This window comes from Paenibacillus chartarius (genome assembly GCF_042432825.1).
In the GTDB taxonomy this organism is placed as follows: domain Bacteria; phylum Bacillota; class Bacilli; order Paenibacillales; family NBRC-103111; genus Gordoniibacillus; species Gordoniibacillus chartarius.
The window spans coordinates 1-57,671 of record NZ_JBHLWN010000100.1 but is presented as its reverse complement, the minus strand read 5'-3'; the positions used below and the strand labels follow the sequence as shown (position 1 = coordinate 57,671).

Here is a 57,671-nt window from a genome sequence, read left to right as displayed (position 1 = left end):
ACACATCGATCATCAGAATCCAATGGCGCGGCTCCGGCTTCCCCGGCCATTCGGCCAGGTAAGCTTCCAGCCCCGGCACCAGCTCTTCCGGTGCGACGTCCCGTTTCACGCACTCGTAATACAGAAACAAATTGTCGTTCCAGGCAAACCCCGCTGCCGTCATCAGTACGCCCTCGCGCACAAGCCGCTCCGCTGCTGCGGACGCCTGCCGCACGGCGTCGATCGCCGCAGAGCCGGCGCCGGCGCGAAGCTGGGCCCGATACATTTTCCTGGCGATTGTCACGATTCGATCACCTCGATGGTTGGTAGTTGCACATTCCGGCAGTTGTCCGTGCGGAGCTCCGCCGGTTCCGTCAGACGAATGACCGCTTGCTCCATCGTCCAGTCCGCTGCATGAGCGATGAAGCCCGGCTCGTTCACGCTCAGCTCGATCCGTGCGAAGCGGATGTCCCGGATCGCTTTCTCCTCGTACGCTTCGACCTCGAACGCCTTGGACCTTCTTCCGTCCTCTGCGGCGAACCGGCTGTTCGCGGTTATGTCCGAAATGTCGATATCGCGAAACTCCGGAATCCCCCGCTCCGGAGGCAGGACCGGCTCCGCCATGACGCGCCAGTGCTCCGGCACCTCGCCTTCGAAATCGTCCGGTATCGACGCATAGCTGTAGCTGGGATGCCAATTGAGCAGGAAGCTGAACGGACGCAGCACATCGGTCATCGTAATATTCCGAACCGTGATGTGCTCAATGACTCCGCCCCGCGTACGCGCCGATTTCAGCCGGAAGCCGTTCTCCGTACCGGTCATCTCGATATCCGAAATATGCACGTACCGGATGCCGCCCGACGTTTCGCTGCCGAGCGTAACGCCGGCCCCGCGTCCGAGCTTGCAATGCTGAATCCGAATGTGCTCGGAGGGGCGGCCCACACGGAGACCGTCCGCGTCGCGGCCCGCCTTCACGCAAATATTGTCGTCGTTGCAGTCGATGTCGCAATGCTCAACAAGCACGTTCGACGACGAATCGATGTCGATGCCGTCGGTGCTCGGACCGCCGCTCCGAACGATCCGCAGCCCGCTAACGACGACTTGATCGGAATAGCAAATATGCACGTTCCAGAACGGCGAACGAACGAAGGTCAGGTCTGCGATGCGGACATCGGAACAGTTCGAGGCGAGCAGCAGCCGCGGCCGCCGGCAGTCGTAATCGACGGCCCAGCGGAGGCCGCGGGCGGTATAATCCTTGCGCATGCCGCCCAGCTTGTCTTGCCCCCAATACCGGTCCCACCAATATTCGCCCTGCCCGTCGACGATTCCTTTCCCGCTCACGGCAACGTTCTGTTGGTCGAGCACATTAATCAGCGCGCTGGGCCAATGCATTTCAATGCCAGCGACGCGCGTCCAAATGAGCGGATACGCATCGTCGTCCACAATCGCCTGCAGAACGGCCCCTTCGGCGATATGAAGCTCCACGTTCGACGGAATGTAGATCGCCCCCGACATGTACACGCCTTCCCAAAACACGACGCGGCCGCCTCCCGCTTCCGCTGCGGCATCGAGCGCAGCCTGAATGGCGGCCGTACAATTCGTCAAACCGTCGCCGATCGCTCCGAAGCGGTCTACCGGAAAATCCATTGTCTTTTTTCTAAACACAGTATCGTCCACTCCTCAATCCGGATATCCGTTACGATCGGTCTTTATAGATTATTGAGTCTCAAGAGCGCGCATCATTTCCCGCACCTCAACGCCGGCCAGCATGACGATGCCGATCCCGTGGGTGTCGTTGAGCAGCCAGGAGAGCTCATCTTTATAGTAGCGGGCGGCAAACGAATACCCCGAGCCCCGGCAAACGCCGTAAACGTTGCCGTGCTTGTCGATGCCGACGCGGGTCAGCCCTTCCCACCCTTTGAGAACGGCCGCCGCATACGGACGCGCATCCTCCAGCCAGCCGGAGCGTACACCGCGGGCGAACGCGTACAGGAACATCGACGTGCACGACGTCTCCTCGTAGGACTCCGGATCGGTGAGCACCTGGTGCCATAAGCCGCGTTCGCCCTGCAGACGCAAGTAGCCTTCGCACAGGTCGCGGAAAAACACCAGCAGCGCCGGGCGTTCCTCATGCTCCTCGGGCAAGGTCTGTAACAGCTCGGCGAGCGAAAACAGCACCCAGCCGTTGCCTCTTCCCCAGGCGACTTCCGTCTGCTTGCCGTTCTTCAAATCGTACACGTGCGACATAATCTGAAGCCCCGGCATGTAAAGATATTGCTTGTACAGCAAAATTTGCCGCACCGCATCATCCAGCGTGGCGGTGTCTCCCGTCAGCTCGTAATAGCGGCAAAGGAACGGAACGCTCATATACAAGTCGTCGCACCACATCGTATTGGCCATGAAATCGACGCTGCCGCGAACCCGGTACAGCGCCCCGTCCGGCAGACGGTCCTGGCGGTTGCCGATGTAGTCCGCAATTCGCTCCGCCGTTTGGCGTGCCCCTTCGAGCTCCCGGTGCTTCATTCCCGCCAGCATCGTGGCGCCGAACGAGCCGCAGTCGTCAAGACTGTCGATCATCGCGATTTGGTTGTTCACGCCGGGCGCGCCGTAACGCTCCGCATCCCATAGCGCGTACGCGTCGGCGGCGGTGCAGCTCTCGATATGCCGCAGCACGTAATCGACGTAATCGCCGCGTCCGAGCGCCGTCCCCGTCTGCATCAAACCGAACAAGGTAACGCCGAGCGGATAGTTCCACTTGCCGAACAGCGGGTTCTCCAAATAAGGACGTACGCGGCCAGCCGGCATATCGGCGCTCCAGAAGACGCCATCCCCGCCGTTCTCGAACACCTTGGTCGCAGAAGCACTCAGCTCAAGAACTCCAGGCTGCTTCCCCGCAGGGAATGGTCCCAGATAGAGCCAGTGGTCGGCGAGCCCTTCCACCGGGAACGGCTGCCGCCATTGCAGAGCGCCGTCCGTCTCCAGTGTGAAGCCCCAACGCGGACCGCCGAGGCACTCGGACAGAACGGCGATATCGTGTCTGCCGAAGCCAAGCTCCGTCTCCAGCGCGAACTCTCCGGCTTCCGCACTGCGATAGGCCTCCACACCGTCGACATACACGACGATCGTTCCGGTGTGGCTGCCCCGCAGCGCTGCCTTCCGCTTCCCGGGAGCCGTATTGTCCAGCGAAGTCCATGCATACGCCGTCCGGCCCGGCTCGGCGCCGAACTGCCGGGCGAACGCGCCGGCTTCCAGCTCGGCCTCGCTCCATCGCTGCTCGGGGTACCATTTCACACCGCCCTGGGCGAGTTCCTCAGCGCTCCCTCCGGCGAGCAGCGGAATCAAATCCTGCTCTGTAGGCTCGGAATACACCCAGCCTTCCTGTCCGTCCCGTTCTGCTAGCGGTGCAATGAAATGCAGCGGGAAATTTTTGAACGAAGCCGTCCCGAACACCCCGCCGCACCCGGCAGCCGTCTTCAGATACTTCAGGACGACCTGATTCCAGCCGCGCTCGACCGGGGCGCGGAACACATTTTTACGAGCCGGGGCCATTTCATCGGAAATATTCGACGCGAACGACTCCTGCCCATTGATGTAAATGTTCACCGGAGCATAACAGCTGATGCCGAAGTTCAGCTCCGTCGCCTGATCGCTCCACAGCTTCGCCCATACGTAAACAACCTGGCCATTCTTCATGTCCGCCCATTTGCTCGTCATATCCATCTCGTAGCGGAAGTCGTGAATCCGTTTGAAGCCGTCCTCGCTGAAGAGACGGTACACGAACGGATGCGGCGGATTGGCTCCGATGTACCGCTCGGCGATAACCGACAGTGTCTCCTCCACCTTCCCGCCGGTTCTGCTGTAAATCGATTCATTCGGGTCAAAATAATTCATATGGCTCTCTCCCTCTCTTTATAAGGTTCAATTTGGTGCGGTTACGCAAAGCGACCCCCGCACCACATGTACGGGAGTCGGCTATGACAAATTTACTTGGTGCCGGAACGTTTCTGATAAGCTTCTGTCAGCTCTTGGCCAATTTTCACGAAGTTCGGGTCTACTTTCATCTTGTTCACGAAATCGTCCCATGCTGCGAGCGATTCGCGGCCCATGATGACCTTCACTTTCATATCTTGCACTTTCTTCTGGAACTCAGGCAGCGACAGCTGCGCCGTCTGGGAGAACAGGCCGAAGGAGATATCCGCCGAGCTCGTCTTGGCGCGCTCGTCTTGGATCTTCTTATACGTTTCCTGTACGTCTTTCGGGAAGTAGTTCTTGATCGAGCTCGCATACGGATCCGCAACGTAAACGATCTGGTTGAAGTCCGGTCCGCCGTTCTCTTGCAGCTTCTTTGCGTCGACGACCTTCACGCCGTCCTTCACGGTATGGTCGATGCCTTCGATACCGTATTGCTGGATGTTGAAGACGTCGTCGTTCATCCACGTATCGATCATCTTCAAAATCCGCTTCATCTTAGCTTCGTCCACTTTCTTCGGAATCGCAAGCACGCCTGCGAAGCCAGGACCTTTCGGGTTGTAGCCGTTCAGATTCGTGAGCGGAACGAAGTCGGATTCCTTAAAGTTCGGGTTCGTCTTCTTAATTTCGTTCACATACTCAGTGACGGAGCCCGCCTTCTCCCACATGACTCCCGCTTTGCCGGCTTTCACCAAATCCTTCACCTGGCTTGCCTTCATAGAAGCGAAGTCTTCCGGAATAAGCTTCTCCGTGTACAGCTTGTTCATGAACTCGAGCGCCTTGCGCTCTTCCGGCTGGAACGCGGAGTATTGCATTTTGTTATCCGTGTATTTCCAGAACCCGTTCGCCCCTGCGAAGGAATACTCGAGCTGGCCGAGACCTTCCATCTTGTCCGGCGGCGTAACGTTGGCGGCGAGACCGATCGTGTCTTTCTTGCCGTTCTTGTCCGGATCGTTCTCGGTGAATTGTTTCAGCACATTGTAGAACTCGTCCGTCGTCGTCGGCACCTTCAGGCCAAGGTTGTCCAGCCAGTCTTTGCGGATGACGAAGAACGCGTCGGCTTCGGATGGGCGCGGACGAGGGATGCTGTAATTTTTGCCGTCGTCCATCTTGGAAAGATCCCATGCTGTCTTGGAAATTTTGTTCGTCAAGTTCGGATAATCTTTAATGTAGTTCGTTACGTCCCAGAACACGCCCTGCTGAACCGCCGTACGGAACGTCGTCTGCATGAGCTCCGGCGGAATATACACGAGGTCCGGAATATCGCCGGATGCGAGCGACACGTTCAATTTATCGTTGTAGCTATTCGCCGACACCCATTGAATCGTCATCTCGGTGTTGGTCGCCTTCTCGATCAGCTTCTTGATAGCGTTGTCATTTGCCGGCGGATTTGCACTGAGCAGAATCGACATGATGCTGAGCTTCAGAGGTCCTGTTTCTTGAGCGGTTTGTCCTTGCGACGTACCGGATGCATTCCCGGCATTGTTAGCGCCGCATGCAGCAAGCATGGAAGCGGCCAGCATGGCAGCGGATACGCTGACCAGCATTTTGCGGTTGATCTTCATTGACGTCATCCCCTTTGTGTATCGTTCGGTCTCGGTATTGATCCCGGTAGCTCCAAGTTACGGCAGCGGCGGTTTCCCGGCAACGCAACTTTTTTGCAGCGGCGATTTTGGCTCATTTTATCCTTTGTTGCACAATAATCTTTCCTTGCAATTGGAGCCCTGAAGCGCCCGGGAGGCGAGGCGCCGCCTATTTCTGACGGTCGCTCTGCACCATATCCCGGTATTGGCTCGGCGTCATGCCTTCGACTTTCTTGAAGATCCGGTTGAAATACGTATGCTGGTATCCGACCTTCTCGGCGATCTCGCTCATCTTCAGCTGAGTGCTCTGTAGCAGCTCTTTGGCCGTGCCGATCCGCATATTCGTTAAATAGTCGATAAAATTAATGCCCGTTGCCTGCTTGAAAGCACGGCTTAATGTATACGGACTCGTTCCGAACATATCGGCGCACGATTCAAGCGACAAGTCGGTCGCATAATGCTCCCGGATGTAAGCCATGACCTTCTCGACGACTTGCTTCAGTTGAAAATCTTGCTTGGAAATCAGCTCCTGAACGTAGGTGCCGACAATTCTCGATTGGAACCAGCTCAACATCTCGTCAGGCTCGTTCAGCTGCTGGAACTCTTCGTACACGCTGGCGCCTTCGAAGAGAACGATCGGATTCATGCCCGATTGCAGCATCGCATGCTGGATACTGCCCAGCAGCTGCAGCATGCCCTGCTGGATGATCAGCTTCTTGAAGCCGGCCTGCGACAAGTCCAGCATAAACTGGCGGATCAGCTTCACCGCTTCCTCCTCGGACCCGAGGCGAAGGGCGTGAATAATTTCTTTCTCCAGCGTGAAGTTGTAATGGAATTCGCGCTGCGCCAGCGATTTGTTCAGCTGCTCCACGTCGATCAGCTCGCTCTTGCCGCCTACGTCCCAGTAAGAGATCGATTGCCGGGCTTCCTCGAACACATAAGAGATATGGCCGAGCTGCGCCGTCATATGGCCCAGCACGACGACCGCCTGCAGCTTCAGCATGCCGCCGATCACCTGAATCAGCTCTTCGCCCAATTCCTTCATCCGCTCCCGGCACTGCTCTGCGCTGTAGTCGCCCGGGAACGTCAGGAACAGACTGAGCGACATATCGTGATAATTGAGCGTCTCGCACGGAATTCCTTTACTGTGGCCAAGCTCTTGAGCAATATTCCCGACGGCGAACGCGAGCAGCTCCGCATCGGATTGCGAGAAGCGCGCCTCGGGATCGGTCATGCCGCGCAGCTGCACGACCATTGCAGCGAACTGCTTGCCCTCGACATCGATGCCGAGCTGCTTCAGCCTGTCCTTGATTTCGGTCTCCGACAGCGCAAACAAGTAGCCTTGCACAAGCTGCATGAGGAAGCCTTCGCGCAGTGCGGGCGTATGGCGGTCCAGCTGCTCGCGAAGGGTCGTGCTTTCCCGGGTCATTGCCTGCCATTTGCTCTCGATCCACTCGAAGCCGCTGGCGTTAAGCTTCAGCTCCGGATTGCCGAACAGCCGCTGCAGCACCCGTTCGAACGGTGCGAACAAACGAGACGAAGCGAACCAGGTCAACGCCATCGCAATAAGAAGCCCGCCGATGGAAATCAGCAAAATAATTTTCGAGACCAGAAGCACCGGTGCGGTAATGTTGGATAGCGGTACTGCCGACATGAATACCCATTTGGCGCCTAAGCGGCTGAATTCGCTGGCCGAGACCGAATACGTCTTCCCCTCGACTTCGTACAGCATCGATTCGTCTCTGGTATCGCTTACGTCTGCGCTCCGCTTCGTGTACAACGCTTGAAGCGCCTGCTCCAATTGCGGCTGACGTTCTCCCGAAGAGAAGCGTCGCCCGCTGTCTCCGGCGATCATCAGCGCCGTACCTTCCTCGTATGGATTCAGTGATTTCAGCTGTTCCTTAAGCTTATTCCCATCCAATTGGGCAATCAGCAATCCGAATGGCTCCGCAGGCACCCCTGGCACCTTGCTGACGAGCGTCAGGACGCCCTCGTCCGCACCGGCGGCCTTACCTGCCTCAGCCGCGCTTTCATCCGTCCAGAACAGCGCTTTGCGCTGCTGAAGCATGCTTTCGTACTTTTGTACTTCGGCCGTATCGTTTACGAACGAGTACCCTTCCTTCGTCAAGACGACCGGCCGCGGCGTGCTCAAATACAGCTCCACTTTGCCGATCAGCGCATTGGAGCCTTCAATGATGAGCAGAGTACGGTACAGCTCCTGCACCTGATCGTAGTTGCGGACGAAGTCAAGCTCCTTCAGCTTGGCGCCGAGTCCGGGGTCGTACGTCCAGTGCGAGAACGTCATTTCCAGATTGGCGAATTGCGACTCGATATTATGCTCCTGCTCGATCAGCTTATTATGGTGAAGACGCTGAAGCTCGCTCTCGATTCGCCCAGTCACGATGCCGTAAATGGATAACCCCGTGACAAGTCCAGGCACGGAGGCGATTAGCAAAATAATAATAAGCGTATTGCGGTAAAAGCTTCCCTTCTTGCTTAGCACGGCTGCATCACCTTCCACAGATTCAGAAGCCGGCACAAGGAATCGAAGCCCGGCCAGCCCGAGATGACCTTCATTATAACCGATTCCCGCTGCAAGTTTCGACAAAAAGCGGGAGACTCTGGACTTCTTCATTTTTACAGCAAAGGCCGGTCCCCCGTCAACACGGGAAACCGGCTTGTTTGGAAAGCTAAGCTGCAGCGAAACGAATTACCCCTTGACCGAACCGACCATCGCGCCTTTGGCAAAATGCTTCTGAAGAAACGGGTAGACGAGCAGGATCGGCAGCGTAGCGACAACGACGGCAGCCATCTTCAGCGTCTCCGCCGGCGGCGCCTCAACGTAAGCGGCCATGCCGAGCTCGCTGCTTTGCGAATTCAGAAGAATGTTCTGCAGCAGCACTTGAATCGGCCATTTCGAAGCGTCCGTCAAGTAAATCAGCGCATTGAAGAAGGTGTTCCAGTAACCGACGGCGTAGAACAAACCGAATGCCGCAAGGGATGGCAGCGACAGCGGCAAAATGATGCGGATGAACGTCGTGATGTCGTTGCACCCGTCGATGGACGCCGACTCCTCAAGCTCCGCAGGGATGCCGTCGAAGAAGTTTTTCATCAGAATCACGTTCCAGCCGCTTGCCAGGGTCGGGAGAATAAGCGACCAGATGCTGTTGATCAGGTCCAGATTACGGACCAGCAAGTAGTTCGGAATAATGCCCGGCGAGAACAAAATCGTCAGCAGAATCAGCAGCATGAACGTGCTGCGTCCCGGCAGCCGCTTGCGGGATAACGCATAGGCGAGCGCCGCGGTGACGACGAGCGAGCAGGCCGTGCCGACTAGCGTAAGCACGACGCTGTTCCACAGGGAGCCGATGAACGCCTTTGTTCCGAGCAAATATTCATACGAAGCCAGCGACCATTTCTTCGGGAACAAGATGAGGTTGTTTTTCAAATATTCCGTCGGGTCCGTAAAGGATACAACGAATACGTAGTAGAGCGGGAAAATGGTGACGATAGCAACGAGGCCGAGCAGCGTCACGTTGAATGCGTCGAATATACGGTCGTTTAACGATCTTTTCATGTGAACCGCACCCCCTTTTAGTACACGCCTTCTTCGCCGAATTTTTTAGCGAGCTTGTTGGCAATAACGACCAGCGTAAGGCCGACAACGGATTTGAACAAACCAGCGGCCGTACTGTAGCTGAACTGCGCCTGCTGGACACCGACGCGGTATACGTACGTATCGAACACTTCCGCAACCTCGGATACGGCGCCGTTATACATGAGCAAGATTTGCTCGAAGCCGACGTCCATAATATGTCCGAGGCGGAGAATGAGCATGACGACGATGACGCTGCGGATGGCCGGCAGTGTCACGTGCCAGATTTGGCGCAGTCTGCCCGCTCCGTCCATGCGCGCCGCTTCGTACAGCTGCGGATCGACGCCGGCGATCGCGGCCAGGAAGATGATCGTGCCCCAGCCGGCTTCCTTCCAGATTGACTGGATCGTCAGCATAATCCAGAACATGTCCGGATTGGACAGCACGTCGACGCGCTCCGCGCCGATCGCGGTCAATACTTTGTTGAACAACCCCTCGCCGGTGGCGAACAGCAGGAAGGTCAAGCCGGAAATAATAACCCAGGACATAAAGTGCGGCATATAGACGATCGTCTGCAACGACTTCTTGTACATCTCGCTGCGCAGCTCGTTCAGGAAGAGCGAGACGATGATCGGCAGCGGGAAGAAGAAGATCAGGTTCATGAGCGAGATGCCCATCGTGTTGCGGAACAGCAGCAGAAAATCCGGGTTCGAGAAAAACCGCTCAAAGTGCTGGAAGCCGACCCACGGGCTGTTCATGATACCGCCGATCGGCGAATAGTTCTGGAACGCGATCACGATACCGAACATCGGGATGTACTTGAAAATAAGGAAGAAGACGATCCCCGGTAAAGCGAGCAGGTACAAATATTTGCTTTTGACGATTTCCCTCCACAGCAGGGCGAGCTTGCCGCGCTTGGCGGCGGAGCTGCGGCCTCCTCCGGAAGCCGGCACCGCGGAAGTCGATTGAATGTTAGCCATAGTGAGTGCTCCTTTCGTTTAGATATCGATGACCCGGTGCTCCCGGTAATCAAAATATTTTCCTTCGAGCAAACCGATCAGTGTGCCCGTTACGCGAACCTCCACCTCGTTGCCGCCTTCCTTCAGCAGGCTGACCGGCCCGGTCCAGACGTATGGGGACCAAGGACGGATGCCGAGCGGCTGACCGTTCACCAGCACTTCTACCAAGTCGTGAACGTCCCAGCCGTCGAAACCGAGCTCGAATGCGTCGTTGTTCGGGAGCCCTTCGAGTGCAAAGGATGACGTGAAGCTTAGCGTACCGGCGTAGTGCGGGTAGCCTTCGTAGTAGCGAGGCTCCGTCAGTGTTGCCGCTGACTGCGGCGGCGCCGTAACGACCGCACATCCTTGCTCGTCGAACGATGCGCCGAAGTCACCGTACAAGTAGATCGCGTCGACGATGCCGTCCCAGTCATGCTCTATATCAATGCGAACCGTCAGCTCATTCCAGCCTTGCACAAGTGCATGTTGGATGCCGCACATCGTATTGGCGTAATCGTAAACGAGCTGTTTGCGGAAGTCTCCGCGATGGAAATCCGTGCCATTGAGCGTCAGCGTAAATTCTCCGGATATCGCCGTTTCATCCATCAGCAGGCTGCAGCCGGCCGGTACGTGCTCCACGAAGAAGCGGACCGTATATTCGGCTTGCAGCGGATAAGCGAGCGCCGTCTTCTTCGGCACCCCGAACACTTGGCTGAAGGATACCGGCAGGGCGTGCTGCTCGCCGATATCGGCGCATTGGTCAATGAAGCTCTTCGCCTGCACCAATACCGCCGGAACATCCCCGACCTTAAGCTGGAACCGGTCGATACGCAGTGCGTTCGGCTGCAGCGCCTTCAGCTTCCAATCCGCCTCCGCGGGGAGACTCCATCTCCATAGAGCTTTCGGCTCCGCAGCTTTCCGGGCTTCGCCGCCGCGCGTCAACCGTACCGTATGCGACGCATACGGGGCGAACGTCAGCGGGACGATCAAGCTCCCGTCGTCGCTTTGCTCCGCATGAAGCGGCTGCTCGGCGCCCGTTTCGATATCCAGCCTGTCAACCGTGATAGCGGCGTCAGCCCATTCCGGTCCGATAAGACTCGGATCAATGCGAAGCTGCAGTTCATGGCTTGCGCCTTCTTGATTGGTGACAAATACGATATATTCGTACTCGGACATGCGCCGATCTTGCTTCAGGAACACCGGCTGCGCTTCCGCGCCGCTGCTGCTCTCCAGTTTCACCGTTCTTGGCAGGAGCCGGTTCAACAGCGCGCTCAGCTCGTTCAGAGCAGGCTCCACCGGCTGGCCGCCCAGCCGCGTAATGAAATGCGCTTCCTTGTCGCCTTTGGCTATAAGGGTCTCGCGCTCGCTTTGCGCCGTCTCCCCGTTCCAGTACGTCGACTGAGTGTCCTGCCCGAGTCCGAACGTCTCCAGTGCTTCCCGATGCGCCGCGCCTTCCGCGTCTATCGCTTGGTAAGGCAGCAAGCCGAAGCCGATGACCTTGCCTCCGCCGTTCAGGAATTCCTGAATTTTCATCCAGGCTTTCTGCTCCAGATTCGAGACCGGCGGCAGGATCAGTACAGAGTAAACGGCTTTCCCAATCCGGAGAGTACCGTCTAGGACGACAGCCTCCGCCAGCAGCTCCGGATCGAGATGGTCGAAGTCGCGCCGATCCTTCAGCAGGTGCACGTGCAGCGACTGCCAATCGGATTTCAGCTGCTGCAGCTTCTCCTTCTCCTGCGGGTCTCGGCCGCAGTAATCGAAGTGGTGCAGCGGATTCGCCATATGCGCCCACAGCGTTGTTGTCGGATCCAGCATGGCGATGCGGATGTCGGCAACGCCCTGGCTCATCATATAGCAGATGCGGCCTGTGTAGTCGCCGAGCTGCCGGAAGTGCGGCCAATACGGATTCTGATAAAATTGCGACGGCGGCGCGTCATGCTGCGTCATGCCGTCAATCGTATAGAAGAAGGCATGGAAATTTTGAAAGTTAATGCCCAGCGCCGCCATCCGGTCGATCATCCACTTGGCGTCCTGCAGGTTCATCGACCAGCCTACGCTGTGGAAGCTTTCGTTCAAGCACCGCTCCCGTCCGAGCTGGCGGGCGATCGAGCTCGTCATCTTCGGATTGTCGCGGAAGCTGAGCGCATAACGCCGCAAGATCCAATCAAGCGGTCGGCCAAGCTTCTCGTGCGCACTGTCGCCGCCCGGAATATGGCTGTAACGCTGCGTCGTCATCCGGATCGAAGGCACTTCGGCGACGTATTCCAAGCCGCGCTCGTCGCACCAGTCGTGCACAGGCTCGTGGTAAGATTCGCAGAGCATCTCGTGCAGCGTTTGATAATAGTCGTAGCGAATCTTGGCGGCGTCCGGGTAATCCGCATTGTGAAGCGCCGGCAGCCGGTCGATCAGCGAGTACCCGTTGCGCTCGAGGAAGCGCGCCGGCAGCTGCGGCGACCAAGGATTCGTTCCGAGCAGACCGATTTCGTCGGTGAACATCCCTTTCACGGTTGCGCCGAATTCGTCTCCGACAGCCTGCTCGTACCGCTCGTGCGTGAGCCGGATGAACGTCTGCATCGCTTCCCGGTGGCACGGATCGACGAACGTCCCGTAGTATTTGAAGTCTTCGATTTCCTTCTCCTGATAGACGGCTACTTCCCACTCGCTTCCCGTTTCAAGCTCCGGCGCCGTCCAGTCCAGCCGGAAGATGGTGCGGTACGTGAAGAACCGCTTCTGGTTATATGTCGTAAGTCCTGTCTTCTGGAACACGGGATCCGCTTGATAGTTACCGATCGAGGCCTGCAGGTCGACAGCGCGATCCCACAGCTTCTGCCCTGCCGCCGTAACCGGCACCGCCTTCGCATGGAGGACGCGGGCCCACGGCAGCTCCAGCGACACCTGCTCGCCGCCGCCCGCCTTCCGCTGCGTTACCTCGAGCGTCTGATGCTTCGCCTCGGGGTGCAGCAGCGTCACTTCGCCGCCGGCAATGCCGCTCGGGTACGGATACTCGTCGTACAGCCATACATGCATGCCGCGCTTCTTGGCCGCCTCGATGGCAAACTTCACTTTATCGAACCAGGATTGGGACAAATACGAAACCTTCATCCCCTGCCGTGCGCATAAGAAAAATCCGCCGACGCCCTGGGCAGCCATCTCCTCGATCTGGCGCTCCATCTCCCGCTCATCCATATCCCCGTTCCAGAACCAGAACGGATGAATGCGGTATTGAACCTCCGGATGTTGAAATGCCGTTATGTTCATAAGAGTCTCTCCTTCGCCGTGTACCTCGGGTATGACCTTACGATACTTTCGCTCCGCTTTGCGGGCAAGCACACATTCTTGCACCCGGACCCGGGGGCGGGTATCACTTTCTTGCGGCTTAACATTTCCTTGCAAGCCGCGGTATTAAAGGGTTTGTGCGTTCCGTGCAAAAAAAATCCCGACAACACTTCGCTTGGAAGTGTGTCGGGATTTTTCGACATTACCTGCTGATTTTCTCCATGGAATCGAGCACTCTGAGCAGCAGCGCCGCCGTCTGCGCTCTTGTCGCGCCCTCCTGCGGCTGAAGCTTGCCGCCGCCCGTTCCCTGCATCCATCCTTCCCGGACTGCGAAGGCAACGGCCGGCCTCGCCCATGCGGCTACGGTGTCCGCATCCGCAAAAGAGCCGAGGATGTCATCCGTTTGCGGCGGCTGCTTCGTACCGTGCGCCGCCCGGTACATGAGCACGGCCAGTTCCTCTCTGGTCACCCGGTCGTCCGGACGGAACAGACCGTCCGCGCCCTCGATCAAGCCGAGCTCCGCCGCCCTCCGCACATAAGGGGCGTACCAGGCTTCGGCGGGCACATCCCGGAACGGCAGCGGCAACGCTCCGCTGCCGCCGGAGCCTGCCGGCTCCAGCCGGCCAAGCAGCAGCTTGGCGGCTTCTGCCCTCGTAATCCCGCGATCCGGCTCGAACCGTTCGCCGGACGTACCGTCAATCATATGCCGGCTGGCGAGCAGCTCGACCTCCGCTTTGCTCCAATGCCCCTGCAGATCGGCAAAGCTGCGGTCATACAGCATGACGGCATACGTGCCGAAACCGGTAACGGCGCTTTCCACGAAGCCCTGCTCGAGCAGAACAACACCGCCGGCATACACCCAGCGTTTGCCGTTTCCGCTGCCCTCGAGGCGATAGAGCCCAAGCTTGCGGGCATCTTGGCCGCGGACCGCATCCGCATCGTAACGGATGCCGATCGTCAGCGGCTTCAGCAGCTCGGCTTGAGCTTCCGACCCGACGATGAAGCTTGCGCTGGCCTTCGTCATGCCGCTTCCGGACGGCACGGCCGCTTCCTTATCTTTGCGGACCTTCAGCTTGACGCCGCCTGCGAGCGCTCCTTGCGGTAAAGTCAACCGCAAGGAATCGTCGAACAGCTTCCACGTTCCGCCTCCTGCAGCCGCATCGATGAATTCTACGGTCGGATCATTCTGTGAATTTTCTTGAGGCACTCCACCGCCGCCACCGCCACCGCCGGAACCGGAATTTCCGTCTCCCGAATCGGTCCCGCCGGTGGAAACAACAGCGGATAGGCTGACTCCGGCGGACTCGTTCCCTCTGATGTCGGCGGCCGTCAGCTTCAGCTCATACCGTCCGTTCGCAAGCTCGGCCGTCGTGTAGCTTGACGTTCCCTTCGGCACCCGAACGGGCTCTTCGTAATCCGCAGCGCCCGGACGCTTCACATGTACCAGAACCTCCGCGAAATCGAGCTCGCTCGGGTCGGTCCAGCTCAGCTCCAGCTTGCGGTTCTTGACTGCAACAGATGCTGCCTGAACTTCACCGGGCGGTTCGCGGTCGGCTGCGAGCTGCAGTTCCTTCAGCGTCCGGCCTGTCGTCCTTACACCGGGCGATTCCGTTCCATGCTGATCGACGGTAACGATACGAAGCTCGTATTCCGTGTCCGGCTGCAAGCCTGTGATCGCATATGACCGCAAACCTTTCTCCAGATCCCCGGACATTTGCTCCGCGGCGCCGCCGTCTTTCATTTTCCAATATACCCGTACCTTCTCCAGCGGCGCCGCCTCATCGGACCACTGTACCATAAGCGCATCCGCGGCCGGAATCGCCTCCGCCTCACCGACCGCATCCGGCGGTACCGGCAAGTTAACGTTTATTTCCACCTCGGCATCGTAAGGACTTCCCAGCTGTACCTCGGCGTAGCTGGCCGGAGCCGTATCGATGCGCACCCGCACTTTCTCTCCCGGTGTGAACGGCGCAGCCGGCGTCAGCAGGACTGCACGCGCCCATTCGCGGTTTTGCGGATCCTTCTCGACTCGCCACGGCTCTACCTGAACAGCGATCGGCTGCTCGGCCCCGTTCACCGTACGGGTCAGCGCGAACGAATCGGCCTGCAGCGTCTCCGGCATCATATATTTGCTGAAATTCACCTGCAACTTACCGCCCTGCTCCACCGCATACACCGACTCGACCTCCGGCGCCGCCCGGGAAAGAAGCGGAACGTTCACGTCAAAATGCGGCGGCAGCACTTCCAGCTCCCGGCTCCAGGCCGTTTCATACCCTTCCTTCTCGTAGCGGACCTTCCACCAGCCCTCCGGAACGTCCCAGCCGTACTTGCCTTCGCCGTTCGTCGTCTGCGGGTTCACCTGGCCGAACCATTCGGCGTTCCACGGCATCCACTGGCCGTCTTCGGGATTTTGCTGAAACACGGTAGCCGTCGCACCGAAAATCCGGTTGCTCGGCACCGTTTCGTACACATACCCGCTCGGATCGTAGATGTAGATCGGATAACAGATCGGCAGTCCCGGCGGCAGACGGTCAGGCCGCTCCGGCTCTTCGCTCTTGTCCTTCGGTTCCTTCTTGCATTCGGGATCGGCGGCAGCGGCTTTCTTGTCAGCTTCGATGTCGGCCTTCAGCTTTTCATATTCCTTCTCGATTTGCTGTTTCTGCGCGTAGCTGACAGCGAAAGTGACCGCGGTAACGACAAGGCCGGCGACGATGCCGAAGCCCGACGCGGCAAACGCAATGCCGGTCAACGTTCCGGTGTAATTCCATACGAGATTGCCCAGGTAATGGTCCGCCAAGTTGACAAGCGCCTTGTCGTAATAGGGAATTCGGCTCTGCGGCAAGCAATCGATGCCCTCGATCTCATTCATAAGATCTTCCAAATCCTGCAACTGATCCTTATAATCGATTGCGGATGTGATCGTGTCGTACAGATCGTAATAATTGAAAATATTCTCCTGAATATGCAGCCGGACGCCCTTTAGACTCGCTTTCGCATTCATGGCGGTCTTCAGCTCGGGGCCGAGCTCTTCAACCGTCGTGTAGGCATCGATTTCGAGCTTCATGCTCGAGCCCTGAATGCTCCGGTTCACCTTCAAATTGTAGATCGGCGGAGCCCCGTCCGGCAGCGGCTCCGGCACAAAGTCAGGCGCCGGGGTTACGCTCAGCTCCGTCTCCATCCTCACCTGCGGCATGCTTGGCGACGTAATGACGGCTTTCGGGGAGTACACCGTTCCTGTCTTCGGATCGGCCGCCCTGGCCGGCTCCAGCTCTGTCTTCATCTCTTGAAACGCCTTCGGCAGCGATGCCCGCATTTCTTCGTAGGTAGCCTCCGGCGGAGCGAACGGCCTCGGGGCGACATCGTAGTCCAAGTATACGGATCCGAGTCCATTTGATGTGTTGAGCATGCCGATCAGTCCGCCTTCTTTCCTCGGACTTAATCCGACTTCATGCTGCCCTACATGCAGCCGGGCATCTTTCACCCGTTCGGGGTGCTCAAAGTCCAGTACAAAATACATCAGGCCTGGACGGACCACTACCCGCGGCGCACCTTGTTGCAAATCGGCGGCTCTTCCGTTGATTCGGAGCAGTGCGGGCTGCGGCGCGGTAGGATCGTATTCGACGATCCGTTCTTTGGAGATCAGCTCCGTGCCGTCAGCTTCGATTGATTTGGCTTCCAAGCCGTGGAGCGGCTGCAGCACTTTGTCCTTTAGCGTAATCTCCAGCTTCCAATAGCCGCCCGGCGAGCTTTGCGTCTCTCCGAGCAATTGCTCCTGGTCGTAGACCAGCACTCGGCTGTTAGCCGGAGCCCGGCCCGATACGACAAGCGATAAAGAATTGATCGATGCCGGGGCATCCAGCGTCGTTCCGATGATCGGAGCGGTAACGGTACCGATCGTCTCCGTAATGCGAGCCGCAGCAGGACCGTAGCGAATGTCCAAGCTTGCCTGGACCGCATCCGCCTCCATATTCTCATCCAGCTTCAGCCGGTACGTGACGACTCCGGAACGACCCGGCGCAATATCCCCCAGCGGGATGGTATAGAGCGAATCCGATTGCTTGATCGCCTGAGCCGGAACTCCGTCCAGGGTCACGCTTGCTTCCTGCAGGGTTGCGCCGCTTGGCACGGATAGCAGCAGCTCGGCATTTTCGACAGGAGGAGCGCCCTGTACGAGGAACGTTCCGCGCAGCGAGACGGTACCGCCCTTCGCCGCCTCGTTCGTCACCATGTGCAGAGCATTGCCCTCTACGCCCGCAAATCTTCCCGGCGGCTGGACGGTGAGCTGCCCGATATCGGTCGACTCCCCGGCTTCAACCTCAATTTCTCTATGAAGTACAGACCTCTTCCCGTTCAAATAAGTGGTATGAACCGTAATCAAGTAGCGGCCGGATTCCGGGAAATTCCAGCGGAACGGCGAGGCGCCGCTGAAGGACATCCCGCTCCCGACCGTCTTTCCGGCCGCATCCAGACGATAAGCGATAACCGTTTGGTACCAGGGCCGTTCGCCTTCCGTAACGATCGTCCCCCGAACTTCGCCGAATTCCGCCAAACGAAGCTCCGTCTCCGCCTTGCGCTCCTCGCTTAATGTAAGCTCCTGACAGGCGGTCGCGAATTGCTGATATACCCCGCTGGCGCATAAACGAATTTGCTCGCCGGATCTTGCTTCGAACAACAGCTTGTTGTCTCGTGTCTGAGACGCGACCGGCGACCAGCCAGATCCGTCGGTTTGTGCTCTCATCAGCGACAGACGGTAACTGTTCGAGCTGGCGAGCAAAGGGTTCATCTCAATCGACCGCCATTCGACGCCGACCTCCTTCACCCAGAGCTCGAAGGCGACCTCCGCCTGTCCTTTGGAGGATACCTGGAGATTCTTCACCACGCCTTCGCGGGGAATGGTCATTGGCTCCGCCTGAGCGGTTACCCAGAACGGCGACATCTCCTGCGCGGCTTCGATATGAACCGGACCGATCGCTGCCTGCATGGCGTACATGCCGTCTTCACCCGTTACGGCGGTATCGCGGAAGCCCGGCTGCGTAACGATCACCGTTACGTTCTTGGCCGGACGGCCCTGTTCATCGGTGACCAGACCGCTGACCGGAGCCTTTGCAATTCCCGCCTGCCAGGTCAGCGGATTCGTCTGCGCTAACGTGACGGACCTTGGCTCGGGGTGCTCATACAAGCCGGGATTGCGGACTTCGACCAGCACCTCTTGACCGATATACCCGACCGGAATCGAAGCATAGCCGTCTTCGTTCGTCATGATCGCCGCCAGCCGTTCGGAGCTGCCGCGATCCCGGATCGTAATGACCGCACCCGGAATCGGACGGTTCTGATCGTTCTTGACTGTCGCCTGCAGCAGCGCAGGAATCCGTACAGGCAAGCTTACCTCCGCCGTCAAGCCTTGCCGGACCTGCAGAGCATGGGAAGACGTATCCGCCCAACGCTGTCCGTCCGGTCCCTGCACCAGCACGTGATAATCGGAAGCGGCTGCGAGCGCCAGCGACGCTTGCCCTGCAGCGTCGAGCACAGCACTTCGTCCCGAATACCGAGCCGTACTCCAGGCGTGAACGTTGGCGCCTTCGAGCTTGGCCCCGGCCGGAGCCTCCAGCTTCACGTTCAGTTTGCCGGATACTTGCAGGGGAAGATGGCTTGCCGTCTGGTCCGCCGTCCGTCCGTCCTTCGTCGCGGTGACGCGAACGGAGGTGATCTCCGCCATTCCTTCCTCGAGAAGCAGCTCGGCCCTGTAAGTGCCCGGCGCGGATTCCGTCATGGCAACCCGCTTCGTCCGCTCGGTTCGCACCTCGGAATCCGGGGACACCTCTTGGTACACAACATCCATCGATACTTCGCTGCCCGATGCGCCTTCCATACGAACGGCAACATGTTCACCGAGCGATGCTTGGCGGGCGCTGTAAGAATCAGCCATCCAAAACACGTCGACGATCAGCTTATCTTCCGGAGGCGCCGACTGGCAATCGGTCAGGCAATACTTGTAGGCGGCAGTCGGGAAGCGGCCGCCGCTCCGCTTGGACGTATCCTGATCGACGTAAAGAATCGTTTCGCCATCCTTCGTCATGCTGGCCTTTCCTTTCAGCGTCGCCGGGTTGCCCAGCCCAAGCTTGCTGCCTTCCTCCACATTCATGAGGACGAGACGGTTTTTGCCGTCTTCATCAAACAGGTCGCGTATGGAAAATACAGCCTGTTTTCCGTCATCGCTCACCTGCATCGGGACATAGTCGTCCTCGCCGGAGCCTTCCTGCAGCTCAGCGTTGCTATGCGAAACGAGGTCGTAAAGCTCAACACCGTCGCCGACATACATCATGTATCGTCCATCGCTGCTTAGTACCGGCCGGAGGCTGTCGTCGCTGATTTTTTCCGTAGCCCCGTTGTCCAGATCGTAAGCGTAGAGGGCGTTCCGATACCCGTCATCGTACTCATGAGAGTAGGCGAACATACTGCCGTTTGCCGAGAAAGCGAATTCGTTCACCGTCTGATCCCAGGGCTCAGGCCTAGGCAGCTTGGTGACACGGTCTTGAGCCCGCTCGTACCGGTAGAGGTCCGGTGTGCCGCCGACTCCGGATTGCACGAACAGCACCGCCGAGCCGTCCAGAAGCGTCTGCGCTTTCATCACGCCGCTTTCCGCTCCCGGCACGGGCTTCAGAAGCTTGGCAGCGCGGTCATACACATAGAGCGCCCCGGTCTTCCCGTCCGTTCCGGCCGTGAAGGCGAGAACATCGCCATTTTCGCTTATGGTGATGTCCTTGATCGTCTCCGCCTCGGCGGACGCTTCGAAGACCGGTTCCTTCGCCGAAGTTTGCAGGTTAACGAGATGAAGCCATTGCTTTTGCTGCTCCTCTTCGACAGCCGCCGACTCTGCAATCGCCGTATAGACTCCATTGCCGCTAACGATCGCCTGCAGCACATCGGCTCCATGGGTTACAGGATTCAAACGATTCAGCTCGTGCTCGGGAATCCCGGCGGCGATCTGCAAGCTGTAATAATCCGTCCCGTTGCCTGCCGCGTCAACCCCATATATTTTGTAGCGATAGAAAGCTCCCGGCTCCTGGGTGTAGTCCTGGTAGAAGGTTTCTCCCGTCTCGGCCAGCTTGATACCGTTTCGCGATACGATATATTTGTCTACTGCTTCTCCGCTTGGAGGCGACCATTGCAAGGCGATGATCCCCGGCTCGGGCATGACCCAGGTCCCATTGGTGGGACGATCGGGCGGGATCGTATCGAGCTCGGTCTGAACCGTCTCGGACAGCGGGCTGAACGCGAGAAAGTCCAGCGTTGCCGCCGCGGCGAACCGGTACGCGCCCTCATCCGCCAAAGTAACGGTTGCGGTGAACCGCCCTTCTTCGTCTGTCACTGTGTTTGCGGCCACGATCCGCTGCTCGCCTTCGATTCGATATACTTGAATGCTTGCACCGACTGCAGCCGAGCCCTTGATCAGCAAGGACTTTTTATTCCCGACCGCAGGCAGCGGGTCCAATACAGGCGCTTCCAGTACCGCGGCTTGTTGGGCCTGACCGTAAACTGCAGAAGTCACGTTCAGGTTCTGCGCCACCATTTTCGAGAGAAGCGCTTGCTCCTCCTCACTCAAGGGAATCGTCGTATCGGCGGCAGCCTTCGGGATCAGCCCGCCGAGCAGCGCAGCAATAAGAACATGAGACAAGATTGCTTTGGCACGAAGCCTCACTTCGCTTCAACTCCTAGCCGTAATGGGTTTTGAGTGCGCGCACATAACTCATCGTCCATCATCCAATATTTGCCTGGCAGGAGCTAGAGACTATGATCATAATTTCCGCAGTGACGCGTCACGTTGTGTGCCCGTGACTGTCATTTGCGAGGTTTGTCGAAGTGAGGTGGATATTTGAACAAAAAAAGAGATCGTCGTTCCGTAGGCCTCTCGAAAGGGATTGTTTTCCGCCAAATAAAGCACCGACGTTCCGTTAGCTCAATTATCAATGAGTTCCGCCTGCCCGTTTCGCTCCGTTATCCGTTCCCGCTGTTCAATGAAAATAAAGTATAAGACTGAAAAATAAAGTGTAAGACTGTGAAAATATAGTTGTAGACTGAGGAAATAAAGTTTTAGACTACCGCCGCGCCATTAAGTTAAACGGGCAGGATAGTTCCAATATATGGTATAGTAATTAGGGTGTTAATAGTCCAAGAAAGATCCATGGAGGACGGAATGGTGAAGCAAGTAGTTCATTTCATCTGTCTGATACTCGGAATAGCTCTAATTGTTATTTCCTTTGCACCATCCATTTTTGCTTACCCCTACAACAACAATAGCCCTATGTCAGGACCAACGAATATGTGGGAGTTTTTTCCCGTGTTTACTTATGACTTCTGGGGAAAGACCTTGGCTGGAGGTATCTGTATTACCAGTTATTCATTCTTCCGATTAAGGGGAAAGTCATTGTACTAACTGGGAACGATAGTACGGCGGCAGTCGGCCAGTCAAAACAATAGGAGGTCTAGCGTTTGGACTTTTTTTCTACAGCAATTATAGTGTTGTTGGTTATTATGGTGCTTACATTGATCAGCATTAACTTACATATGTCACGTCAAGTAAGGCAAAGCAAGATACTTGAAGATGCTATATATCGATTAATTGAAATAATAAAAAAGCAAAACCGCAATTAAGCTAACGGGAAATGTTAGTTCAATAGAACAGCGGTAGTCTAGGGCTTTATTTTTCAGTCCTAAGCTACCTGCTGTTTTTAATCCAGTCTATTACTTATTTTTATGAAGCTGACCTTTCTAACTACGATAATCGGCGCCAAATCAAGGCATTCAGTCTAACACTTTATTTTCACTTAACACCCGCAAGCCGACATGCGGTAAGAAACACGCCTCCTAGTCGATATTTGCAGCATAAACGCGCGCAATCCTATACGTAACACAAACAAGAGCTTACTCCTCCTACGAAGAATAAGCTCCTGTCTATGCGCTACTTGTCTTCCTCGTCTGCAAGCTCCCTGATGTCTTTGCGCGACGGCAGATCGGTCTCGTCCCATTGCTTCGACCGCGCTGCCTCCTCCGCTTCGGCCTGCATTAGCCGCTCCAGCCGAGCTCGCTTCTCCTCCGCCTCCCGCCGATAGTCTCCGCTAGCGATGTCGCCGAGCCGCCGATAAATCGCAAACAGCAGCGTGAGGGCTAAAGCGACGTCTACAATGATCAGCACCGGAAGGCCAAGACCAGACAGCACCAGCTGCAGGACGACCATACCGACAAAAAACCAGAAGAGCACTTTAATCCCTCCGATCGCAGCAATGATCAACCGGCTGCTTTATCGCCTTCTAAGTACGATCAACGACAAGTCTGACGATTGCCAGTTATAAGGCCAGCCGGCAGATAACCTCCGAAGCTGGTAACGATCACCCTGCCGCTCACCGCCGTTTACGCCAGCCGCAGCTCCTCCGGCGTAGTCATTCCCTGCTCCAATGCATCCTGACGCAGCGTCAAATACAGCTCAGCCTTCGTCTGATTCACATACGGCTGTACAAACAGTACGCCGACGCCGCAGGCGAGCAGCCCCAGCAGGAACCAGCCGATAAACGACAGATCCAGCACGAACATACGCCACTTCTGGCCCTTGCACATCCTCTCGCTGAGCTCGATCGCACGGCTCGTGCCGATGTGCGGATTGTCTGCAAGCAGATAGGGGACCATACTGTAAGCGTACGATTTTACAATACCCGGAATAACGAGCAGAAGTGTCCACAAGAACGTATAAACACCGCGGAGCAGCATCGCCTTGATGATCGGCCAGTAAGCAATCCGGTTAAACACATGTCCCAAGTAATTCAAATTCACATCGCCCAGAGAGGCCTGCTTGTAATACTGCCGCGAGCTAACCTCGATGGGGAAGCCCAAAAAAATCCGATACGCCAGCACAAACGCCAGCACCACAAGAAAAATGACGGCGAAAATCGCAATAAACAGCGCTAAAAATTCAACCCCGCCTCCGAGCCCGCTCGTCCCTTCCGAGCTCCAGTCGAAGCCGCCGCGACCCTGATTATCCCCTCCGCCAAACGGCAATCCGCCGAAATTCAGCGAAATTCCTCCGCCCGACTGTCCGCCTGCAACGACCATGACCAAACCGACCAGAAACGCCTTCCAATACGAGCCTTTCAGCACGGCCTTGGCTCTTTCCTTCAGCATCGCGCGCGTCCACATCGTCGTTCAGGCCCCTTCCCTATTGAAAAATAAAATCCTTCATCTAAATATACTGCCGGTAGAACTCGCTCATGACGTCTATCCCTGCATTTCCGCCAGCGCCTTCAGCTCCCGGTTGCGGTCTTCCAGAAAGCGGCGCATATAGTCCTTCAGCACCCACCGTTCCGCCAGACGGCCCAGCCAGCCGAGCGGGGCTTCGAAACGCAGCACGTCCGTCATGACCGTACCGCCTTCGGACTCGGCAAATTCATGAATGTGCATCATGCTCTTGAAAGCTCCCCGCTGCATCTGATCGACGAACACATGCGGCCGCTCCATACGGATGATCCGAGAGGTAAGCCGCTGCCGGACGCCGAAATGCGTCGCCTCGAACGTCACGCTCTCCCCCAGCTCGATCAGACCGCTGGTTGTCCCCGCGACGGCCCGTTCCTTCGTATGCTTCCACACCGTTTGGCTGTGCACATCGATGTCCCTCGCCAAATCGAACACGACGTCAATCGGCGCCGAGATGTTCGTTACAACCTTGACTGTGATCAGCTTTGTTCCCCTCCAGCCGCTTTCGACACGTTTCTCTAAGTATTTCGACTTTTTTTTCCGTATCCCTGCCGTCCCCGCCCGGCTTCGACCAAAATACTCCGTTGAGTTTTGCACGCCGGACACCTTATAATGAAGCAGACTGAACAAGCTTATGGGGAGCTAGGTGCATATAGATGAGTATTTTAACGGTGAAAAATCTAACTCACGGCTTCGGCGACCGGGCGATCTTCAATGATGTGTCGTTCCGTTTGCTGAAGGGAGAGCATGTCGGGCTGATCGGCGCCAACGGCGAAGGCAAGTCTACGTTCATGAATATTATTACCGGCCAGCTGGAGCCGGATGCCGGCAAAGTCGAGTGGGCCAAGAAGGTGCGCGTCGGCTACCTCGACCAGCATTCCGTGCTGCAGCGGGGGATGACGATCCGCGATGCGCTGAAGACGGCGTTTAAATATTTGACCGACCTCGAAGCCGAGATGAACGGGATGTACGAACGGATGGGCGAAGTGTCGCCGGAGGAGCTCGAGCGACTGCTGGAGGAAGTCGGAACGATTCAGGATACGCTGACGAATAACGACTTCTATGTCATTGACGCCAAGGTGGAGGAAATCGCGCGCGGTCTCGGGCTGGACGACATCGGACTCGACCGGGACGTTAACGACCTAAGCGGCGGACAGCGGACGAAGGTGCTGCTGGCGAAGCTGCTGCTGGAGAAGCCGGACATCCTGCTGCTTGACGAGCCGACGAACTATTTGGACGAGCAGCATATCGAATGGCTGAAGCGCTATCTGCAGGACTACGAGAACGCGTTCATTCTAGTGTCGCACGACATTCCGTTCCTGAACAGCGTCATTAATTTGATTTATCATATGGAAAATCAAGAGCTGAACCGTTATGTCGGCGACTACGACAATTTCGTACAGCTGCATGAAGCGAAGAAGGCCCAGCTGGAGTCGGCCTATAAGCGTCAGCAGCAGGAAATCGCCGAGCTGAAAGATTTCGTGCAGCGCAACAAAGCGCGCGTGGCGACGCGCAACATGGCGATGTCGCGGCAGAAGAAGCTCGACAGTATGGAAGTCATCGAGCTCGCCAAGGAGAAGCCGAAGCCGCAATTCCGGTTCAAGGATGCGCGGACGTCGGGCAAGCTGATCTTTGAGACGCGGGATCTGGTCATCGGGTACAACGAGCCGCTGTCGCGGGCCGTCTCGCTGCGCATGGAGCGCGGACAGAAGATCGCGCTGGTCGGCGCCAACGGTATCGGCAAGACGACCCTGCTGCGCAGCATCCTCGGCGAAATTCCTGCTCTGGGCGGCTCCGTAGAGCGCGGCGACCATCTGTTCATCGGCTACTTTGAGCAGGAAGACAAGGGCAAAACCGACGAAACCTGCATCGATTCCGTATGGCGGGAGTTCCCGGGCATGTCGCAGTTCGAGGTGCGCGCCGCGCTGGCCAAGTGCGGTCTGACGACGAAGCACATCGAAAGCAAAATTACGGTGCTGAGCGGCGGCGAGAAGGCCAAGGTACGCCTGTGCAAGCTGATCAACCGCGAGACGAACGTGCTCGTGCTTGACGAGCCCACCAACCACCTGGACGTTGACGCGAAGGACGAGCTGAAGCGGGCGCTGCAGGAGTATAAGGGCAGCGTACTGCTGATCTCCCACGAACCGGAATTTTACCGCGATGTGGCGACGGAAGTATGGAATTGCGAGCAGTGGACGACGAAGGTGTTTTAAGGTGGCGGCGGTAGACGTCGATTCGGCAGCGTGAGTGTGCTCACGCTGCTTTTTTGATTTGGACACAGGGCATAAGCGATTGGGGGGCTGTTGTTTGCCGCATAGTCGCTTAGCGTACACACGACCGCCTATGTCGTAGGGGCGTTGATCGGCCAGTCCGGCGCTGTGCTTCTTCTATATTTCTTTGATCATATTGCTGAGCCAAAATGAGACATGGCGCAAGGTGCTCGCTCCGCTGCAAGCGGTCGGCCGGCTGTCGCTGTCAGCCGATGTCCGTCAAGGTCCGCGTCGAACGGTACGTTACGCTACGCCGCTAGAGGAACGTCGGTCTAAGCGCCAGCACAACCAGTGAGATAGGTCGGCGGCAGCTGCCACTAGTCCAGACAGTCTGGAAATCCCCCCTAGCTCATTGCTGAAGAGAAACGGAGTGCCAGTGCCAGCTGCTTGGGCTGCTGTGTTGAGGTGAGGGGGTGTTGCCACAAAATAGTAAAGGGAAACACTGGCCCTAATTTTCAGAGTAAAGCCGAAATTCGTAATTTAGGTGGAAAACCTCCGTATTTTACGCTTGGGAAAGCGTATACAATGGGTTTTACAACAATATTATAGGGAGGATTTCCGCCTAGATCAGTTTTTCAGAGCGATTTCAATAAATTAGGGGGAGGATTTCCTGCACGACTGTTCGACGCTCCTTCTAGCAAACCACCTTACCACCCAGCGCGTAATGAAACAAACTCCCTGCGGAATGTTTCTCTCACAAAAACAGTCCGCCCCTGAGCCAGGAACGGACCTCTCTACATGGCGGCAAGCGCGTTGCCCCGTGCATACACGCTGAACATCATCTTGCCCCTCAATTTGCCATCAAATAAGCTAACCCTCATCCTATGAAAATACCACCGGAACCTCCACCAAATCTTGAATGCTGCCGTCGTTGGCGCTTCGTGTGTACACAGTCAAACTGCCGGTTGGCGCAGAGGGCGCTTGGTCGAATTGGAGCTGTACGTCGAAATGACCGAATGCCGGTGCTCCTTGTGAAGCCGTGGCAGCCCGTTCCCGCGCAACGATCCGCCCCAACGCATCCCGAATTTGGTAATTTACCGTCGCTTCGAACACGCGAGCCCTGCCGGTCAGATGCGTGCCGGGGGCAAGCCTCGTGCCGGGCATCGGCTGAAATACGATGATATTCGTCGAGGACGGAAGCGGGACGACCAGACGGACCCCGGGATACACTACATCGGGCGATAAGCCTGGCCGGTTCAAGTTGGCGCGAATTAGTTCGCTCATCGTAACTCCGAAACGCCGGGAGATCTCATACAGGGAGTCTCCCTGCTGCACTTCATACGCGTAGGCGCCAATGTAGAGCAGTCTGGCGGCTTGGAGAAGGTCCGGCTGCTGGATCTGGTTCAATGCAGCCAGCATGTCGGCGCTTAGGGAAAACCGTTCGGCGATCCGATACAGCGTATCCCCGGGCTGAACTTGATACAGAACGGAGCTCTGCTCCGCCATACCCGGCAATCGGGCCAGCAGCACTTGGCCGGGAAGAAGCCGGTCCGGCTCGGTCACAGGTGGATACAAGGAGTTGATCTGCACCAGCGACTGTACGTTTGTGCCTAATTGCCCCGCAATCGTGAACAAGCTGTCCCCCGGCCGAACGGTATACAGCAGATGGGTACCGGATGAAATAGGCATTGTCATGCAGCTCCTCTTCAAGTAGGTTATTACCCATCATATGCCTTGTTCGAACGCAGCGATGACAACCGGGACTCCGGGATGAAGGCTGCATAACAAGCGGCGTCACTTTGCCGGCTGCGTAGCGCTTAACGGAGGCGGAGTTCTCCGCCCTGCCCCCGCTCGCAGACCGCTACTCGATCCGAATCCGAAACGGCACCTCCAAATAACTTGGATAGTTATATACCGGGAAGGTAAGCGGCTGTGGATACGTTTCATTGTTCAGGTATACAAAGTGGGTTTGCTCATCCTGATTGCCAGCTGTCCACGAAGAGACAACACCGCCGAAATTACCGGTCTGATGCAAGTTTCCGCTCGCATCCTTGAACTGGCCTTCCAGCACGGTATAGCCCATGTTATCGCCTTCCTCGATCCCCTTCAGCTTGAAGCTGATTCTCGTGTAGCGGTCCGTTTGCGACACCTCCTCCAGAGACAGCTTCTCATCCGGAGCCCGCAGCAGCTCGGCGGTATCGGTGTTGACGACAACCTCGGCCCGTTCTTTATCGAGCGCCCGGAACCGCTTGCCCTCCAGGTATAGCTCCTTCCCCGTATGAAAATACGTGCTCTCAAAATACACGATATCCCGGTTCGCACCGCTGGAGCTTCCCCCTATCGATCTCCATACGGTGCCGCGCTCATCGGTAAGCCGCATATCGACGGAATCGAAAATTTGCATCGTATTCGCGGAATCGTACTCCATCTCTACTGCAATACGAAGCGGATTGACCGTTGCTTTGGTGAAATGGATACGCTGCCCGTCAGCTTCGACCCAGTGGTCCAAATCATACGTTCGCTTCATACTGGCAAACCTTGCTTTATCAATCGGGATCGTCACTTCAAACGAAGCCGTACCTGCAGCTTCCGTCCGTCCTGGAGGCGCACTCAGAAATGGATCCGTGTCTCCTGCTCGAACCATTTTCGGCTCTGCAGCGACATTTTCCAGTCTGTAGTCCGCATGATAGACGATCTGATCCGGCAAGCTGCCTCCGCTCGCGACTTGGATATCGATCAGCCCCCGCTGCAAGCCGTCGGACTTCTTGGTCCCGTTCAGTTCCAGCTCCCGGGGATCTCCCCAGCTGATGGAGGTTGGCAGACGGTTACCCGACGCATCTCTCACCTCCGGCCTATCCAGCCTGACCCGCTTGCCGGAATCCTTAGCCCGCATCGCATAGAAAACTACGACTCTGGACTCATCCGCGACAATCCCCTCCACCGTGAAGGACGCGTCCGCTTTCTCGTCGGTAACCCCAACGCTCTGCACAAAGTCGTTACCGACCGCCAGTTTAATGCCCTGATCGGACGTGCCTTGCACCAGCTTGACGAACAGCTGCAGGCCCGGTACTTCCCCTAGCGCCGAGGCGAATGCCGGAGATACGCGAACCGTGATCGCAAGCAGCAGGACCAGGCATACCGCCGCCGCTCCCGATAGCCAGGTCAGCTTGCGGCGCCGGCGCCGCTGTTCGGTCATTTGCTTCGCTTGCGCGATACCGTGTCGAATATGCAGCTCCAGCTGCTCCGGCGGCGGCAGAGTTACATTTTCCTGGAACGGTGTAAGTTCCTGCTGATCAAACATATTCGTACTCCTCCTTTCCGAAATCCCCTTTAAGCTGCTTCAGCGCTTTGTGCAACCACGTCTTGACCGTTCCCTCCGGCTTCTCCAGCAGCTCCGCAATATCCGTGAGCGTCATGTCCTGATAATATTTCAAAATAATGACATGCCGGTACTTGGGAGGCAGCCGCTCAATAGCCAGCTCCATATCCAGCTTGGCATCCAGCGCCGGGGTCTCGTGGACGGGCTGCTCGGCGGGATGGGTAAGCGGCATCGTTTTGCGGCAGCGCTTTTGTTCGTCTATACAATAGTTGATCAGGATGCGAATCAGCCATGTGTGAAAATACCGCGGCTCCTTCAGCTTCCGAAGCTTCATGTAAGCCCGGCAAGTCGTCTCCTGCAGCGCCTCCAGCGCTTCGATTTCATTGCGGAGATAGGCATAAGCGATCCGATACAGCCTCTCCCGGTCCATGCTGATCAGTGCGTGGAACGCTTCATCGTCGCCGAGCTGAGCCGCCCGGACTTGCTCTTCGATGGTCATATGCGGGGCGTTCCCTCCTTTACATGGATTAGACGGAAGGAGACGGCATTTGGTTTTCGCAATGGGGTGAAAAAATGCGGCGACTCGAAATGGCGGCAATCCGAGGCTTACGAATAAAAGTTAACATCGAATACTTTCAGACGAAAAGTCACACAAATCACTCCCATTTCAGGCTGATCGATACGGTTTTGACATTGGACAAAAGCCCTAACCCTTACGTTCATCTTCAAGAAGAATGGTCCACATCTAAAAAATGAAATGAAAAACAAGCCGGCTCCCCAAAGGGACCGGCTTCTCTATATTCCGCTCACGCGAATCCAGCTTCAACTGCCCGTAACTCCTACACCGAAATAATGCCGACGGAATACAAGAAGATCAGCAAAATCAAAACAGGCGACACGAACCTCAGCAGGACCATCCACAGCTTATAGCCGAAGCCCTTCAGCCCGGCCTCTTCCCCGGCCCGCTTCCACGCGTATCCTGTAAACAGTGTGACGACCATACCGCAAATCGGCATGAGCACATAAGAAGTCGAGAAATCAAACCAGTCGAAGATCGTCTTGCCGCCCGGCTGGAACGAGTTCAGAACACCCGTGACCGACAGCGCTGCAGGGACGCCGAGCACAAAGCATACCGTAGAAATGATAACAGCCGCTTTCTTACGGCTCCACTGCCACTTCTGCATCGCATAAGCGACCGGCACTTCCAGGATGGAAACAGCCGATGTCAACGCGGCAATCGCCAGAAGGAGGAAGAACATGCCCCCGAACAGCCATCCGAAAGGCATCTGCGCGAATGCGGCAGGCAGGGCCATGAAGGCAAGCCCAACCCCTTCGCCGGGCTCCAGCCCATACGAGAATACGGTCGGGAAGATGATCAAGCCTGCGATAAAGGCGTAAATCAAGTCTCCGAGGCCGATGGCGAAGGTCGCCTTCCCGAGCGACTGCTGTTTCTCGACATAGGAGCCATACGTAATCATGATCCCCATGCCTAACGAAAGCGAGAAGAACGCGTGCCCCAGTGCCACGAGCGCGGATTCCGCATCCAGCTTGGCGAAGTCCGGCTTCAGAAAAAATTCGATCCCGGCAGCCGCACCAGGCAGCGAAACGGATCGCACCATAAGGACGATCAGGATGATCAGAAAGCCGGGAATCAAAATTTTGTTAAATTTCTCAATCCCGCCGGATACCCCTTTAGCAATGACCCCTCCGCAGATGACCATAACGACAGCCTGCCATACGACCGGCATACCGCTCGCAGCGAAGTCGACAAATTGCTGTTTGAAATCGATGCCTTGCCCGTTTAGGGCGCCGCCGAACGATTGGACCGCATAGTGCAGCGTCCACCCCGCTACGACCGCATAATAGGACATGATCAGGAAAGGGGTTAATACGGACAAGAAGCCGAGAAATCCCCAAAATTTGTTGCCGGACAAGTTGTAGAACGAGCTGGAAGCGCTCCCTCTGCCGCCGCGTCCGATTGTCATCTCCGCCAGCAATATCGGCAATCCTACCAGCAGCAAACAGACAATGAACAACAGGAAAAATGCAGCCCCGCCGTGCTTGCCCGTAATATAAGGAAACTTCCACATATTGCCGAGCCCGACCGCGCTGCCGATAGCTGCCAAAATAAAGCCTGATGACGTAAATCGTTCCTTCTTCTTCGATGTAGAGTTGCTCATGATGCGCCTCCAATATTCCAATTAATCAGAACTATCTTACCGGGAGGCGGCGTTTTTGTCCATACCAATGGTTAATTTTCGAATTGTTGACTGGGAAATCCGCCACTATTTTCCTGCCACCGACAGCTTTCCTTCATCCGCCCGCAGCTCCAGGAAAATCGGACGCTCCAGCGGCGTCTTGTTCGGCGTATGAATCGTCAGCATCAGCTTCCCCTCGAACGTCCGGAAAATCATGCCATGCCCGCCGTCGCTGCGGAACAGCGCCTCCGGCTCTTGCACCCACGGTCCGGTGACGAGCCCGGTGGCCGACCGCGCCACGCCCTGCGCATACGCACCGTCAATGAAACTGGCCCACAGCATGATGAGTTCTCCGTTCGGCATTCGATGCAGGAACGGGCCGTCGGTGACATAATTGTCCGGCCTCGGAAACTTCGGCGATTGAATCGGCGTCGTCCACGGAGCCTGCGAAGCGCTGAAGAGCGTTACCGGCTCCCCGGCCGGTTCCTTCAGATCATCCGAGAGCCGCATCGCGCACACCTCGCCGTCGCCGATCTGCTGCCATTCATGGCAGAACACCATCCACGGCCGATTCTCATCGTCGATGAAGAGCGTCCCGTCGAGCGAGCTCCAATCGCGCGGCGTTACCGGTCCTTCGCTGACGAGACAGAACGGGCCGGTCAAGGCGTCCGCCGCCAGCACCGCCGTACCGAGCAGATGGTTGTCCCTCCGCCGGAACGTAGCGAACATGTACCAGCGCCCGCCGTAGGCGTACACCTCCGGCGCCCAAAAATTGTTGTCGGCGAAGAACGACTCGTCCGGGCGGAAAGCCGGGAACGGGCCGTCCCACAGCTGCAGATCGGAGCTGACATAGTAGTCGAAGCCTGACCCTTTCCCCCAAATGTTCTTGTCCGTGCTGCCGAACATGTAATAACGGCCTTCGCTCTCCACAGGAACGATGAACGGATCGCGGATTTGCACCTCGTCGTTTTTCAGCGCCATAACCTCTCCTGCCTCCTATCGATAAGTCGGATACACAATGCCGATATCGTGCACGCTGGCGAACTCCCCGCCGCCGGCGAGCTCGACGCGCTCGTTGCCCTTTACCGAAGCCGCGTAGCTGCGGCCTTCCCAGACAATCTTGCCCTCGACCGGGCTCACCGTCATCCCGATCAAGCCGGTCAGCCGCCCGCTTCGATCCGTGACCGCTCTTAGCCCGCGCGGGAACCGCAGATGCTCCTCCCCGTCCCGGTATACCACGGACTGCTCCGACGTATTCACGAGCTCGAAAACGACGCCGTCCACCGTACGCGCATAAGCCGTCTCGTCCGCGACCTCTTCCCCGTGATCCATCGGATACGGCGTCATGCCCGTGAACCACAGCTCGCCCTCCGGCGTCGGCATAATCCCGCTCATCCGCTCGACGAAATCGAGGACGCACAGGATCGCCGGCGAGTACGTTTCCGTAAAGCCTTCCGCACCGGTCCACGGGCTGAGCGTTTGCCCGAAGCGGGTCATCCGGTTCATCGCCGACAGGATCGGCTGCAGAACCCAGCTCAGCTCCACATAGCGCCCGTGATGCTCGAAGGCGTGCGGCGTGCGGATCAGGCTCAGGAAGTTGGACGGTCCGGCCCAGCTGTTGTAGCTCGTGAACGGATCGAACCGCGGATCGTCCATCGCAATCGACGGGAACGGATACTTGGCGAAAAATTTCCTCGTGTTCAGCAAATACCGCCGCAGCGCCGTATCGAAGAAGCGCCTGTCGCCGACCTCGCAGCCGAGCACGCGCAGCAGCACGTCGGATTGCACCCGCACATGCTCGCCGTTACGGTCCAGGTCGTAGAAGAACCCGTCGTCCGCATCGTAGCAGTACTCGAACAGGCTGCGCTCGCTCTGCCGCGCCTTCTCCCGCCAGCTTGCAGCGATATTCTCGCCCAGCCCGAGCTCTTCCGCCATACGGGCCAAGTACAAGCGCTGGCAGTAGACGTTCGCCGTCAAGTCCGGCGCAATGAACGGCAGGATCGGCGAATTCGGGTCGCAGCGGCCCGCATCGCCGCGGTGCGGCGTGTCCGGCACGTGCCAGAAGCGCGGCGACAAATCATGGCCGGTATCGAACGTGCCGAACGCCTCGACACCGCCGGAGCCCCGGGTATTCCGGTGCGCCGCCAGCCATGCGTCCTGCCGCTCCATCGCCTTGTACATCGCCGCCAGGAAATTCCGGTCCCTCCCGTTCAGCGCGTAATGGTTCCAGACGCTGCGGGCGAGCGGTGTCACCATCTGAATTTGCCGGTAGGCCGGTCCATGCTCCGTCACCTTGTACGGCATCAGCCCGTCGTCGCGCTGGAAATCGCTGAACAGCCGGAACGACCGCTGCGACACTGACGGCACAAACCGCGCAAGACGCTCCGCGTTAATCGTCCCCGTACTTTCCAGCCAGCAGCCCAAATAGATGCCGCCCTCGTGCAGCACCGGCTCCAGACCGAGCATCGGCACGATGCAGTCCAGCAGCTTGCGCACCGCCCTATCGTACATCTGCTCGAACTTCGCCGAAGACGCGGCGAACTTCACGCCCGACCGCATCCATTCCTCCAGCGCCTGCTCATCCTCCGGCTTGCCCAGCTCCCCGACAGCCGATCGCACATCCTTCCTCCGCAGCTTCTCCAGCAGCACACGTTCCGTCATCGCCATCCGCCTCCTAGAATGCGAACGGGCTGCCCAGGCAGCCCATCCTCGCAATTATTTATTGTTGTTAAAGATTTTCACGACGCCGGCGTAGAAATCCGCCACACCCTTCTGCACATCCTTCTTGCCGAATGCAATTTCCTGCACCGTCGTATCGGCCAGCTTGGAATACTCGGTGAAGCCCGGAGGGTTGTAGCTCACCTTCACCGGCTCCTTAAGCGTGGCTTCGGAGACGCGGCTCGTGTAGTCGTACACGATTTGATCCAGCGGCGACGCTTCCTTCTTCAGCAGCTCGCGCATCTTCGACGTCACCGGCACGCCGCGGTCGTTGCCGAGAATCTTGGCAACCTCCGGATCGTTGATCCAGAAATTCATCAGCTGCGCGACTTCCTTCGGATGCTTCGTCTTGTTATAGCCGGACATGCCCTGCGACGACTCGAATACGACACCGGTCCCCTTCGGCCCGCGCGGCACCTGCACCATCGTCAGCTGGTCCTTGATCAAGTTCTGATGAGCCGCGAACTGGTTGGAAGGAATCAAGCTCATCGCCACCTTGCCGGTCACGATCAGCGATTTGCTCGTATCCCCCGGAGGGTTGGATACTTGCTGGTCCATCGGCACGACCCCGCCCGCCTTGCGAAGTTCGTTCCAGTACATGAACCACGGCTCGGCGTCAGCCTGCTCGAAGCCCAGCTTGCCGCCGGCCATATCGTACAGCTGCTTGCCGCGCTGCTTGAGCGAAATGTCCATCCCGTCTACAGTCATATCGTAGCTGCCATAGAAGCCCTTGCCCAGCTTCGTCGCAAGCTCCTTGCTGATTCGTGCGTAATCGTCCCAAGTCCAGCCGTCCTGAGGCACCGGCATGCCGGCCTTCTTGAACATTTCCGTATTGACGACAATCCCGCGTGCGTTTGCACCGGCCGATATATGCTGCAGCTTGCCGCCGAACGTGCCGTATTCGACCATCCCTTTGTCCATGTCCGTCAGGTCAAGTTCTTTACCTACGTACGGACCTAGGTCGAGAAGAACGCCTTTGTTCGCATAATCGACTACGTTACCGCCGAGGAAAAATAGATCCGGTGCCGTGCCGGAAGCGAGCTGCGTGTTCAGCTTATCGAAGTAGCCCGATTGCGGGGAGAATTCGCCCGTCACTTTAATGTTCGGATACTTCTCTTCAAATTTGCGAAGCACTTGATTCGTCTTGTCCGCCCGCTTCTGGTCGCCCCACCACATGACGCGGAGCTCCACCTGCTCCGCCTTCGCCTGAGCGCCGCCCGCCGCCGCGTTAGGAGCCGCACTATCGCTGCTTCCCCCGCCATTACCGGCACTGCCGCCTCCGCCGCAAGCCGTTGCCGCCGTTACCATAACCGCCATCGCTGCGCCTAACCATGTTTTCCGCATTCGTCTTCCCCCTAGGTATGATTGAATGAGTGCTGGTTGGTTCGTTTGCTTGCTTTCATCGTAATCGAAACCGCTTACAGCTTGAATGTGAATCTTTTGGCAGGTGCCTGATAATTTTTTCGGGTTCCGGTTCTTCGGTATCACCTAAACCGCCCCTGCTCACTTCAGCCCCGTCGTCGCAATGCCGTTCAGGAAGTAGCGCTGGAACGCCAGGAACACGGCCATGATCGGCACGAGCGAGAGCACGGACATCGCCAGCAGCGCGCCCCAATCCGATTCGCCGGACGGATCGAACAGCGAGCGGATGCCCAGCTGCACGGTGAACAGCTTCACATGGTTCAAATAAATCATTTGCGAGAAGAAATCGTCCCACGTCCAAATGAACGTGAAGATCGCCGTCGTAATCAGAGCCGGCACCAGCAGCGGTACGATGATGCGCATATAAATCTGGGCTTGGCCGCAGCCGTCGATCGTAGCGCTTTCATCCAATTCCTTCGGAATGCCCCGGATGAACTGCACCATCAGCAGGATGAAGAACGAATCGTGAGCGAGCCATTTGGGCACGACAAGCGGCAAAATCGAATTGATCCAGCCGAAGTTGTTGTACAAAATGTACTGCGGCACAAGCGTGACATGATACGGCAGCATAATCGTCACCAGCATGAGGCTGAACCACAGCTTCTTGAACTTGAATTCCAGCCGGGCGAAGGCGAACGCCGCCAGCGAGCACGTCACGATATTGCCGAGCACGGACAGGACGGAAATGTTCAGCGAGTTGGCGAAGAACGTGGCGAACGAAATATTTTGCAGACCCTTCCAGCCTTGAATGTAGTTGTCGAGCGTAAACGTCTGCGGCCACAGCCCGGGCTGAGCGAAAATTTCATCGTTCGGCTTGAACGACGAGGCGAGCAGCCATACGACGGGATACATCATGAGCAGGCCGAGCGCGATAATGAGTGTATGCCTTACTACAGCCGCACCGAGTTTGTTGTTCATCTGCATGCCGCGTGTCATCCCCTTTCATCCTTGCCGTCGCCGTAAAATACCCAATACTTCGAAGTGAGGAAGACGATCCCGGTAAACGCCGCGATAATGACCAGCATGATCCAGGCCAGCGCCGAAGCGTACCCCATATCGAAGAACGCGAATCCCTTCAGATACAAGTACAGCGTGTAAAACAGCGTGGAGTCGATCGGACCGCCGCGCCCGTCCCCGATCACATAGCCCGGCGTGAACACCTGGAACGAATTGATGATGCTCATGATCAGGTTGAAGAAAATGACCGGCGACAGCATCGGCAGCGTGATGCGCAGAAACTGGCGCAGCTTGCTCGCCCCGTCCACCTCCGAAGCCTCGTACAGATCGGCGGGAATTTGCTTGAGCCCGGCCAGGAAAATGATCATCGCCGAGCCGAACTGCCACACCGCAAGCGTTACGATCGTCGACATCACGGTATCCGGATTGGATATCCACGCCGGCCCTTCCACGCCGAACCACGACAGAAACTTGTTGAGCAGCCCGCCCCCATCGAAAATGTTCCGCCACACGATCGCAATCGCGACGCTTCCGCCGAGCAGGGAGGGAATGTAATACACCGTCCGGTACAGCCCGAGCGCCCGTATCCCCTGATTGAGCGCCATCGCTACGAGCAAAGCGAAGAACAGCCGCAGCGGTACGGAGAACAGCACATATTGGAAGGTGACCTTCAGCGAATTCGTAAACGACGGATCATCGGTAAAAATCTGCACATAATTGTCCAGTCCGAGCCATGTGGGTGAATTGAGGAGATTGAATTTGGTGAGCGATAAATACAGTGAGCCAAGCATCGGCCCGAGCGTCAGGCAAAAAAATCCGACCAGCCAGGGCAGCAGGAACAAGTATGCAGTGCCGTTCTGCCGCCATAGGCCCGATGTCTTCGCTGCTTTCATGCCGGTCCTCTCCTTTCCGGAAGTACAAGGGTGAATTCCTGCTTCTAGCATAAGGAATCGGACCGCTGCGATGAATGCTATTTTTTCGGCTGTTCGGTATCATTTTTTTTAGATGCCCGCTGCCGGAATTCGGAGGGGGAGGTGCCGTACATTTTCTTAAACTTGGAGCTGAAGTAGCTCGGATTGGAGAAGCCGGTCAGCTCGGCGATATCCCAGAGGCCCAGCTCCGTCTCCTCTAACAGGCGTACCGCCTGGGCCATCCGTACTTCCGTCAGGAACTGGATGAACGTCACGCCCACCTTCGATTTGAACAGCTCGGAGAAATACGAGGCGTTGTACTTGAACTTGTCCGCCAGCATGCCCAGATGAATATCCATCATATAGTGATCTTGAATATATTGCTTGGCCGCCTCGATCGCGGAGCGTTCGGGATCGGCCGGATCGGCATCACCGGCGCCGCGGCCCATTCGGCGGGCCAGGCTGACGAGGAAGCCGGCGGCTTGGTCGGCGGAGTCCAGCTCCAGCACGAGATCCGGCCGCAGCCACAGCTCCTCTCCGGTCTGCAGCGTCGAACCGGATTCCCTCGCCGCCGCATCAAGCTGCATGTACAGCTGAAATATCAGCTTCACGAAGCGGCTCTTCGTTTCCTTATGGGCGCGAGCCAGCTCATGGCGGGCCGTCTGCTCGTAGGCTTCCAGCTCGCCGCGCTGCAGCAGGCGCTGGAGCAGCAGCGCCGTCTCTTCGGCGAGCACCGGCCTGCCGTCATCCCGCACCGCCATGCCTCCGGCTGCTCCGGCGGCGCTTCCGGTCCCCGCGCCCCGCTCGCTGCCGCGCGCCCCCGTCTCCGCCATGCTCCATGCTGCCAGCGAAGACAGCGCCCCTGCCTTCCACGCGGTGAAGCCGCGCACCGGCTCGCCGATCCCGATGACCGGCTCCAGACGGACGCGTTCCTTAATCGTCAGGGACAGCTCGCTTTGGAAGCTGTGAAGGGCGGACGTATCATTTTCGATAATAAAGTGCATTAAGCCCGGATAATACGGATCCCGATACGTCTGGACCGCAGCGGCGAATTCCGCCGCGAATTCCCTGCTGATCAGCTCGAACGGCAGCCGCATCGCCCGCACCAGGCCTTCTTCGCCTTGCCGGGCGCCTGCCGCAGGCTGTTCCCGCAATCCGACGGTGACGAACCGGACGGTCCGATCGTCCCAATCCTCCAGCTCGAACATCCGGGCGCGCTCGCGAATGATCCGCTCCTGCTCCAGCGGCTCCTTCACCACGTGCAGAAGGAAGTGCTCCTTCATCTCCTTGTAATATTGCGACAGCCTCCACTGCGCCGTACGGCTCTCCTCTCTGGCTTTGCGCTCCGCATCGAGACGCTCCTTCAGCTGGCCGAGGGCTTCGCTCAACTCGTCGCGGGAGACCGGCTTCAGCAAATAGCTGACCGCCTTGCTGTGCAGCGCCGCTTTCGCATAGTGGAAGTCCTCGTAGCCGGTAATGACGATCAGCTTCAGATGCGGATACCGCTCGCGGCATGCTTCCATCAACGAGACGCCGCCCATCACCGGCATGTTCATATCGACCAGGGCAATATCGAACGGCTCGCTCTCCAGCAGCTCCAGCGCCTCCATCCCGTTCGACGCTTCGCCCGCTACGGTCATGCCCAGCTCCTCCCAATCGACCTTCAAGCGGTGTCCCATCCGGATTTCCGGCTCGTCGTCAACGATCAATACCCGATAGCGGTACATCCTGCGATCCCTCCTGTATAGGCAGTCTCAGCTCGATGCGCGTTCCTTGGCCCGGGGCCGTATCGATCGAGAAGCTGAAGCGTGCGCCGTAATAAATTTTGCCGCGTGCCAGTACGTTGCGAAGGCCGATTTGCCTGTTCGCACTGATGAGAATGGATTCCATGCCGTTGCCGCCGCCGGCTTCGGCCGCCAGCTTATTCACCGCTGTTTCGTCCATACCCGGTCCATTGTCGGCCACCGTAAACACGAGCTGCTCCGCTTCGCGCCGAACGCCGATTCGAATGACCGCGATGCTCCGGGCTTGAAAGCTGTACTTCACCGCATTCTCGACGAGCGGCTGCAGCAGGAATTTGACGACACGCAGCCGCTGCAGGTCCCCATCGCGTTCGATATCGATATCCAGCTTGTCCCCGAAACGCGTCTGCAGAATCGTAACGTAATACCGCAAATATTTGATCTCTTCCTCCACGGCTACGATGTCGTCGCTGATCTTGAGCGAGAAGCGGAGCATTTTGCCCAGCGATTCAATCACCCTTACGGCATCGTCCGTCCGCTTCTGCAGGGTTAGGCTGCTGAGCAGCTCCAGCGTGTTGAACAGGAAGTGCGGGTTGATCTGCATGAGCAGCGCTTTGTATTCCGCTTGCTGCCGCAGCAGCTTCAGCTCGAATTCGGTCTTGATATGCTGGCGCAGCTGAACGACCATGTTGCGGAACGTTGACGTGACGAAGCCGATTTCATTGCGCACGATCGTCCTGGGCGGAATGCGCGCTTCCGCTGCGGCAAAATCGCCGCGCTGCACGAAGCGCATCGCCGACGCCAGCATCGAGAGCGGTTTCGTAATGCCGTAGGACAGCCACGATGCGGTGACGATCGCCCCGATGAGCAGCAGCGATGCGAACAGGAGGATGCTCGTCCGCAGCTTATGCAGCTTGGCGAACAAATCGCCTTCCGGTACGAACCCGACGAGCAGCCAATTGTTTTTCTTCAGCTTCTTATACACGATAATATCCGAACTGCCGTCGGCGTTATCCAAATACTCGACGCCTTGAGGGCTGCGGGACGAACGGATGCGCTCCATTATCGCGATTCCCTCTTCGGTTACCCCGTACGCTTGCCCCAGCATCGGCTTCCCTTCGTTATCGAGCAAGTAAATCGTCCCTTTATCCCCAAGATGAATGCGGTTCAGAGGCTCCAGCAAAAATTCCGCGCTGACATTGACCTTCATGACCGCCTTGGACGTCACCGGGTCGAACGTACCGATCGGCATCGCCAGGCTGACGACCTGATATGGTTTGGAGCGGCTGGCCTCCACCCTGTCCCGATGGGCCGAAGTCCAATGCTCGCCCTTCCCGACCAAATCCGTAAACCACCTGTCCTGCCGGAACGTCCCGTCGGCAACGACTTGATTGTCGGAGGACACCCATACGCCTTCTTTGCGGTACAGCGAAACCGAGGACAGGCTCGAATAGCTGTTCGTCGCTCTCGTCAAGAACTGGCTGACCGCCAGGTTGGCCAGCACCTTGTCCGTTTCGCCCGCAGCCGGATCGGACATGATATGATCCCAAGTCTGCACGGCGTCGCTGTTGAACACAAGCGATGACAAGTCGTAAATTTGCGTCGTCGCCATGTCGATGAAGGAAGCGTATTCATCCATCTTCTCCAAAGCGGACGATTCGATATACGATCGAATAATGGCGCGCGACTGGTCGAAGAGCATGTAAGCCATGGCGCCGAAGGCGACGACCAGCAGCAGCACGAATAACGCGATCAAACGGTTTCTGAACGAATAGAAAAACATGGCCCGGCCTCCCCGCTGTCGGTCTAGCTTGCCGATTGGCATAGTGATCTTATTATACGCTATCCTATAGCTTTGGGGAGATGCAGCAAAAATTAACGATATGAACGAATCGCGCACGTTCGGCGTATTAACAACACAGATCATAAGCGAAAGGCGGAAAGGCGGGTACGATGAACACAGCTTACATTAAGATGAACGATATATCGAAAAGCTTTGACGGTAAAACGATCGTGGAGGGGCTCAGCTTCGACATCGCCCAGGGCGACATCGTCGGGCTGCTCGGCCCCAACGGCTCGGGCAAGACGACGACGGTGCGGCTGTTGAACGGCGTAATCCGACCGGACAAAGGCTCGCTCCGCGTTGCGGGGCTCGACCCGCAAACGGAAGGTGACGGGGTAAGGCGGATCAGCGGCATCGTGACGGAAGGCGCCGGATTGTATCACGACATGGACGCCGTGCAAAATTTGGCGTTCTTCGGGCGGCTGTACGGCGTAAAGAACCGGCAGCGTATCGCCGAGCTGCTCGACCTGTTCGAGCTGTCGGAGCACGCAGACAAGCCGGTCGGCACGTTCAGCACCGGCATGAAGAAACGGCTCGCCCTGGCCAAGGCGATGCTGCACGAGCCGGAGCTGCTGTTTCTGGACGAGCCGACGAACGGTCTCGATCCCGAAGGGATCCGGCAAGTGATCGGCGTACTGCGCAAAATCAATGCCGAGCGGGGGACGACGATTCTGCTCTGCTCGCACGTGCTGCATCAGCTGGAGGGGCTGTGCCGCAGCTATTTGTTTATGGAGCAGGGCCGCATTATCGAGCGGGGCACGCAAACGGAGCTGGAGCGCAAATATTTGAAGCAGCTGAAGCTGCGGGTGACGACCGGCCTGGCCGTGTCGGCGGATACAGCCGGAGACATGACGGAGACTTCCGTGATGGGCGCGCTGCAGGGCACCTTTGCGGGGATGCCTTGGGTCCGCACCGGTCCCGAGCAGCTCGAATTCACACTGCCGGACCGGGGCGCCGTGTCGGAGCTGCTCCGGGAGCTGCTGGCCGTCACCTGGGTCGCCGCTGCGGAACCGGCCGGGCGGGATTTGGAGACGCTTTATTTTGCCGTGAGAGGGGGACGTCTGAAATGAATCGAAGCATCGTGTGGACCATCGCCATGAAGGATATTCGGGCTATCCTCAGCTCGAGCAAAATCTGGATCGGCTATATCGTGCTGCCTCTGCTGTGCGGCGTCGTGCTGCCCGGCATCATGATCCTGCTGATTCTGAATATGGATTTGAGCTCGCCGAAGCTGGCGGAGCTGGAGACCATGCTGAAGCATATGCCGATCGGGGACATCGGCGGCGCGGACGATCTGCGCAGCCGGGCGCTGTACATGATCGCCAATTACATGCTGGGGCCGCTGTTTCTGCTCATTCCGGTCATCAATTCGATGATGACGGCGGTCCATTCCTTTGTCGGGGAGAAGGAGCGCCGCACGCTGGAGAGCTTGCTGTTCGCGCCGATTCAGGTGAAGGATTTGTTCCTCGGCAAAGTGCTCGCCTCCTTCGTTCCGGCCTACTCCGTAACGCTCGTTTCCTTCGTGCTGTGCGGCCTGGTCGTGGATGGCCTGACGTTCGGCACCTTCGGGCGATTGATATTCCCAAGCTGGAATTGGCTGGTCCTGCTGCTGTGGCTGACGCCGGCGTTCACGATGGCGACGATTTTGTTCTCGGTGCTCGTATCCGCGCGGACGAAGGGGTTTCAGGAGGCGCAGCAGCTGGCCGGTGTCGTCGTGCTGCCGGTCGTCATGCTGCTGGTCGGCCAAGCGACAGGACTCTTGTTTTTAAGCGGCTGGGTGCTGTGGGCGGCGGGCGCTGTTCTGTACGCGGTCGATGTCGTCCTTCTGCTGAGCATTGCTCGATTGAACCAGCGGGATGTTTTGTTCGAGAGGCAGGTTCACTAGGTCCTCTGCATAAGCGTCGGGTTCAGCTTAACCTGCTGGACGACCCGCGGAAGCTGTGCCGCAATATACGCCGGCTTCCACGGGTCGGTTCCGATCCGCAAGCAGCAGTAACAGATACAGCTTAACGACTTTCCGTTTCCCTGCCTTTGAGGTTGATCAGCACATAGAATGTCAAGTACACGGCGGCGATCAAGCCCCCGAATATCAAGCTGAACCAGGCAGCCTTCACGTTCATCGTATCCTCAATCGTCTTGAGCAGCAGCCCGCTGTCCGACAACACGTCCCAGCTGTTCAGGCGGTACACTCTCCCCAGCAAAATGCCATAGCCGCTCAGGACCGAAGTGACGGCGATGAAAGCCCACCCGGTTAACGCGCTTGCCCAGCGACGAATCATCGTGTGCATCAAATACGTTGAAACGGCCCCCACCAACAGGGCGATCCACGCATACATCGTAATCAACACAAGGTCGTTCCAATACGAAAGCGACACTTGATTGCCTTGGACATAGCTGGTCTTCCGTATGGTCAAATGCAGCATATCCGTTACGATATAAGGCGCGTTCGGGAAAAACAGCAGCCAGGCGATGCCCAGCAAGGTCAGGATCACCGGATGGGGCTTTGCCGCCCTGCGGTTCAGCTGGTCGGCGGCAATGGCGAATACGAACGGCAGCCAAGCCAGGAACAAATTCCATATCAAAAAATTGTAGTACGTCTTATGAAGCAGCTCCGACACGCCCAATTGTGCGACAACAACGATGGCGGTCAATGCTGCGGCGAGCAGGAAGGGAATACGGTAGCTAATTTCTCTCACGGTGATTATGTTCTCTCCGATCTACGGCGTCTTAGCGCCCAATAGGTTATATAGTAAACAGGCAAAGCAAGCAGCATCGGGAGGACGGAACCCGTCTCGACATGCAGTCTGTCACGCTCCAGCTCGAACTCAGTATGAAACTGGAAGTAGGTCATATGAAACATATCACCTATTCCGTACACAATGGCTGCCGTGGCTGCATAGACGAGCAATGCTATCAACGCTTTGTTCATGCCGCACATCCCTTCTAACGTTTTTACAATTTGACGCGGGCAGGGCTTGTTTGGTTGCGGCTCGTTTACGCCTCGTTTGCGCCTCATGCGCGTTTCGGCTTTCCCAGCTTTTCCCGAACGACATCCAGCAGTCTCAGCTTCTCTCCCTGCGGGATCCATTCGTTCAATCGCGCCGCTGCAACCGGCAGCACCCATGCTTCGATCTGATTTGACGATAGTCCGGACAGCTGGGAGTATCGTGTAAAGTACACCTTAGCAATCAAATGGCGCATCGCTTGGACTATACATTTTTTGACTATAGGCATCTCTTCAGGCAAAACGGCGCAGCGGAGCAGGACGAGCGTTCTGGCAGCGTCTCCGGCGGGATTGCCCCTCGTCCCCGTCATCCAATCGATCACCCAGTTCTTCTTCCCCAGCACAACATTATCGGGGTGAAAATCTCCATGGCACAGCCTATGACCGTCGGGAAGCCGCTTCAAAGCCTCGATCACGGCCGATTTCTCATCCTCGCCCAAAAGGGGCGCCGCCGCAATTTGATGCTCCAGCTCCTGCGCGAGACGTCTCCAGGCGTAGCCCTTCGCGTCGGACAGCTCGATCCGGTGCAGCCGTGCATGCAGCTCTGCCATAGTGCGGGACAGCTTCCAAACGAGCCAAGGCTTCCCCGTAAGGTGACGGAGCATGGTGCTTCCTTCGATTCGTTCATAGACGATACCGTGTCTTTGGTCGGTTAGTACCCGGTGAAACAGCCGCGGCGCATCTACGCCTAACCCGCATACTTGCTGACTGACCGCAAACTCCTGCCGAATGGCCTCCTCGGGGAAGCCGCTCCGAAACAGCTTGATGATTTTGTCCGTTTCCTCGTGCGCGTAGATTTCCGCAGTCCGCCCCTGAGCAAGCAAGCTCATCGGCCTTCCTCCTCAGTAAACAGCATGCAGTAATACCGCTCCCGGTTGTTCAGATAATCCCGCGTCAGCTCGTAATGCTCCGTTTCCTCATATGCAATCGGATGTACACTCGTATCGGTAAAATGCCATATCGCCGCACCCGGGTAAGTATGTCGAAAGGATACCTCTGCCGCATCCAACCGCGGCCGGTCAAGCGATACGCGTTTCAGGAATGGCATCGGTGTTCGCCTCCTCTCAAACAAAGATCACACGTTCAACATGGCTTGAACCTCGTTGGTCATCCCTAGCCGGGAAAGCTCATCGTAGATCATTCTCCATACTTGATCGTCGTCCTTCAAAATGCAGCAATACTGCAAATCCCTAATAAGCGCAAGCTTGGAAGTTAGGTTGGCATTCGCCATAAACTCCTGAATTTCAGCCGGATTCAGCTTCATGTGCTTCGCCACCGGCAGCTTCATGCGCTCTCCGCCGAATTCCGTCTCGCCCCCGCTGCGCAGAACGCCCAGCCCGTCCATCGTCTCCAGCACAATTCCCTCGTGTCGCTCTCGCTTCACTTCCTGAAGGTAATCGTACTCATCCGAAATAACGGTGAGCTCTATATGCGCAGCCAATCTGCTTATGTACGGCTCCAGCTTCATTTTTCTTGCCACGATCGATTCGGCTCTTTCGCGCTTATAACCTTCATAGCTTGATTTGCTGCCCGTATATCGTATCGCTTCGATAAAGAATGGATCGACACCCTGACTGCATATGCTGATAAAATCCGCGAGATTCCGCGCCGCAATATCGACAGGAGCGTCAAAATCCATCGGATTTACATAGACGATGTAAGCCTCGTCCAATGACGGTGCCAGGCCGAAGTCCGTCAAGAAGCCGAAATGTATGCCGTCTACTCCGGTCCATCCAAACGGGATCACGTCCAGCGGGGTATTAAAATAGTGGCCGCGGATTTGGGCAATGGACATGCCCAGCAGGTTCTCGTACCGATACCTCTCGTCAAACTCTTTATCGAACTCCGCGATGATAGACAATATTTTCGGCCACTTATAGGAAATGTCCATATCAATTTCGAGCTCCTCTGCGCGTCCGTGCTCCCGTTTCGGTGCGTCCGCATGTTCTCACACAACAAATTCATGCACGCTGCAAAGCGGAACTTGCCCGGGCCCGTACTCCTGCAGAGGCGCAATGATCATCCCGTGGCAGACGACCAGCACGTGGGAGCGGTCCGAATAACGGCGCAGCACGTTCATCACCCGCCCCAGCACGCTCGCCTTCGTCTCCCACAATCGGCTCTCGCCGGGAGGATGCACGCCGCCATGCTTGTGATAATCGTCGTTTAGCCGCTTGATCTCCTCGTAGGACTCGGCCTTATAGCTGTCAGGCGTCCATTCGTGCAGATCAAACTCCACGATTAAAGGCAGCCCCAGCGTCCGATTGACGACGGCGGCCGTCTGCAGGGCGCGCGTATACGGGGAAGACAAAATCAGCTCGCAGCGCTTCAGCCGGGGGTCCTCCGCCGCCCGCTCGGCCTGCGCAATTCCGTCCGCCGTCAGCGGAACGTAGTCGCGGATAGGTCCCGTCAGCCCTCTTGCATCCTTCAGCGCCCAATCCGGCTCCCCATGCCTCATCAAATAAAATGTCGTCATTTGCGCCCCCACAAGCTGGACCATAAGAACGGCTTGCCGAACAGCTCCCGGCTGTCCGTACAGTCGCGCATGTGCCGGATGTCGATCAGCTCGAAGTGCCGCGACAAGATCAGCTCCAGCCTTTCGCGGCTGTACGCCATCCCGCCCTGCATGCTTAATGCGCGGTACACCTGCGCATCCGGCCGTTCCCCCGGGCAGCCGGCATCTTCGAAGCCCGGAGCGAAGCAAACTAAGCCGAGGCGTCCTCCGCTCTTCAGCTTGCGGGCCAGCAGCTCTACGTACTGCATCCGGCGATGCGGCAGCAGATGATGCAGCAGCCCCGAATCGTACGCAAGGTCATACGCACCGTCCTCCAGCTCCACCTCGAACACGTCGCCGCATCGAAACGATACCGGCAGCCCGCTGTCCGCCGCTCTCTCCTCGGCCCAGCGGATCGCTTCCGCGGAGAGGTCGATCGCGTCAACGCTGCAGCCCTGCCCGGCCATATAGATCGCATTCCGCCCCGGACCGCAGCCCAGTTCCAGCGCTTTCCCCGGTGCGAGCCAGCCTTCTTCAAAATAGGCGACGAGATTTTCATCCGGCGCATCGATGAAGAAGGGAATGTCCTTCGTCCGATCCTGGTAAAACTTGTCCCACCAAGGAGCCGGCTTGCGAAACAACGCATCCAGCAAATCCAGCAGCTCCTCTTGGGTGGTTACTGTATCCGACATGAACTTCCTCTCCTTCTACGGAAAAATAAGCCCGTTCAGCACGAAAGCGATATTCATGACGACATGCAGCACGATCGCCGGAGCCAGTCCCTTGGAGCGGATCGTTACGCCGCCCATGAAGATGCCGCCTAGCCCGAAACAGAAGCAAACGATCCACGGAAAACCAAGCGAGTAATGGTACAGCCCGAACGCTGCGCTCGTCGCGAGCAGTCCGGCAGCCTCTCCGGCATAATCCACCATGCGCGGCAAAATCAGCCCCCGCCACAGCACCTCTTCCAGCACACTGTTGATTACGGCGAACAGAAGCCCGTACTGCACTAGCTGGAGCACCTGCGGCCCGCCGAAATCGGCCAAAAATAGGCAGCAAGCACCGATCACCATCGTCCCGATCAGCAGAAATCTCCAGATGGGATCGCGGATCCCCCGCCAGATGAACGGGGTGCAGATATCATTGCGGAAGCTGCCGATTCGAAAATAATGAGTTCGGGCCGGGAGCCATAGGGCGATCGCCAGAAGCGGAATCAAATATCCGGCCAAGCTCAATCTGGACAACACGATCATCATCTCTTCCGCTGCAGGAGCGAACGAACGCAGCCCGCCTTGGAGAAAGCCGGTCATCCCATATCCTATCGCATAAGCTTCAGCGGCCGCGCCAAGCGCAGCTCCGCTACGGCCTTGCACAGCACCGTATACGATCAACACCGCACCGAGCACCAATCCGATGTATAGAGGAGCCGTTTGAAGCACAACAACCAGCCCGATAAATCCGGCAAGCAGCGGGACCCGCACCATTACAGCCATCTATCTCCTTCGCAGTCCGACGAGCCAGCGCAGACCTAGCGTAATCGCCAAACTGACCGCAATATGCAAGGGCTGCATCCACCATGCTTCAGATACACCCACTTTATGCTCCAGCACATGTACCGACGAATACTCGTTTACGATGTCGGGCACGTAGTACCAGGTTAACAGCATCCCGCCGCCAACCTGCAAAGCCGTGAATACTGCGATTGCTACGGCAAGCCAACCCGCAAGTTTAACTACGTTACGCAAGACATTCATCGCCCTTTATTCTCCTTCCCTGCCTCAAGCGGCAAATAGATGCTAACCGTCGTCCCTTTGCCGATCTCGCTCGACACTTCCAGCCGGCCGCGGTGCGATTCGATGATTTTTTTGGACACCATCAACCCGAGTCCCGTCCCTTTCTCCTTCGTGGAGTAAAACGGCTCTCCCAGCCTTGCGATCTGCTCCTCCGTAATCCCGCTCCCCTGGTCGATGAATTGAATGCGCACTTCCTCGCCGAACGTCCCTACGCTGATCGTAACCTCCCCGCTTTCCGGCATGACTTCAACGGCATTTTTCAAGATATTCACGAACACTTGCTTTAACTGGTTGCCTTCTCCGAGCACATGCGGCGCATCCGCATAACGGGTTACGATCTGCACGTTCTGCATATTGGCTTGGGTGCCGATCAGCGTAACGACCGACTCCAAAATGGTAATCAAATCGAGCTTGACGTAAGAGGCGGATTGCGGCTTGGCGAGCACGAGCAGCTCGTTGGTGATGGACTCGATGCGCTCCATCTCTTCCCTCAGCACCGAGAAAATGTACCCCCGCGAGGAATTCTCGTTCCATGCCTCGAGCAGCTTGATGAATCCCTTCAGCGCGGTGAGCGGATTGCGGATTTCATGCGCCACCGCTGCGGCCATCTGGCCGGCGATATTCAGCTTCTCCGCCCTCCGGAGAAGCAGCTCCGTCTCCCGTTGCTCCGTGACATCCCTGAGTATGAAATACGTACCGGCTACTTCCTGATGAATGACAATCGGAACAACCGAGCATTGCGCGAGGAGCATATGGCCGTCTTTCCTGACAAAATGGAGCTCCCTGGAGTCAGCGACCAGTCCTCCGAGCGCGATTTCCATCAGCTCCGCCAGCTTATCGCAGTCTCCGGGCTCCACCAAATCGGTAAAGGCGATGCCCAGCAGCTCCTCCTTCGCAAACCCGAGCAGCCGCTCGCCGGACAAGTTGCACTCGAAGATTTGCTTGCCGACATCCACGGAGTATATGGCATCCGGGTTATTCCGGATAATCGACTCCAGTCTGAGCCGGCTCTCGAGCGCTTGGTCCTCCGCCCGCTTCCGCTCGCTAATATCTTTCGCGATCCCGTAAACGCCGACAATCATGCCGTCTACGACGATCGGGATGTTCGTGACGCGGCAAGGAATAATCGTGCCGTTCTTAGGGACGATCCGATTCTCGTAAATTTGCGGGCTGCCCCCGGCCGCTTGAAGGAAATGCGAAAAGGTAAATTCCCGGCTGCTCTCATGCATAATCGGAAGAAAAGACATGCTGAGCAGCTCCTCTTCGCTGTAACCCGTCAGCTGCTCGGTTGCCGGATTCAAGCTGAGAAAGTTGCCTTTCAGGTCCAGAGAGAACACCGCGTCGGGATTTTGCCGAAACAACGATTCGTAATGCTGCTCCTGCCGCCGGGCCGACTTCTTCTGCTGCGTAATATTGCGAAAATAAACCGCAAGCCCCGTCCCTGCAGGAATCGCGCGGAACGAATACCAGCTGTCTAGCGGAGCAGCATAATAGTCCTCGAATTCGATGACCTCCTGCTCACGAACCGCTCTGTGGAAATGGCTGTACATCGCGCGGCTCACAGCGTCAGGGAACTCCGTCCAAATCCGCTTTCCGAGCAGATCGTCCTCGCCGCAGCAAATCAGCTTCGCCGCATGTTGGTTTAAATAGACAAAATTCCAGTCTTGATCCAGCAAGTAGTAAGCGTCGCTGATTTGCTCCAGAATCTCTCGGGCATCCAAGTAATTGAAGTTAGCTTTCATTCGCCACCGTCCAAGCAAACTCTTTATAGTCAAATTCTACATAAGTGAGGTTAATCCCTTCCGGCCGGCGGGCGGAATGAGCCGCGAATAAGCCGGTGACGATGATTTAGAGCAGCAGCCATCCTCTGGTGGATGGGGGCCGGGCCGCTTCGTCTGCAGGTCGGCCTCCTCCATCATTCTTGTTCCTCCGTATCCCTGAGCGTTATCCAATATTGACAAACGCCTTCATGCAAGCCGGTCAAGCGTCCAAGGTGGCCCTCGATGATCCGGCGCGATGCCGTATTGCTTTCATCGCATGTGAGCAGCACCTCGGGAATGTTCTTTGCGGCAGCCTGCCGCAGCAGCTCGCGCAGAATGATGGCGCCGTAGCCTTGGCCTCTCGCGGTCGGCCGAATGACATAGCCGATATGGCCGCCATGCTGTCTCAGCTTTTCGTTCAAGCAGTGGCGCAGCTTACCGTAGCCGACAGGCTTTCCGTCCGTATAGAGAACGTACACCGTCTGCGGCACACGCCCTTCTGCCAGCCCTATGCCTTGTGCGGCCTGAACATTATGCTTGATTAGCGCGTGAAACCCGTCCATTGTATCCGACAGGAGGCTGTTCACGAACCCGTTCTGGCCCGCGCCCATCTCCACGATCATCTCGTATACGTCCTCGCCTTCGCTGCCTTGCAGTTCAATCAGTTCGATATTCATGGGATCCTCCCTTTACGCCTTACCATCTCTAAAGTATGGATATCGATGACCTAGCTCGTATAGGCGGGGAGGACACCGATAGCAGAAATTACATAATTTTTGGATATTGGGTAAACTATGCTTCAATGTTGTTAATCGATGGCTGCCGGGGGGCTAGGCGACTTATCGATGTTTTACATCGTTAAAACTTCGGAAGCTGCTACAGCTATGCGACTTAACGATGTTTTACATCGTTACTGTGTCCACGGCCCATCCGGCTACCGTGCGAATTCAAACCGGTGAATCCCAAAACGACGGTACGACGACCGCAGCAGCGCGTCCCGCAGCGGCTGAAGGCTCGGCGCCAAACGCAGCTCGGCCCCCTTCGCCGCAATCCGTCCCGGCAGGTTGTCCATTGCCGCAACTTCAATCGGCACAACCGGTTGGGCTGCAACATAATAACCTGCTGCCGCGTCGAATAATTCGAACCCTTCATATGGTAAACTATACCGGAAGAGCTTCACGGACAGCAGCCGTGGAAGCCAGCGGCTTTCCAATGTCATGACCACGTCGGCTTCCGTCGCGCCGAAGAACAGCGCCTTGTCGGCTGCGGCCATATCCGGCTCGCGATAACAGACGATACGGGGACAGTCGCGCGGACAGAGATAGCTGACTTCATGCTCCGCGTCGATCGCCCAAACGACGGTCGGCATATCGGTCCGGTTGCTCTTCTGCCTGGGGTGGAACACTTCGATGCCGGGGTTTTCGCTAAAATGATACAGCACCCGCACAAGCCCGAATCCCTCCTAAAATTAGTAGGTATAATAGCCGCTCCGGGCCATAATCATAGATTCGAGGGGCAACCATGTTTTCCCTGCGATTTCGCCTAATTCTTAACTTTTCCTGCATATGATTCACAAAAGTTTAAGTTACGGCAGCTGACGAATCATGCTATATTTACTATGGTTCCTCATGAACGTACACATCTTTGATCGCAGGAAGGGACGGACACGTTGGCTAAGTTATATTTTCGCTACGGGACGATGAACAGCGGCAAATCGATCGAAGTGCTGCGCGTCGCACACAATTATGAAGAACAAGGCAAGAAGGTGCTCCTGTTCACCTCCGTGGTGGACGACAGGTACGGCATCGGCAAAGTGGCTTCACGAATCGGCATGCAGAAGGAAGCGGCTGTTGTCGACGATGATATGGATATGTTCGCTATCGCGCAGAGCGAGCGCCCGAATGCCATCCTCGTGGATGAGGCGCAGTTCCTCGGCGAGAAGCAAATCAAGCAGCTGGTCGATATTGTCGACTCGCTGAACATTCCGGTCATGGCCTACGGGCTGCGGGCGGATTTCCTCGGACAGCTGTTCGAGGGGAGCTACCACTTATTGGCACTAGCTGATACAATAGAAGAAATCAAGACGGTTTGCTGGTACTGCGACAAGAAGGCGATCATGAATATGCGCTGCAAGGACGGCATTCCCGTATTCGAAGGCGAGCAGATCATGGTCGGAGGCAACGACAGTTACGTGCCGGTGTGCCGCAAATGTTATGCTGCGGAGAGAAAGAAACTTCAAGCCTCGCAGCCTCGTATACATCCGTAACGAGAGGGAATATGGTTCCCCGTGGAAGAAAGGTGAGGGTCATGCGCAAAAAAAGGATTTTGCTCTTGTCCGAAGGCTTCGGAGCCGGTCACACCCGCGCGGCACATGCGCTCGCGATGCTCCTGAAGCAGAACTCATCAGAAATTCAAACTCGCGTTATGGAACTCGGTGCCTTTCAGCATCCGATGGTTTCTTCCTGGATTTTCACGGCGTATAAGAAGACGGTTACTTCTCAGCCGAAGCTGTGGGGCATGCTGTATCGTTCGCAGCGGCAGAAGTCGCTCAATCGATTCGCCAAGCTGGCGCTGCACCGGTTGTTCTACTCGCAAACGCAGGAAATTATCGAGCGGTTTCGTCCCGATTTGATCGTATGCACGCACCCGTTTCCGGCCGTTATCGTTTCCCGCTTGAAGCGCGCCGGCCTGGAGATGCCGTTATTCACCGTGATCACCGATTACGACGGACACGGCGCTTGGATTGACGGACAGGTCGATAAATATTTCGTCTCAACGAATGAAGTGAAAGAGCAGCTGATCCAGAAGGGCGTGCCTTTGCAGCGCATCGAGGTTACGGGCATCCCGGTTCACCCCGGCTTCCTGCGCCAATACAGCAAGGATGAGATTCGCGAGCAGTATGGCCTCCGGGCGATGCCGACCGTGCTGATGATGGGCGGCGGCTGGGGCATGCTCAAGAACGACGATCTGCTCGGCAGGCTGGCCGAGTGGCGGGAGCACGTGCAGCTGATCATCGTCTGCGGCAGCAACGAGAAGGCCCGCCAGCGGCTGCTTGAAGGACCGGCGTTCCGTCATCCGAACGTGCATGTGCTCGGATTCACGCAGGAGATCGACAAGCTGATGGATGTGTCCGATCTGTTGATCACGAAGCCGGGCGGCATTACGTGTACGGAGGGCATGGCAAAGGGGCTCCCGATGCTGTTCTACAACCCGATTCCGGGGCAAGAGGAAGAAAATTGCCAGTATTTCACCGAGCAGGGAATCGGCCAGGAAATTACGTCGCTCGATACGATCGATCAGTGGATGGAAGTACTGCTCACGAACTATCCGGAGCTGGCCCGCCGCCGCCGTTCGATTCAGCACCGCTTCATGAGCAATCCGGTTGATTGCTCGCAAGCGATTATGCAGTACTTGCAATAGGACATAGCCGGAGACATCGCCTCATAGGATGATAGCATCCTGATGAAGGCGGTGTTTTTTGTTATGGAGAAGCGCATTCAGGGGTTGTGGCGCGGAGCGATTTTCGGCTATCTGCTTCTCTGGTTCCTCGGCAGCTTCTGGGCGATCGCGGCGCTGCGCAGCGGCAGTCTGAGCGGTGTCGTGCTGGGCATCCATACGGATCTGCTGCGCGACTATTTGTACTACGGGCTGGCCGGCGCAATCGGCGGCAGCTTGTACGGACTTCGTACGTTTCATCAATTTTACTATGACCTGACGATGCGTTTCGTGTATTGGTATACGATGCGTCCCCTGCTCTGCTTCGGCTGTGCGATCATGACGGTGCTGCTGTTCCAAAGCGGCATTCTGCTGCTGCAGCTCGGCGATTCGCCGCTGGCTCGCATCAGCGTGGCGTTCTTGAGCGGGTTCGGCTACGGCAAATTTATCGAGAAAATCAAGGCGCTCACCGAGACGCTGTTCAGCGGCGAGCAGACCGGCAGCGGTTCGGACGGGAGCCGGAATGGCGGCGGACCGCCGGGCGGCGGGACAGGAGGCGGTGCGGACGGCGCTGGCGGCGCTGGTGGCGGTGGTGCTGGGGGTGCCGGCGCGGGGGGCGGCGGCGGTTGAGGTACTGGCAGTCCTGGCGGAAAGGCGATGCGGCGGAGGAACCAATACCAGGCGGCGGGGTATGAGGCACGTCAACAAAATAGGCATGTTCACGCTGCTGCTCGAATACAATCGAACACTAGGAGGGACCTATCGAATCGCAGAAGGGAGCTCTTATGAAGCAACGTTGGTGGAGGAAGAAGCTGACCTTGATGCTCATCGCCGGCGCCAATCGAAGAATCGTAAGACTCAAGCTGCCGGAGATCAGTCTCTTTGCAGTGCCGACGGTGCTCGTGACGATCGCGGCCGGCGGGACGCTGGCGTTCGTGCTGCTGCACGACCGCTATGAGACGACCCAAGCCCAGATGCAAAAGCAGTTCGAAGGTACTGAGCAGCAACTGCAGCATACGATTGAGAGCAAGGATGCGGAGCTCGTTCACCTGCAAGCGAGTCTCATCGATTTAACTCAGCAGGCTGAACAGTTCAAGGCCAAAGTAGAAGAGATCAAACAGCTCAAACAGGTGCTTGCCGTAATGACCGACGGTGCGACCGCCTCCGCGGCGAACAAGCCCGAACAGCCCCAGCCGGTGGGGGGCACCGAGCTGACGCCGACGGCGGCTGATGTCGCGCAGACGATTGTGACGACCAAGATGAGCTTAACTTCAATGATTAACGATATGAACGGCCTCATGGCCAGCCTTGCCGAGTCGGAGGCCAAGCTCGCCGAAGCGCAGCACATTCGCGACATAACGCCGACCTTGTGGCCGACGCGGTCGCGGACGGTGACGTCGGGGTTCGGCATCCGCCTCGATCCTTTTTCGGAGCGTCCGGCGATGCACTCGGGGATTGATTTTGCCGGAAACACGAATGACCCGGTCTACGCTGCAGCCGAAGGCACAGTGGCCGTAGCCGGCTACGACGGGCAGAAGGGCAACTATGTGATCATCAATCACGGACGAGGCCTCGCCACCGAGTATATGCATATGACCAAGCTGTCGGTGAAATCGGGTCAGCTCGTCAAGAAAGGCCAGCAAGTCGGATTCATGGGCTCAACCGGACGCAGCACAGGCACCCACCTCCATTATGAGGTACATAAGAACGGCAGCCCCGTCGATCCTCGACCTTACCTGGTCGCCACTCGAAAGGAGAATGCGGAACCATGATAGGCTCAAAAAGACGACTGGATCACACTGCAACCGACACGATTATCGGTGAAGGTACGCTCTGTGAGGGCAAAATCGTATCCGAAGCAAGCATCCGCATCGAGGGACATCTCGAGGGCGAGGTGGAATGCGGCGGCGACGTGACTGTCGGAGAGAATGCCGACCTGAACGCGTCCATCATCGCACGCGACGTGACGATCGCCGGCAAAGTCCGCGGCAACGTAACCTGCAAAGGCAAGCTCACCGTACTGTCGAGCGGCCAGCTGATCGGCAACATCGATGTAAAATCGATCGTCATTATGGAAGGCGGGCTGTTCCAGGGCATGAGCGCCATGAAGCCGAGCAACGTGGCCGAGCTCGGCGCAGCCGGAAGCAATAAGGTCGTCGACGCCAAGGCCCATAAGCAAAATAAAGAAGCCGCCGCCGCAGCCGGCAACGGCTAATGCTTATTCAGCGGAGGTTGTTGGGCCCTCCGCCGTATTCACCATGAATTCGGCTACTTGGGTAAGCCGCATGTAAAACCAATCGCGCAGCGGTCCCTCCAGACCGATCTCATCCATCGCCTCGCGCATACAGCGCAGCCAAGCCTGCGCGCGTGCCGGCGTGATTTCGAAAGGCAAGTGCCGCATCCTGAGCCGGGGCGGGCCGTATTGCATGGAATAGTGCGCCGGTCCGCCCAAAAATTGTGTCAGAAACAGCCTCTGCTTCTCCATAACCTCCTGCATATCCGTTTGAAACAGCGGGATCAGCTCCGGCGTCCGGTACACTCTCTCATAAAATGCTTTGACGAGCCGGTCTACCGTCTCCTCTCCTCCCAACTGTTCATACAGCGTTTGCTCTTGTTCCTGCCGTTCGTTGTGCTCGTTGCCGGTTTCGGCCATCTCAAGGCAGCTCCTTCCTTCTCCTGCATGTCTAGGCTATACTATACATATTATCGCACCTGCATGTCGAATCCAATGAAGGACTGAACGTTGATGCGCAAATTTGAAGCTGTTGTCGAAGCGGTACTCCGCACGGAGCATGTACAATCGTTCGTCACCTCGAAAGTGGACGGGCTGGAGGTCGATCTCGGCGGCATCCCCGGCGACCGTCATTACGGTTTGCTGCGCCCGGCCGATGTTCGGCAAAAATTTTACAAGCGCGGCACGATGATTGCCAACCGGCGGCAGCTCAGCCTGCTGTCCGTCGAGGAATGCGCACAGGTCGCAGCTGCGCTGGGGATCGCGGAAATACGACCGGAATGGCTTGGAGCCAACGTGCTGCTGCGCGGCTATCCGGAGCTGACACAGCTGCCGCCGGGAGCCCGGCTGCTGTTCGAAAGCGGCGCGGGCATTATTAACGAAGGCGAGAACGAGCCTTGCACCGGCCCCGGCCGTGTGATTGCTGAAGCCGTCGGCGATCCGTCGCTTACGCAGCGCTTCGTTAAGGCCGCTTGGCGGAAGCGCGGAATCGTCGCTTCGATCGAGCTGCCGGGACAGCTGCGCGCCGGCGATAAGGTGACGGTGATGGTCCCTTAGCCGGCGGTCTTTTACCGGCCGAAACAACGCGTGCACTTGCTGCGATATCCGCTACACCGCCTACACCGCCTGGGCTGCCTTCGCTTCGATCGTCCTTCAGGCACAACGACGTCATAATAATGGCGGCTCTTTCACCGGGCGCTTGTGGACACACACGATATCATCCCCTATATTTTAGCCTCATGTATCACGTTTTTCGTCTCCAATCGTTCGTCCTTCGACATTTCCCGGGAAATTCCACAGCTTGTCCTTCTCTTCGACATAACAAGCGGCATTCGTTGTCATGAGACGCCTTGTCAGCCGAATACACTGTAACAAGGGGAATAGACAGGAGCTGATGGAGTTGAGGATTACGGTGCTTACGCCTTGGGAGGAGCATTTGTTTTGGATCGGGATCTTGGAGGACCACGCTCAATTCGTTCTTGACCACTTAGGAGGGGAAGAGACCACGCGTGCACAGCAGGCGGAGCAGTTCCGTACTGCGTTCAAAGCCCTTAGAAGAAGGCTGTTCAGCTTGGACCGGACGCTTCCCGTCAACGATCCGGGGCTGGTACAGTTCGCTCAAGAGGCACGGTCGGTAGCGTACGCTTACTACCTGTTTGAAGGCGAGCTGCAAAAGAACCGCATTGAGAATACGGTCACGATTCAGCTTACGCCGGCCTACTTCAACGGAACGTTGGGGGAGAACGAGGAATATTTGCGGATTTTGCATAGTTACGGTCAAGGGCGCGATTATCAGAAGCTGTCGCTGTACCGGCTGCTCGACATGTGGCTGGAAGACCAGCTCGGTCATGCCGTGCTGCTATCCGACCACCTCGATCCGACAGAGCTGGGCTACATCGATCGTTCACGCCGGTTCATAGAGGCTTTCCAAGCACTAGCGTTGCAAGAAACCTCACAGAACAGACGAAACCTTAATTATTGAAAAATTTTA

General features: G+C 57.2%; 47 protein-coding genes (1 of these 47 running past the window's edge). 11 read left to right on the top strand and 36 right to left on the bottom strand.

Annotated features, from left to right (window positions below):
• The 12 genes from ACFFK0_RS24905 to ACFFK0_RS24850 all read right to left on the bottom strand — a co-directional run.
• Window positions 1-283: the beginning of a hypothetical protein gene (locus ACFFK0_RS24905; RefSeq protein WP_377473095.1), read on the bottom strand. Its footprint begins 386 nt before the window's first position; the window shows 283 of its 669 coding nt (coding positions 1-283); its start codon is at window positions 281-283; the stop codon falls past the left edge of the window.
• On the bottom strand, window positions 280-1,644 hold the full coding sequence (locus tag ACFFK0_RS24900) for a glycoside hydrolase family 28 protein (protein WP_377473094.1): 1,365 nt from the start codon (window positions 1,642-1,644) through the stop codon (window positions 280-282). Before ACFFK0_RS24900 ends, ACFFK0_RS24905 begins: the two co-directional genes overlap by 4 nt.
• Window positions 1,645-1,695: 51 nt before the next feature.
• Window positions 1,696-3,870, bottom strand: coding sequence for a glycoside hydrolase family 88/105 protein (locus tag ACFFK0_RS24895; RefSeq protein ID WP_377473092.1), 2,175 nt, complete (start codon window positions 3,868-3,870; stop codon window positions 1,696-1,698).
• Between the two features lie 92 nt (window positions 3,871-3,962).
• Complete coding sequence (locus ACFFK0_RS24890; RefSeq protein WP_377473091.1) at window positions 3,963-5,513, bottom strand: type 2 periplasmic-binding domain-containing protein; 1,551 nt, start codon at window positions 5,511-5,513, stop codon at window positions 3,963-3,965.
• Between the two features lie 187 nt (window positions 5,514-5,700).
• Window positions 5,701-8,139 carry a helix-turn-helix domain-containing protein gene (locus ACFFK0_RS24885; RefSeq protein ID WP_377473089.1) on the bottom strand — a complete coding sequence of 813 codons (2,439 nt, stop codon included), beginning with the start codon at window positions 8,137-8,139 and terminating at the stop codon, window positions 5,701-5,703.
• Between the two features lie 102 nt (window positions 8,140-8,241).
• On the bottom strand, window positions 8,242-9,108 hold the full coding sequence (locus ACFFK0_RS24880) for a carbohydrate ABC transporter permease (RefSeq protein WP_377473088.1): 867 nt from the start codon (window positions 9,106-9,108) through the stop codon (window positions 8,242-8,244).
• Between the two features lie 17 nt (window positions 9,109-9,125).
• Window positions 9,126-10,106 (bottom strand): ABC transporter permease, encoded by a 981-nt coding sequence (locus ACFFK0_RS24875; protein WP_377473087.1) that lies wholly within the window; start codon window positions 10,104-10,106, stop codon window positions 9,126-9,128.
• 18 nt (window positions 10,107-10,124) lie between these two features.
• Window positions 10,125-13,382: a glycosyl hydrolase gene (locus ACFFK0_RS24870; RefSeq protein ID WP_377473086.1), complete on the bottom strand. Its 3,258-nt coding sequence runs from the start codon at window positions 13,380-13,382 to the stop codon at window positions 10,125-10,127.
• Between the two features lie 220 nt (window positions 13,383-13,602).
• On the bottom strand, window positions 13,603-21,099 hold the full coding sequence (locus ACFFK0_RS24865) for an S-layer homology domain-containing protein (protein ID WP_377473085.1): 7,497 nt from the start codon (window positions 21,097-21,099) through the stop codon (window positions 13,603-13,605).
• Between the two features lie 1,260 nt (window positions 21,100-22,359).
• On the bottom strand, window positions 22,360-22,689 hold the full coding sequence (locus tag ACFFK0_RS24860; protein ID WP_377473084.1) for a hypothetical protein: 330 nt from the start codon (window positions 22,687-22,689) through the stop codon (window positions 22,360-22,362).
• Window positions 22,690-22,808: 119 nt separating this feature from the next.
• Window positions 22,809-23,588, bottom strand: coding sequence for a DUF975 family protein (locus ACFFK0_RS24855; RefSeq protein ID WP_377473083.1), 780 nt, complete (start codon window positions 23,586-23,588; stop codon window positions 22,809-22,811).
• Window positions 23,589-23,666: 78 nt separating this feature from the next.
• Entirely contained in the window at window positions 23,667-24,239 is a 573-nt protein-coding gene (locus ACFFK0_RS24850) for an SRPBCC family protein (protein WP_377473082.1), read from the bottom strand.
• A gap of 59 nt (window positions 24,240-24,298) precedes the next feature.
• On the opposite strand from ACFFK0_RS24850, the gene ACFFK0_RS24845 reads away from it, so the two are divergent.
• Together ACFFK0_RS24845 and ACFFK0_RS24840 are read left to right on the top strand one after the other, a co-directional pair.
• The gene (locus ACFFK0_RS24845; protein WP_377473081.1) at window positions 24,299-25,855 is read left to right on the top strand and encodes an ABC-F family ATP-binding cassette domain-containing protein; all 1,557 of its coding nucleotides are present in this window, start codon (window positions 24,299-24,301) and stop codon (window positions 25,853-25,855) included.
• A 163-nt stretch (window positions 25,856-26,018) separates the two neighbouring features.
• The gene (locus ACFFK0_RS24840; RefSeq protein ID WP_377473106.1) at window positions 26,019-26,207 is read left to right on the top strand and encodes a DUF418 domain-containing protein; all 189 of its coding nucleotides are present in this window, start codon (window positions 26,019-26,021) and stop codon (window positions 26,205-26,207) included.
• Window positions 26,208-26,734: 527 nt separating this feature from the next.
• Here ACFFK0_RS24840 and ACFFK0_RS24835 read toward each other — a convergent pair.
• The 11 genes from ACFFK0_RS24835 to ACFFK0_RS24785 form a co-directional block, all read right to left on the bottom strand.
• Window positions 26,735-27,541, bottom strand: coding sequence for a LysM peptidoglycan-binding domain-containing protein (locus tag ACFFK0_RS24835; RefSeq protein WP_377473079.1), 807 nt, complete (start codon window positions 27,539-27,541; stop codon window positions 26,735-26,737).
• Window positions 27,542-27,713: 172 nt separating this feature from the next.
• Window positions 27,714-29,153 (bottom strand): DUF4179 domain-containing protein, encoded by a 1,440-nt coding sequence (locus ACFFK0_RS24830; protein WP_377473078.1) that lies wholly within the window; start codon window positions 29,151-29,153, stop codon window positions 27,714-27,716.
• Window positions 29,146-29,670, bottom strand: a complete 525-nt coding sequence (locus ACFFK0_RS24825; RefSeq protein WP_377473077.1) for a sigma-70 family RNA polymerase sigma factor — start codon at window positions 29,668-29,670, stop codon at window positions 29,146-29,148. Before ACFFK0_RS24825 ends, ACFFK0_RS24830 begins: the two co-directional genes overlap by 8 nt.
• Window positions 29,671-30,010: 340 nt before the next feature.
• Window positions 30,011-31,351: a sodium-dependent transporter gene (locus ACFFK0_RS24820; RefSeq protein WP_377473076.1), complete on the bottom strand. Its 1,341-nt coding sequence runs from the start codon at window positions 31,349-31,351 to the stop codon at window positions 30,011-30,013.
• A 105-nt stretch (window positions 31,352-31,456) separates the two neighbouring features.
• The gene (locus ACFFK0_RS24815) at window positions 31,457-32,350 is read right to left on the bottom strand and encodes a glycoside hydrolase family 43 protein (RefSeq protein ID WP_377473075.1); all 894 of its coding nucleotides are present in this window, start codon (window positions 32,348-32,350) and stop codon (window positions 31,457-31,459) included.
• A gap of 15 nt (window positions 32,351-32,365) precedes the next feature.
• Window positions 32,366-34,030, bottom strand: a complete 1,665-nt coding sequence (locus ACFFK0_RS24810) for an MGH1-like glycoside hydrolase domain-containing protein (protein WP_377473074.1) — start codon at window positions 34,028-34,030, stop codon at window positions 32,366-32,368.
• 54 nt (window positions 34,031-34,084) lie between these two features.
• Entirely contained in the window at window positions 34,085-35,431 is a 1,347-nt protein-coding gene (locus tag ACFFK0_RS24805) for an ABC transporter substrate-binding protein (protein WP_377473073.1), read from the bottom strand.
• 159 nt (window positions 35,432-35,590) lie between these two features.
• On the bottom strand, window positions 35,591-36,445 hold the full coding sequence (locus tag ACFFK0_RS24800) for a carbohydrate ABC transporter permease (protein ID WP_377473072.1): 855 nt from the start codon (window positions 36,443-36,445) through the stop codon (window positions 35,591-35,593).
• The gene (locus ACFFK0_RS24795) at window positions 36,442-37,359 is read right to left on the bottom strand and encodes a carbohydrate ABC transporter permease (RefSeq protein ID WP_377473071.1); all 918 of its coding nucleotides are present in this window, start codon (window positions 37,357-37,359) and stop codon (window positions 36,442-36,444) included. The genes ACFFK0_RS24800 and ACFFK0_RS24795 overlap by 4 nt, the downstream gene beginning before the upstream one ends.
• A gap of 77 nt (window positions 37,360-37,436) precedes the next feature.
• A complete protein-coding gene (locus tag ACFFK0_RS24790) occupies window positions 37,437-39,104 on the bottom strand; it encodes a response regulator transcription factor (protein ID WP_377473070.1) in 1,668 nt (555 codons plus the stop codon).
• Window positions 39,076-40,902 (bottom strand): cache domain-containing sensor histidine kinase, encoded by a 1,827-nt coding sequence (locus ACFFK0_RS24785; RefSeq protein ID WP_377473069.1) that lies wholly within the window; start codon window positions 40,900-40,902, stop codon window positions 39,076-39,078. Before ACFFK0_RS24785 ends, ACFFK0_RS24790 begins: the two co-directional genes overlap by 29 nt.
• Before the next feature lie 170 nt (window positions 40,903-41,072).
• On the opposite strand from ACFFK0_RS24785, the gene ACFFK0_RS24780 reads away from it, so the two are divergent.
• Window positions 41,073-42,032, top strand: a complete 960-nt coding sequence (locus tag ACFFK0_RS24780; protein WP_377473068.1) for an ABC transporter ATP-binding protein — start codon at window positions 41,073-41,075, stop codon at window positions 42,030-42,032.
• Complete coding sequence (locus ACFFK0_RS24775; protein WP_377473067.1) at window positions 42,029-42,847, top strand: ABC transporter permease subunit; 819 nt, start codon at window positions 42,029-42,031, stop codon at window positions 42,845-42,847. Before ACFFK0_RS24780 ends, ACFFK0_RS24775 begins: the two co-directional genes overlap by 4 nt.
• A 121-nt stretch (window positions 42,848-42,968) precedes the next feature.
• Here the strand turns inward: ACFFK0_RS24775 and ACFFK0_RS24770 are convergent, their stop codons facing one another.
• The 12 genes from ACFFK0_RS24770 to ACFFK0_RS24715 form a co-directional block, all read right to left on the bottom strand.
• A complete protein-coding gene (locus tag ACFFK0_RS24770; protein WP_377473066.1) occupies window positions 42,969-43,658 on the bottom strand; it encodes a DUF1361 domain-containing protein in 690 nt (229 codons plus the stop codon).
• 5 nt (window positions 43,659-43,663) lie between these two features.
• Window positions 43,664-43,891: a hypothetical protein gene (locus ACFFK0_RS24765; protein WP_377473065.1), complete on the bottom strand. Its 228-nt coding sequence runs from the start codon at window positions 43,889-43,891 to the stop codon at window positions 43,664-43,666.
• A gap of 83 nt (window positions 43,892-43,974) precedes the next feature.
• Window positions 43,975-44,796 (bottom strand): phosphotransferase family protein, encoded by an 822-nt coding sequence (locus tag ACFFK0_RS24760; RefSeq protein WP_377473064.1) that lies wholly within the window; start codon window positions 44,794-44,796, stop codon window positions 43,975-43,977.
• The gene (locus tag ACFFK0_RS24755) at window positions 44,793-45,014 is read right to left on the bottom strand and encodes a hypothetical protein (RefSeq protein WP_377473063.1); all 222 of its coding nucleotides are present in this window, start codon (window positions 45,012-45,014) and stop codon (window positions 44,793-44,795) included. The genes ACFFK0_RS24760 and ACFFK0_RS24755 overlap by 4 nt, the downstream gene beginning before the upstream one ends.
• Window positions 45,015-45,041: 27 nt before the next feature.
• Window positions 45,042-45,857: a hypothetical protein gene (locus ACFFK0_RS24750; RefSeq protein WP_377473062.1), complete on the bottom strand. Its 816-nt coding sequence runs from the start codon at window positions 45,855-45,857 to the stop codon at window positions 45,042-45,044.
• A 57-nt stretch (window positions 45,858-45,914) separates the two neighbouring features.
• Window positions 45,915-46,442 (bottom strand): histidine phosphatase family protein, encoded by a 528-nt coding sequence (locus tag ACFFK0_RS24745; RefSeq protein WP_377473061.1) that lies wholly within the window; start codon window positions 46,440-46,442, stop codon window positions 45,915-45,917.
• Window positions 46,439-47,152 (bottom strand): class I SAM-dependent methyltransferase, encoded by a 714-nt coding sequence (locus ACFFK0_RS24740; protein ID WP_377473060.1) that lies wholly within the window; start codon window positions 47,150-47,152, stop codon window positions 46,439-46,441. Before ACFFK0_RS24740 ends, ACFFK0_RS24745 begins: the two co-directional genes overlap by 4 nt.
• A gap of 15 nt (window positions 47,153-47,167) precedes the next feature.
• Window positions 47,168-47,944: a CPBP family intramembrane glutamic endopeptidase gene (locus tag ACFFK0_RS24735; RefSeq protein ID WP_377473059.1), complete on the bottom strand. Its 777-nt coding sequence runs from the start codon at window positions 47,942-47,944 to the stop codon at window positions 47,168-47,170.
• 9 nt (window positions 47,945-47,953) lie between these two features.
• Window positions 47,954-48,214 (bottom strand): hypothetical protein, encoded by a 261-nt coding sequence (locus ACFFK0_RS24730; protein WP_377473058.1) that lies wholly within the window; start codon window positions 48,212-48,214, stop codon window positions 47,954-47,956.
• A complete protein-coding gene (locus ACFFK0_RS24725; protein ID WP_377473057.1) occupies window positions 48,211-49,995 on the bottom strand; it encodes a PAS domain S-box protein in 1,785 nt (594 codons plus the stop codon). Before ACFFK0_RS24725 ends, ACFFK0_RS24730 begins: the two co-directional genes overlap by 4 nt.
• Before the next feature lie 173 nt (window positions 49,996-50,168).
• A complete protein-coding gene (locus ACFFK0_RS24720) occupies window positions 50,169-50,690 on the bottom strand; it encodes a GNAT family N-acetyltransferase (protein ID WP_377473056.1) in 522 nt (173 codons plus the stop codon).
• Window positions 50,691-50,947: 257 nt separating this feature from the next.
• On the bottom strand, window positions 50,948-51,460 hold the full coding sequence (locus ACFFK0_RS24715) for a DUF6886 family protein (RefSeq protein WP_377473055.1): 513 nt from the start codon (window positions 51,458-51,460) through the stop codon (window positions 50,948-50,950).
• 222 nt (window positions 51,461-51,682) lie between these two features.
• Here ACFFK0_RS24715 and ACFFK0_RS24710 point away from each other — a divergent pair, with 222 nt between their 5' ends.
• From ACFFK0_RS24710 to ACFFK0_RS24690, 5 genes are all read left to right on the top strand, one after another.
• A complete protein-coding gene (locus ACFFK0_RS24710) occupies window positions 51,683-52,279 on the top strand; it encodes a thymidine kinase (RefSeq protein ID WP_377473053.1) in 597 nt (198 codons plus the stop codon).
• Between the two features lie 41 nt (window positions 52,280-52,320).
• Window positions 52,321-53,433: an MGDG synthase family glycosyltransferase gene (locus ACFFK0_RS24705; protein WP_377473052.1), complete on the top strand. Its 1,113-nt coding sequence runs from the start codon at window positions 52,321-52,323 to the stop codon at window positions 53,431-53,433.
• A 42-nt stretch (window positions 53,434-53,475) separates the two neighbouring features.
• Window positions 53,476-54,078: a hypothetical protein gene (locus ACFFK0_RS24700; RefSeq protein WP_377473051.1), complete on the top strand. Its 603-nt coding sequence runs from the start codon at window positions 53,476-53,478 to the stop codon at window positions 54,076-54,078.
• Window positions 54,079-54,233: 155 nt separating this feature from the next.
• Window positions 54,234-55,220, top strand: a complete 987-nt coding sequence (locus ACFFK0_RS24695) for a M23 family metallopeptidase (RefSeq protein ID WP_377473050.1) — start codon at window positions 54,234-54,236, stop codon at window positions 55,218-55,220.
• Entirely contained in the window at window positions 55,217-55,663 is a 447-nt protein-coding gene (locus ACFFK0_RS24690; protein ID WP_377473049.1) for a bactofilin family protein, read from the top strand. The genes ACFFK0_RS24695 and ACFFK0_RS24690 overlap by 4 nt, the downstream gene beginning before the upstream one ends.
• Before the next feature lie 3 nt (window positions 55,664-55,666).
• Here ACFFK0_RS24690 and ACFFK0_RS24685 read toward each other — a convergent pair whose 3' ends face one another.
• Window positions 55,667-56,101 carry a globin domain-containing protein gene (locus ACFFK0_RS24685; RefSeq protein ID WP_377473048.1) on the bottom strand — a complete coding sequence of 145 codons (435 nt, stop codon included), beginning with the start codon at window positions 56,099-56,101 and terminating at the stop codon, window positions 55,667-55,669.
• 93 nt (window positions 56,102-56,194) lie between these two features.
• Between ACFFK0_RS24685 and ACFFK0_RS24680 the strand changes: the two genes are divergently transcribed.
• Together ACFFK0_RS24680 and ACFFK0_RS24675 are read left to right on the top strand one after the other, a co-directional pair.
• Window positions 56,195-56,737 carry an MOSC domain-containing protein gene (locus ACFFK0_RS24680; protein ID WP_377473047.1) on the top strand — a complete coding sequence of 181 codons (543 nt, stop codon included), beginning with the start codon at window positions 56,195-56,197 and terminating at the stop codon, window positions 56,735-56,737.
• Between the two features lie 343 nt (window positions 56,738-57,080).
• Complete coding sequence (locus ACFFK0_RS24675; protein WP_377473046.1) at window positions 57,081-57,662, top strand: DUF2935 domain-containing protein; 582 nt, start codon at window positions 57,081-57,083, stop codon at window positions 57,660-57,662.
• Window positions 57,663-57,671 lie beyond the last annotated feature (9 nt).

Bases quoted from the DNA above. Each gene is read 5' to 3' on its own strand.
- ACFFK0_RS24745 (WP_377473061.1), bottom strand. From the start codon at position 46,442: ATGACGACATTTTATTTGATGAGGCATGGGGAGCCGGATTGGGCGCTG.
- ACFFK0_RS24695 (WP_377473050.1), top strand. From the start codon at position 54,234: ATGAAGCAACGTTGGTGGAGGAAGAAGCTGACCTTGATGCTCATCGCC.
- ACFFK0_RS24740 (WP_377473060.1), bottom strand. From the start codon at position 47,152: ATGTCGGATACAGTAACCACCCAAGAGGAGCTGCTGGATTTGCTGGAT.
- ACFFK0_RS24845 (WP_377473081.1), top strand. From the start codon at position 24,299: ATGAGTATTTTAACGGTGAAAAATCTAACTCACGGCTTCGGCGACCGG.
- ACFFK0_RS24880 (WP_377473088.1), bottom strand. From the start codon at position 9,108: ATGAAAAGATCGTTAAACGACCGTATATTCGACGCATTCAACGTGACG.
- ACFFK0_RS24720 (WP_377473056.1), bottom strand. From the start codon at position 50,690: ATGAATATCGAACTGATTGAACTGCAAGGCAGCGAAGGCGAGGACGTA.
- ACFFK0_RS24785 (WP_377473069.1), bottom strand. From the start codon at position 40,902: ATGTTTTTCTATTCGTTCAGAAACCGTTTGATCGCGTTATTCGTGCTG.
- ACFFK0_RS24820 (WP_377473076.1), bottom strand. From the start codon at position 31,351: ATGAGCAACTCTACATCGAAGAAGAAGGAACGATTTACGTCATCAGGC.
- ACFFK0_RS24680 (WP_377473047.1), top strand. From the start codon at position 56,195: ATGCGCAAATTTGAAGCTGTTGTCGAAGCGGTACTCCGCACGGAGCAT.
- ACFFK0_RS24855 (WP_377473083.1), bottom strand. From the start codon at position 23,588: ATGTGGACGCGCGCGATGCTGAAGGAAAGAGCCAAGGCCGTGCTGAAA.
- ACFFK0_RS24755 (WP_377473063.1), bottom strand. From the start codon at position 45,014: ATGCCATTCCTGAAACGCGTATCGCTTGACCGGCCGCGGTTGGATGCG.
- ACFFK0_RS24800 (WP_377473072.1), bottom strand. From the start codon at position 36,445: ATGACACGCGGCATGCAGATGAACAACAAACTCGGTGCGGCTGTAGTA.
- ACFFK0_RS24750 (WP_377473062.1), bottom strand. From the start codon at position 45,857: ATGGACATTTCCTATAAGTGGCCGAAAATATTGTCTATCATCGCGGAG.
- ACFFK0_RS24835 (WP_377473079.1), bottom strand. From the start codon at position 27,541: ATGCCTATTTCATCCGGTACCCATCTGCTGTATACCGTTCGGCCGGGG.
- ACFFK0_RS24870 (WP_377473086.1), bottom strand. From the start codon at position 13,382: ATGAACATAACGGCATTTCAACATCCGGAGGTTCAATACCGCATTCAT.
- ACFFK0_RS24825 (WP_377473077.1), bottom strand. From the start codon at position 29,670: ATGACCATCGAAGAGCAAGTCCGGGCGGCTCAGCTCGGCGACGATGAA.
- ACFFK0_RS24725 (WP_377473057.1), bottom strand. From the start codon at position 49,995: ATGAAAGCTAACTTCAATTACTTGGATGCCCGAGAGATTCTGGAGCAA.
- ACFFK0_RS24830 (WP_377473078.1), bottom strand. From the start codon at position 29,153: ATGTTTGATCAGCAGGAACTTACACCGTTCCAGGAAAATGTAACTCTG.
- ACFFK0_RS24730 (WP_377473058.1), bottom strand. From the start codon at position 48,214: ATGAATGTCTTGCGTAACGTAGTTAAACTTGCGGGTTGGCTTGCCGTA.
- ACFFK0_RS24775 (WP_377473067.1), top strand. From the start codon at position 42,029: ATGAATCGAAGCATCGTGTGGACCATCGCCATGAAGGATATTCGGGCT.
- ACFFK0_RS24890 (WP_377473091.1), bottom strand. From the start codon at position 5,513: ATGAAGATCAACCGCAAAATGCTGGTCAGCGTATCCGCTGCCATGCTG.
- ACFFK0_RS24700 (WP_377473051.1), top strand. From the start codon at position 53,476: ATGAAGGCGGTGTTTTTTGTTATGGAGAAGCGCATTCAGGGGTTGTGG.
- ACFFK0_RS24760 (WP_377473064.1), bottom strand. From the start codon at position 44,796: ATGAGCTTGCTTGCTCAGGGGCGGACTGCGGAAATCTACGCGCACGAG.
- ACFFK0_RS24875 (WP_377473087.1), bottom strand. From the start codon at position 10,106: ATGGCTAACATTCAATCGACTTCCGCGGTGCCGGCTTCCGGAGGAGGC.
- ACFFK0_RS24780 (WP_377473068.1), top strand. From the start codon at position 41,073: ATGAACACAGCTTACATTAAGATGAACGATATATCGAAAAGCTTTGAC.
- ACFFK0_RS24735 (WP_377473059.1), bottom strand. From the start codon at position 47,944: ATGGTGCGGGTCCCGCTGCTTGCCGGATTTATCGGGCTGGTTGTTGTG.
- ACFFK0_RS24685 (WP_377473048.1), bottom strand. From the start codon at position 56,101: ATGGCCGAAACCGGCAACGAGCACAACGAACGGCAGGAACAAGAGCAA.
- ACFFK0_RS24795 (WP_377473071.1), bottom strand. From the start codon at position 37,359: ATGAAAGCAGCGAAGACATCGGGCCTATGGCGGCAGAACGGCACTGCA.
- ACFFK0_RS24810 (WP_377473074.1), bottom strand. From the start codon at position 34,030: ATGACGGAACGTGTGCTGCTGGAGAAGCTGCGGAGGAAGGATGTGCGA.
- ACFFK0_RS24805 (WP_377473073.1), bottom strand. From the start codon at position 35,431: ATGCGGAAAACATGGTTAGGCGCAGCGATGGCGGTTATGGTAACGGCG.
- ACFFK0_RS24705 (WP_377473052.1), top strand. From the start codon at position 52,321: ATGCGCAAAAAAAGGATTTTGCTCTTGTCCGAAGGCTTCGGAGCCGGT.
- ACFFK0_RS24690 (WP_377473049.1), top strand. From the start codon at position 55,217: ATGATAGGCTCAAAAAGACGACTGGATCACACTGCAACCGACACGATT.
- ACFFK0_RS24815 (WP_377473075.1), bottom strand. From the start codon at position 32,350: ATGGCGCTGAAAAACGACGAGGTGCAAATCCGCGATCCGTTCATCGTT.
- ACFFK0_RS24895 (WP_377473092.1), bottom strand. From the start codon at position 3,870: ATGAATTATTTTGACCCGAATGAATCGATTTACAGCAGAACCGGCGGG.
- ACFFK0_RS24790 (WP_377473070.1), bottom strand. From the start codon at position 39,104: ATGTACCGCTATCGGGTATTGATCGTTGACGACGAGCCGGAAATCCGG.
- ACFFK0_RS24765 (WP_377473065.1), bottom strand. From the start codon at position 43,891: ATGAACAAAGCGTTGATAGCATTGCTCGTCTATGCAGCCACGGCAGCC.